Annotated in this window: 52 protein-coding genes (1 of these 52 only partly in view); 39 read left to right on the top strand and 13 right to left on the bottom strand. The window is 72.2% G+C overall.

The annotated features are described in order from the left end of the window. From RZ50_RS07810 to RZ50_RS07795, 4 genes are all read right to left on the bottom strand, one after another. On the bottom strand, positions 1-82 hold the beginning of the coding sequence (locus RZ50_RS07810; RefSeq protein WP_217680302.1) for a S9 family peptidase. The gene continues 1,394 nt to the left of window position 1, outside the view; only the first 82 of its 1,476 coding nucleotides appear in the window; its start codon is at positions 80-82; its stop codon lies beyond the left edge, outside the window. A 146-nt stretch (positions 83-228) separates the two neighbouring features. Then, positions 229-1,095, bottom strand: a complete 867-nt coding sequence (locus RZ50_RS07805) for a hypothetical protein (RefSeq protein WP_196951117.1) — start codon at positions 1,093-1,095, stop codon at positions 229-231. Positions 1,096-1,317: 222 nt separating this feature from the next. After that, positions 1,318-2,658 (bottom strand): metallophosphoesterase, encoded by a 1,341-nt coding sequence (locus RZ50_RS07800; protein ID WP_254802022.1) that lies wholly within the window; start codon positions 2,656-2,658, stop codon positions 1,318-1,320. 317 nt (positions 2,659-2,975) lie between these two features. After that, positions 2,976-4,133 carry a LacI family DNA-binding transcriptional regulator gene (locus RZ50_RS07795; RefSeq protein WP_188296553.1) on the bottom strand — a complete coding sequence of 386 codons (1,158 nt, stop codon included), beginning with the start codon at positions 4,131-4,133 and terminating at the stop codon, positions 2,976-2,978. A 336-nt stretch (positions 4,134-4,469) separates the two neighbouring features. Between RZ50_RS07795 and hisC the strand changes: the two genes are divergently transcribed. From hisC to RZ50_RS07760, 7 genes are all read left to right on the top strand, one after another. Next, a complete protein-coding gene (gene hisC / locus RZ50_RS07790; RefSeq protein WP_196951118.1) occupies positions 4,470-5,549 on the top strand; it encodes a histidinol-phosphate transaminase in 1,080 nt (359 codons plus the stop codon). 266 nt (positions 5,550-5,815) lie between these two features. Further along, entirely contained in the window at positions 5,816-7,198 is a 1,383-nt protein-coding gene (locus RZ50_RS07785) for an efflux RND transporter periplasmic adaptor subunit (protein ID WP_196951119.1), read from the top strand. A 2-nt stretch (positions 7,199-7,200) separates the two neighbouring features. Continuing rightward, the gene (locus RZ50_RS07780; protein ID WP_196951120.1) at positions 7,201-8,004 is read left to right on the top strand and encodes an ABC transporter ATP-binding protein; all 804 of its coding nucleotides are present in this window, start codon (positions 7,201-7,203) and stop codon (positions 8,002-8,004) included. Beyond that, positions 8,001-9,212, top strand: coding sequence for an ABC transporter permease (locus RZ50_RS07775; RefSeq protein ID WP_196951121.1), 1,212 nt, complete (start codon positions 8,001-8,003; stop codon positions 9,210-9,212). Before RZ50_RS07780 ends, RZ50_RS07775 begins: the two co-directional genes overlap by 4 nt. A 9-nt stretch (positions 9,213-9,221) precedes the next feature. Then, entirely contained in the window at positions 9,222-9,854 is a 633-nt protein-coding gene (locus RZ50_RS07770) for a DUF5666 domain-containing protein (protein ID WP_196951122.1), read from the top strand. 105 nt (positions 9,855-9,959) lie between these two features. After that, the gene (locus RZ50_RS28950; protein ID WP_196951123.1) at positions 9,960-10,415 is read left to right on the top strand and encodes a Scr1 family TA system antitoxin-like transcriptional regulator; all 456 of its coding nucleotides are present in this window, start codon (positions 9,960-9,962) and stop codon (positions 10,413-10,415) included. After that, positions 10,408-10,608, top strand: a complete 201-nt coding sequence (locus tag RZ50_RS07760; protein ID WP_196951124.1) for a DUF397 domain-containing protein — start codon at positions 10,408-10,410, stop codon at positions 10,606-10,608. Before RZ50_RS28950 ends, RZ50_RS07760 begins: the two co-directional genes overlap by 8 nt. 49 nt (positions 10,609-10,657) lie before the next feature. Here the strand turns inward: RZ50_RS07760 and lipB are convergent, their stop codons facing one another. Then, positions 10,658-11,299: a lipoyl(octanoyl) transferase LipB gene (lipB, locus tag RZ50_RS07755; RefSeq protein ID WP_308271524.1), complete on the bottom strand. Its 642-nt coding sequence runs from the start codon at positions 11,297-11,299 to the stop codon at positions 10,658-10,660. Positions 11,300-11,771: 472 nt separating this feature from the next. On the opposite strand from lipB, the gene RZ50_RS07750 reads away from it, so the two are divergent. Next, positions 11,772-13,859, top strand: coding sequence for a transglycosylase domain-containing protein (locus RZ50_RS07750; protein ID WP_308271523.1), 2,088 nt, complete (start codon positions 11,772-11,774; stop codon positions 13,857-13,859). 72 nt (positions 13,860-13,931) lie between these two features. Here the strand turns inward: RZ50_RS07750 and RZ50_RS07745 are convergent, their stop codons facing one another. Both RZ50_RS07745 and RZ50_RS07740 read right to left on the bottom strand, forming a co-directional pair. Further along, complete coding sequence (locus RZ50_RS07745; protein WP_196951127.1) at positions 13,932-14,366, bottom strand: VOC family protein; 435 nt, start codon at positions 14,364-14,366, stop codon at positions 13,932-13,934. Positions 14,367-14,452: 86 nt separating this feature from the next. Next, positions 14,453-15,172 (bottom strand): hypothetical protein, encoded by a 720-nt coding sequence (locus tag RZ50_RS07740; protein ID WP_308271522.1) that lies wholly within the window; start codon positions 15,170-15,172, stop codon positions 14,453-14,455. Between the two features lie 233 nt (positions 15,173-15,405). On the opposite strand from RZ50_RS07740, the gene RZ50_RS07735 reads away from it, so the two are divergent. After that, on the top strand, positions 15,406-15,804 hold the full coding sequence (locus RZ50_RS07735; RefSeq protein WP_196951128.1) for a hypothetical protein: 399 nt from the start codon (positions 15,406-15,408) through the stop codon (positions 15,802-15,804). A gap of 90 nt (positions 15,805-15,894) precedes the next feature. Here the strand turns inward: RZ50_RS07735 and RZ50_RS07730 are convergent, their stop codons facing one another. Then, a complete protein-coding gene (locus RZ50_RS07730; protein ID WP_196951129.1) occupies positions 15,895-16,605 on the bottom strand; it encodes a TetR/AcrR family transcriptional regulator in 711 nt (236 codons plus the stop codon). A gap of 134 nt (positions 16,606-16,739) precedes the next feature. Between RZ50_RS07730 and RZ50_RS07725 the strand changes: the two genes are divergently transcribed. From RZ50_RS07725 to RZ50_RS07620, 22 genes are all read left to right on the top strand, one after another. After that, on the top strand, positions 16,740-17,441 hold the full coding sequence (locus RZ50_RS07725; protein WP_196951130.1) for an NAD(P)-dependent oxidoreductase: 702 nt from the start codon (positions 16,740-16,742) through the stop codon (positions 17,439-17,441). Positions 17,442-17,606: 165 nt separating this feature from the next. Then, complete coding sequence (locus tag RZ50_RS07720) at positions 17,607-18,014, top strand: hypothetical protein (protein WP_196951131.1); 408 nt, start codon at positions 17,607-17,609, stop codon at positions 18,012-18,014. Positions 18,015-18,166: 152 nt separating this feature from the next. Continuing rightward, entirely contained in the window at positions 18,167-19,474 is a 1,308-nt protein-coding gene (gene aspS, locus RZ50_RS07715; protein WP_196951132.1) for an aspartate--tRNA(Asn) ligase, read from the top strand. A gap of 223 nt (positions 19,475-19,697) precedes the next feature. Then, on the top strand, positions 19,698-20,486 hold the full coding sequence (locus RZ50_RS07710) for a response regulator transcription factor (RefSeq protein ID WP_308271521.1): 789 nt from the start codon (positions 19,698-19,700) through the stop codon (positions 20,484-20,486). 12 nt (positions 20,487-20,498) lie between these two features. Then, the gene (locus tag RZ50_RS07705; RefSeq protein ID WP_308271520.1) at positions 20,499-22,016 is read left to right on the top strand and encodes a HAMP domain-containing sensor histidine kinase; all 1,518 of its coding nucleotides are present in this window, start codon (positions 20,499-20,501) and stop codon (positions 22,014-22,016) included. Between the two features lie 160 nt (positions 22,017-22,176). Then, complete coding sequence (locus RZ50_RS07700) at positions 22,177-23,115, top strand: LAETG motif-containing sortase-dependent surface protein (protein WP_196951134.1); 939 nt, start codon at positions 22,177-22,179, stop codon at positions 23,113-23,115. 198 nt (positions 23,116-23,313) lie between these two features. Next, positions 23,314-23,943 (top strand): Uma2 family endonuclease, encoded by a 630-nt coding sequence (locus tag RZ50_RS07695; RefSeq protein WP_196951135.1) that lies wholly within the window; start codon positions 23,314-23,316, stop codon positions 23,941-23,943. Beyond that, the gene (locus RZ50_RS07690) at positions 23,936-25,306 is read left to right on the top strand and encodes an EF-hand domain-containing protein (protein WP_308271519.1); all 1,371 of its coding nucleotides are present in this window, start codon (positions 23,936-23,938) and stop codon (positions 25,304-25,306) included. Before RZ50_RS07695 ends, RZ50_RS07690 begins: the two co-directional genes overlap by 8 nt. Before the next feature lie 387 nt (positions 25,307-25,693). Beyond that, a complete protein-coding gene (locus RZ50_RS07685) occupies positions 25,694-27,238 on the top strand; it encodes a cytochrome ubiquinol oxidase subunit I (protein ID WP_196951136.1) in 1,545 nt (514 codons plus the stop codon). A gap of 34 nt (positions 27,239-27,272) precedes the next feature. After that, on the top strand, positions 27,273-28,298 hold the full coding sequence (cydB, locus tag RZ50_RS07680) for a cytochrome d ubiquinol oxidase subunit II (RefSeq protein WP_196951137.1): 1,026 nt from the start codon (positions 27,273-27,275) through the stop codon (positions 28,296-28,298). A gap of 4 nt (positions 28,299-28,302) precedes the next feature. After that, positions 28,303-31,803, top strand: coding sequence for a thiol reductant ABC exporter subunit CydD (gene cydD, locus RZ50_RS07675; RefSeq protein WP_196951138.1), 3,501 nt, complete (start codon positions 28,303-28,305; stop codon positions 31,801-31,803). A gap of 68 nt (positions 31,804-31,871) precedes the next feature. Then, on the top strand, positions 31,872-33,680 hold the full coding sequence (locus tag RZ50_RS07670; protein ID WP_196951139.1) for a GAF domain-containing protein: 1,809 nt from the start codon (positions 31,872-31,874) through the stop codon (positions 33,678-33,680). Between the two features lie 251 nt (positions 33,681-33,931). Continuing rightward, positions 33,932-34,252, top strand: coding sequence for a hypothetical protein (locus RZ50_RS07665; protein WP_196951140.1), 321 nt, complete (start codon positions 33,932-33,934; stop codon positions 34,250-34,252). Next, positions 34,242-34,646, top strand: coding sequence for a hypothetical protein (locus RZ50_RS07660; protein ID WP_196951141.1), 405 nt, complete (start codon positions 34,242-34,244; stop codon positions 34,644-34,646). The genes RZ50_RS07665 and RZ50_RS07660 overlap by 11 nt, the downstream gene beginning before the upstream one ends. A 405-nt stretch (positions 34,647-35,051) precedes the next feature. After that, positions 35,052-36,083 (top strand): PstS family phosphate ABC transporter substrate-binding protein, encoded by a 1,032-nt coding sequence (locus RZ50_RS07655; RefSeq protein ID WP_196951142.1) that lies wholly within the window; start codon positions 35,052-35,054, stop codon positions 36,081-36,083. 94 nt (positions 36,084-36,177) lie between these two features. Then, a complete protein-coding gene (locus RZ50_RS07650) occupies positions 36,178-36,768 on the top strand; it encodes a hypothetical protein (protein WP_196951143.1) in 591 nt (196 codons plus the stop codon). A 346-nt stretch (positions 36,769-37,114) separates the two neighbouring features. Continuing rightward, entirely contained in the window at positions 37,115-39,691 is a 2,577-nt protein-coding gene (locus RZ50_RS29845; protein ID WP_217680300.1) for a hypothetical protein, read from the top strand. A 119-nt stretch (positions 39,692-39,810) separates the two neighbouring features. Further along, positions 39,811-40,842, top strand: coding sequence for a phosphate ABC transporter permease subunit PstC (pstC, locus tag RZ50_RS07640; RefSeq protein ID WP_196951145.1), 1,032 nt, complete (start codon positions 39,811-39,813; stop codon positions 40,840-40,842). A 52-nt stretch (positions 40,843-40,894) separates the two neighbouring features. Continuing rightward, positions 40,895-42,124 (top strand): phosphate ABC transporter permease PstA, encoded by a 1,230-nt coding sequence (gene pstA, locus RZ50_RS07635; RefSeq protein WP_196951146.1) that lies wholly within the window; start codon positions 40,895-40,897, stop codon positions 42,122-42,124. 38 nt (positions 42,125-42,162) lie between these two features. Then, the gene (locus RZ50_RS07630; protein WP_196951147.1) at positions 42,163-43,989 is read left to right on the top strand and encodes a phosphate ABC transporter substrate-binding protein PstS; all 1,827 of its coding nucleotides are present in this window, start codon (positions 42,163-42,165) and stop codon (positions 43,987-43,989) included. Further along, positions 43,986-44,885: a class E sortase gene (locus RZ50_RS07625; RefSeq protein ID WP_196951148.1), complete on the top strand. Its 900-nt coding sequence runs from the start codon at positions 43,986-43,988 to the stop codon at positions 44,883-44,885. Before RZ50_RS07630 ends, RZ50_RS07625 begins: the two co-directional genes overlap by 4 nt. Positions 44,886-44,907: 22 nt before the next feature. After that, positions 44,908-45,783, top strand: a complete 876-nt coding sequence (locus tag RZ50_RS07620) for a phosphate ABC transporter ATP-binding protein (protein ID WP_196951149.1) — start codon at positions 44,908-44,910, stop codon at positions 45,781-45,783. Positions 45,784-45,825: 42 nt separating this feature from the next. Here the strand turns inward: RZ50_RS07620 and RZ50_RS07615 are convergent, their stop codons facing one another. Continuing rightward, the gene (locus tag RZ50_RS07615; protein ID WP_196951150.1) at positions 45,826-46,674 is read right to left on the bottom strand and encodes an HAD family hydrolase; all 849 of its coding nucleotides are present in this window, start codon (positions 46,672-46,674) and stop codon (positions 45,826-45,828) included. A gap of 164 nt (positions 46,675-46,838) precedes the next feature. Between RZ50_RS07615 and RZ50_RS07610 the strand changes: the two genes are divergently transcribed. Continuing rightward, positions 46,839-47,033: a hypothetical protein gene (locus tag RZ50_RS07610; protein ID WP_196951151.1), complete on the top strand. Its 195-nt coding sequence runs from the start codon at positions 46,839-46,841 to the stop codon at positions 47,031-47,033. Positions 47,034-47,111: 78 nt separating this feature from the next. On the opposite strand, the gene RZ50_RS07605 is transcribed toward RZ50_RS07610, so the two are convergent. Both RZ50_RS07605 and RZ50_RS07600 read right to left on the bottom strand, forming a co-directional pair. Further along, positions 47,112-47,999, bottom strand: coding sequence for an LLM class flavin-dependent oxidoreductase (locus tag RZ50_RS07605; RefSeq protein WP_196951152.1), 888 nt, complete (start codon positions 47,997-47,999; stop codon positions 47,112-47,114). 142 nt (positions 48,000-48,141) lie between these two features. After that, complete coding sequence (locus tag RZ50_RS07600) at positions 48,142-49,053, bottom strand: serine/threonine-protein kinase (RefSeq protein ID WP_196951153.1); 912 nt, start codon at positions 49,051-49,053, stop codon at positions 48,142-48,144. A gap of 87 nt (positions 49,054-49,140) precedes the next feature. On the opposite strand from RZ50_RS07600, the gene RZ50_RS07595 reads away from it, so the two are divergent. The 7 genes from RZ50_RS07595 (at position 49,141) to RZ50_RS07565 (ending at position 55,228) form a co-directional block, all read left to right on the top strand. Next, a complete protein-coding gene (locus RZ50_RS07595) occupies positions 49,141-49,686 on the top strand; it encodes an RNA polymerase sigma factor (protein ID WP_196951154.1) in 546 nt (181 codons plus the stop codon). Continuing rightward, on the top strand, positions 49,683-50,531 hold the full coding sequence (locus RZ50_RS07590) for a hypothetical protein (protein ID WP_217680299.1): 849 nt from the start codon (positions 49,683-49,685) through the stop codon (positions 50,529-50,531). Before RZ50_RS07595 ends, RZ50_RS07590 begins: the two co-directional genes overlap by 4 nt. Positions 50,532-50,625: 94 nt before the next feature. Continuing rightward, positions 50,626-51,312, top strand: a complete 687-nt coding sequence (locus tag RZ50_RS07585) for a hypothetical protein (protein WP_196947909.1) — start codon at positions 50,626-50,628, stop codon at positions 51,310-51,312. A gap of 266 nt (positions 51,313-51,578) precedes the next feature. Beyond that, positions 51,579-52,619 (top strand): ABC transporter ATP-binding protein, encoded by a 1,041-nt coding sequence (locus RZ50_RS07580; RefSeq protein WP_196947908.1) that lies wholly within the window; start codon positions 51,579-51,581, stop codon positions 52,617-52,619. After that, on the top strand, positions 52,603-53,502 hold the full coding sequence (locus RZ50_RS07575) for an ABC transporter permease (RefSeq protein WP_196947907.1): 900 nt from the start codon (positions 52,603-52,605) through the stop codon (positions 53,500-53,502). Before RZ50_RS07580 ends, RZ50_RS07575 begins: the two co-directional genes overlap by 17 nt. Positions 53,503-53,511: 9 nt before the next feature. After that, positions 53,512-54,429: an ABC transporter ATP-binding protein gene (locus RZ50_RS07570; protein ID WP_196947906.1), complete on the top strand. Its 918-nt coding sequence runs from the start codon at positions 53,512-53,514 to the stop codon at positions 54,427-54,429. Between the two features lie 82 nt (positions 54,430-54,511). Beyond that, positions 54,512-55,228, top strand: coding sequence for an ABC transporter permease (locus RZ50_RS07565; protein ID WP_196947905.1), 717 nt, complete (start codon positions 54,512-54,514; stop codon positions 55,226-55,228). A 142-nt stretch (positions 55,229-55,370) separates the two neighbouring features. Here the strand turns inward: RZ50_RS07565 and RZ50_RS07560 are convergent, their stop codons facing one another. Together RZ50_RS07560 and RZ50_RS07555 are read right to left on the bottom strand one after the other, a co-directional pair. After that, positions 55,371-56,612, bottom strand: a complete 1,242-nt coding sequence (locus tag RZ50_RS07560; RefSeq protein ID WP_196947904.1) for an MFS transporter — start codon at positions 56,610-56,612, stop codon at positions 55,371-55,373. 64 nt (positions 56,613-56,676) lie between these two features. Continuing rightward, positions 56,677-57,408 carry a FadR/GntR family transcriptional regulator gene (locus RZ50_RS07555; RefSeq protein ID WP_196947903.1) on the bottom strand — a complete coding sequence of 244 codons (732 nt, stop codon included), beginning with the start codon at positions 57,406-57,408 and terminating at the stop codon, positions 56,677-56,679. Positions 57,409-57,530 lie beyond the last annotated feature (122 nt).

Here is a 57,530-nt window from a genome sequence, read left to right as displayed (position 1 = left end):
CCGCCAGCAGGGCCGCCAGCAGGGCGACGGTCGGCAGCGCCACCGCTGTGGTGCGCGGCGGTCTGGTCCGTACGGTGCTCATCGCTGGTCTCCCCCAGGGCCGGGTCCGTTGAGGGCCCCATCCTGGCGGGGCGGCGGCGCCCGGGAGGTGGCGGAGGTGCCCGGATCGGGGGCGGGTGGCTCCCCCGGGGGTGAACTCCCGTGTGGTGAAGACGGGTTGGGCTGGACTCAGCCGACGTCGTCGGGGCTGGTGAAGGCCGGCGGGGTGTAGCCGGGGCCGGTGAAGTCGGGTCGGCCGTCGGAGCCGGTGATGCCCTCCGGTCCGGGGCTGGTGAAGGCGGGCGGGGTGTAGCCGGGGCTGGTGAGGTCGGGCCCCGGGCTGGTGAAGTCCGGGCTGGAGTAGCCGGGGCTGTTGAAGTCCGGGCTGCTGTAGCCCGGTGCCGGGCGGCCGGGGACGGCCGGGAGCCTGCTGTGCAGGTAGGGCAGCAGGCCGCGTTCGCGCAGGGCGGCGCGCCATTCGGTGCGGGCGTCGGCGAGTTCGGCGGCCAGCTCCCGGTCGGTGCCGGGCGGGGCGGGGGCGGCGCCGTCGCGTATGGCGGTGAGCAGCAGCCCGATGACGCCGACGGCCATGGCGGCGACCCCGGCGGCGAGCGCGACCCAGCCGGCGGTGATCAGCGGCCGGGCCAGGGCGATCGTGGGGTCGGCGGCCTGGAGCAGGTAGCCGACGAGCAGCAGGACGAGCGCGGCCGCCCAGGCGAGGATCGGCGTGAGCACCGTGAGGGCGGGGAACAGCCCGGCGCCGCCGTTGGCGGAGCGCAGTTGGCCGAGGAGTCCGGGGGCGGCGGGTGCCGGGCCGTCCGCCGTCGGGGGCGTGGCGCGCAGGCTGTCGCGGAGCGCGGTGTAGTGCGCGTACTCGGTGGCGGCCGCGGCGTTGACGCCGTCGGCGTCGCGCAGGGCGAGGGAGCGCAGTTGCTCGGCCGTGGGCGCGCCGGGCGCGCGGAGGGCGGGGAGGACGGTGCGGTCGCGCAGGGCTTCGCCGAGGAGGCGCTCGTACTCCGGGCGGTCCTCGGCGTGCAGCGGCGGGGGGTTGGACATGGGGACCCCGTTCATGCGGACCCCGACCGGTGGCGAGGGCGCGGGACCCTCAGGGTGTCGGGGTGGGCGCGGAGGCTGGCCGCCGGATGGACGGCCGGGTGTGGTGTGCCTCATGGTAGGGGCGGGTGCGGCCGTGCTGACAGTCGGTTTCCGGAAGTTCGCGCCCCGGACCGCGCGCGTGCGGCGGCCCGAGCGCCGGGAACAACTGTTCCTGCGGTGCGGTCAGTTGATGGGCAGCCGGGCGACCAGCAGCCGTCCTTCCATGGTGACGCCGCCGTCCATGGCCACCGCGAGGTCGTCCGCGTACACGTACGGGCCGGGGATGTGCGGCGGCTGGCCGTCGTCGTTGTGCACCGCGCCGGTGAGGTACGGGATCGGGCTGTGCCCGTGCACGATCCGGACACCGCCGAAGGTGTCGAGCAGCTCGTGGACGGCCATCGGCCCGGCGTCGCCGCGGAAGGCGAAGCGCTTGGTGAAGCGGCGGAAGCAGTCCCACCACTCGTCCACGCTGCCGTCGGAGAGCAGGCTGTGCACGGCGTCGTTGACGTCCGGGATGGAGTCGCCGTACTCCAGGTACGCGGTGGTGTCGGAGTGCAGCAGCAGGTGCCCGTCCTCCAGCGCGATGGCGGGCAGCCGGGAGAGCCAGCTGATGTGGTGCGCCTCCAGCCGGTCCAGGTCGTTCTGCTGGCCGCCGTTGAGCCGCCAGGCGGCGAGGAAGGAGGCGGTGCCGGCGGTGGACTGGACGGGTTCGTCGCCGTACTTGGCGGCGCCGAGGAAGAGCAGTTCGTGATTGCCCATCAGGGCGCGGCAGTAGCCGCCGGCCGCGGCGGCCTCGGCGGCGAGCTGCATGACGAGGTCGATGACGCCGATGCCGTCGGGGCCGCGGTCGGTGAAGTCGCCGAGGAACCAGATCCGGGCGCGCCCGGCGGACCAGTGGCCGTCGGCGTCGATCAGGCCCTGGTGGTGCAGTTCGGCGCGCAGCTCTTCGAGGTAGCCGTGCACGTCGCCGACGACGTACACCGGGCCGGGCGGCTCGCCGGGGCCCGGGGCGGGGTACGGGTAGGTCGGCGCGGAGGGGTCCGCGAACGGCGGGCCGAGCTCGATGGTCGGCGGGTCGTCGCGGTCGGGGATCCCGAGGGCGGGGGAGGGCTGGTCGGGCAGGGTGGGCTCGTAGCCGGTGTGCTCCTGGCCCTCGTAGCCCGGGTGCCCGGTGTGCTCCTGGTTCTCGTAACCGTCGTACCCCGGCTGCTCCTGGCCGTCGTACCCGTTGTCGGCGTAGCCGTTCTGCTCCCCGTGCGAGAACACCGGGGCGTGGTCCGCGCCCTGCGGCCCCTGGGCGTGCACGGTGTGGCCGTGCCCCTGGCCGTCGGTGGGCCAGTGCTGTTCCAGGTAGCGGGCGCCGCCGTACCCGCTGTAGGTCTCCGCGTCGTACGGCGTGCCCTGGTAGCCCGGGGCGGGCTCCGGTTCGTAGTAGGAGCCGTACGGCAGCACGTCGAGGTCCGGCTGGTGGCGGGGGCCTGAGTGGGGGTGCTCGGGCCCGGGGAAGCGGTCCTCGGGTGTCATTCGCCCATCATAGGAAGACCACTCTCCCGCCGTCGTCACCTGGTGGGTATCCAATCCTCCGGAGCGTCAGCCGGGCCGTCCCGCAAGGTCCGTTTTGTCCCGGCTCGTTATGGTCTCGGCACTGCCTGGTCAGGTTATCCGCCCGATTTGAGCGCGGTCTAGACCTCACCTGAGGGGGCTGTGCCTGGCCCGGGCCGGGGCTGTGCCTGGCCCGGGTGAGGGCCGTGTGTGGCCCGGCGGGGCTAGGGCCTGGCCGGCGGATCTTGCCGGGCCCAGGGGAGAACGCCTAGGGGCGCGCATGCCCAGGGGCGCACGCCCTACACCTCGCCCGGGGGCCGGGGCGGGCTGACGGTGGTGCGCGGGCTCCGTCGCTGGGAGGACGCGCGGACGATCAGCTCGGTCGGCATCAGGGTGCCCGGCGGCGGCCCGGTGCCGGCGGTGCGGAAGCGCGGTGGGAAGAGCCGGGCGATGTCCACGCCCGTCCCGGAGTCGACGCCCTCGATGGCGTCGATGAGCAGGTTGACCACGGTGGTGCCGATCTTGCGGGGCTTGAGCGAGAGCGTGGTGATCGGCGGCTCGGTGGTCGCGTAGACGTCGCTCTCGCTGCAGCAGACCAGCAGCAGGTCGTCCGGCACCCGCAGGCCGTAGCGGCGGGCGGCGGCGAGCAGGTCGGTGCCGTTGGGGTCGAACAGTCCGTAGACGGCGTCCGGCCGGTCGGGGCGGGCGAGCAGCCGGTCGGCGGCGACGGCGCCCGCGGCGGGGTCGTGCGCCGGGTAGGTCTCGTACACCGGCTCCTGTCCGACCTTGGCGCACCAGCCGAGGTAGGCCTCGGTGGAGAGCCGGGTGTAGGTGTCGGTGCTGGTGCCGGTGAGCAGGCCGATCCGGCGGGCGCCGGCCTCGGAGAGGTGGTCCAGGATGCCGAGCACGGCGGCCTCGTGGTCGTTGTCGACCCAGGCGGTGACCGGGCAGTTGCCGGGCTTGCCGTCGCTGACCACCGGGACGCCGGACCGGTACAGCTCGCTGACCAGGGGGTCCTGGTCGGGCGGGTCGATCACCACGGTGCCGTCCAGGGCGATGTTGCCCCAGACGTCGTGCCGGGAGGAGGCGGGCAGCACCACCAGCGCGTAGCCGCGGCCCAGGGCGGCGCTGGTGGCGGCCCGGGCCATCTCGGCGAAGTACGCGAACTCGGTGAAGGTGAACGGCTCTTCACCGTAGGTCGTGACGGTCAGCCCGATCAGGCCTGACCGTCCGGTGCGCAGGGTGCGGGCCGCCGCCGAGGGGCGGTAGCCGAGGCGCTCGGCGACTTCGCGCACCCGGCTGCGGGTTTCGTCGGGCAGGCGGCCCTTTCCGTTCAGCGCGTCGGAGACGGTGGTGATCGACACTCCGGCGGCTGCTGCCACATCCCGGATGCCGGCCCGCTCCAGACGCCGTGAGGTGGTGGGACGCCGACCGCTCTGGTTGGCTGCTGCTGTCATGGCGGACCGATCGTATGGCTCCTGACAAGGGTCTGTGACCGGCGCATCGGAAGCCTTTGGAGATACGTTTCTCCATGAGTGAGCCGGGGTGCGCCCCTTCGATCCCCGCCCGAAACCGGCCGTCTTACCTCTGACATGTGCCAAAGGAACCGGGCAGAATGGCTGATCTGTACCTGTAACCCGACCGGGCATCTCACTCCTACGGGTGAGGGCGGGTCGGTATCGTGCAAGGCACCCGACCGGGGTGGTCCGGGCGCGTTCCGAGATCCCGGGCCACGGCGGCGACCCCGACCGTGGCAGGGCGGGCGGACCGGAGAGACACGAAGGAGTACGACCGTGAGCAGTGGTACGTCAGCGCAGGGCCCCCGTCTGCGTACGACCCTGGACGGCATCCCCACCTACAAGCCCGGCAAGCCGGCCGGAGCCGACGCCTACAAGCTGTCCTCGAACGAGAACCCGTACGCCCCGCTGCCGGGCGTGCTGGAGGAGGCCGTCGCCGCGGCCGGCTCGTTCAACCGCTACCCCGACATGGGCATCAGCGAGCTGACCGCCGTGCTGGCCGAGCGCTTCGGCGTCCCCGCCGAGCACATCGCCCTCGGCACCGGCTCGGTCGGCGTCGCCCAGTCTCTGGTCCTCGCCACGGCCGGCCCGGGCGACGAGGTGATCTTCGCCTGGCGCTCCTTCGAGGCCTACCCGATCATCACCCAGGTCGCCGGTGCCACGCCCGTCCCGGTCCCGCTCACCGCCGGCGGTGACCACGACCTGGACGCGATGCTCGCCGCGATCACCCCAAACACCCGGCTGGTCTTCGTCTGCAACCCCAACAACCCCACCGGCAACGTGATCCACCGCGCCGAGCTGGAGCGCTTCCTCGACGCCGTGCCGAGCGACGTCCTGGTGGTCGTGGACGAGGCGTACATCGAGTTCATCCGCGACCCCGAGGTGCCCAACGGCATCGACCTCTACCGCGACCGCCCCAACGTCTGCGTGCTGCGCACCTTCTCCAAGGCGTACGGCCTGGCGGGCCTGCGGGTCGGCTTCGCGATCGGGCACGAGCCGGTGGCCAACGCCCTGCGCAAGACCGCCGTCCCGTTCGGCGTCAGCCAGCTCGCCCAGAACGCCGCCGTCGCCTCGCTGCGGGCGGAGGAGGCGCTGTTGGAGCGGGTCGAGGCGCTGGTCGAGGAGCGCGCCCGGGTGGTCGCCGGGCTGCGCGAGCAGGGCTGGGAGATCCCGGACTCGCAGGCCAACTTCGTCTGGCTCTGGCTCGGCGAGCGCTCGGCGGAGTTCGCCGCCGCGTGCGCCGAGGCCGGGGTGATCGTCCGGCCGTTCCCGGAGGGCGTGCGGGTGTCGATCGGCGAGGTCGAGGGCAACTCGATCTTCCTCTCGGTGGCGGAGGCGTTCCGCAAGACGCTCTGAGGGCCGCCAGGGCGCCGAGGTTCGTTCCTTCCGCAGGGGCGCACTCCCGTACGGGGTGCGCCCCTGCGGCTTTCCCGCCCCGCCGCCTCCCGGATGGCTGTGCATTGCTGGGAGGTGGCTGGGAGTTCCGCCAACGAACGGCCACGCCGCGGCCAAGGCGACCGTACGAACTGACCGTTGTGTCCGCAATGCCCGGATGCGGCCGGTCAGTCTTCTCCCAGCCCGTGCCCAGGGCTCCGCAAGAGCTCCCCGGGAAGCTGTCCGCCATGAAGGTGCTCCCACGGCGGCGAGGCGCCGTCCTCGTCAACTCCGCGCTCGGCGTGGCCCTGCTGGGCGGTGCCGCCCTGGTGTACGCGACGGTCGACGGCAGCGGCGGCTCGGCCGCCGCCAAGCCGGCCGCCCGTACCGCGACGGTGGCCAAGGGCACGGTCCTGGCCACCGTGTCCGGAACCGGCACCCTGGTCTCGCCGACCGACGCGGCCCAGGACTTCGCCACCGGCGGGCGGCTCACCGCGGTCAAGGTCGCGGTGGGGGACGCCGTCAAGAAGGGGCAGGTGCTCGCGACCGTCGACACCACGGCGGCCCAGCAGCAGGTGGACGCGGCCCAGGCGGCCCTCACCACGGCCAACGCCAACCTCACCAAGGCGCAGGCCGGGGTCACCACGACGACCACCGAGCCGCTGCCCGCCACCGACCCGACCGGTGGCAGCGGGGGCAGTGGCACCGGCGGTGGCGGAGGTCGCGGGGCGGGCGGGAGCAGCACGCCCGCTCCGCAGACCACCACCGTCACCACCACCAAGGTCGACGACGCGGCCGTGGCCCAGGCCCAGCAGCAGGTCGCCACCGCGCAGACCAACCTCACCAACGCCCAGCAGGCGCTGGCCGGCACCACCCTGACCGCCTCGGTGGACGGGACGGTCGCCTCGGTCTCCGCGAAGGTCGGCGACACCGTCGGGGCGGGCGGCTCCTCGTCCTCGTCCTCGGCATCGACCAAGTCGACGGGCACGAGCGGGAGTTCCGGTTCGCCGAGCGGCTTCATCGTGCTGACCAACCCGACCGGGATGCAGGTCACCGCGGACTTCTCCGAGCTCGACTCGCTCAAGCTGAAGAAGGGCGAGGCGGCGACGGTCACCCTGAACGCGCAGTCCGACACCAAGCTCAACGCGACCGTCCTGTCGGTCAGTTCGCTGCCGGTCAGCGGTTCCTCCGGCGGCGGCGCAGGCTCCTCCGCCGTCCAGTACGCGGCCACGCTCCAGTTGGGCGGCGACACCAGCACGCTGCGCACCGGCCTCAGCGCGACCGTCCAGGTGATCACCGGTGAGGCCGACAACGCGCTGTCGCTGCCCACCTCGGCCCTGTCGGGCACCGGCAGCAGCCGGACGGCGACGGTGGTGCACGAGGACGGCAGCACCGAGCGGGTCAACGTCACGGTCGGCGTCGAGGGCGACAGCACGGTGCAGGTGACCTCCGGGCTGAAGGAGGGCGACAAGGTCGAACTGCCCAGCACCAGCGGCGGCAACGGCTTCCCGAACGGCTCCTTCCCGGGCCTGGGTGGCGCCGGCGGCCGGGGCACGGGCGGCGGCGGTTCCATGGGCATCCCCGGCGGGGGTGGCGCCGGTGGTGGCGGCGGCCGGGGCGGTAAGGGCTGAGCATGCGTCACGTCATCGACAACCGCGTCCCCGCGCACCCCGTACCGGTGATCCGGATCCGCCGGCTCACCAAGTCGTACGGGCACGGCGACGCCACCGTGCACGCGCTGCGCGGCCCGGACGACCCGGAGACCGGCGGGCCGGCCGGCGTCGGCCTGGACATCGAACAGGGCGACTACGTCGCCGTGATGGGCAGTTCGGGCTCCGGCAAGTCCACCCTGATGAACATCCTCGGCTGCCTGGACGTCCCGACCTCCGGCCGCTACCTGCTGGACGGCATCGACGTCGGGCACCTCGACGAGCAGCAGCTCTCGCTGGTGCGCAACCGCAAGATCGGCTTCGTCTTCCAGTCCTTCAACCTGATCCCGCGCACCACCGCCCTCGCCCAGGTCGAACTGCCGCTGGCCTACGCGGGGGTCCGGACCGCCGAGCGGCGCCGTCGGGCGATGGCCGCGTTGTCGCTGGTCGGCCTCGCCGAGCGGGCCGGCCACAAGCCCAACGAGCTCTCCGGCGGCCAGCAGCAGCGCGTCGCGGTGGCGCGGGCGCTGGTGACGGCGCCGGCGCTGCTGCTCGCGGACGAGCCGACCGGCAACCTGGACAGCCGGTCGACGGAGGAGGTGCTGGCCCTGATCGACGGGCTCAACGCCACCGGCCGCACCGTCGTGCTGATCACCCACGAGGACGAGGTCGCCCGGCATGCCAAGCGGGTGCTGCGGCTGGTCGACGGGCAGATCGTCGACGACGTCCGGCAGGCGCCGGTGGACGGGCCGCCGCCCTTCCTGTACGAGGCGGAGGTGCGGGCGTGATCCTCTGGCAGACGCTCCGTTTCGCGGTGGGCGGGCTCGCGGCCAACAAGGTGCGTTCGGCGCTCACCATGCTGGGGGTGCTGATCGGTGTGGCCTCGGTGATCCTGCTGCTGGCGGTGGGCAACGGCTCCTCGCAGGCGGTGAAGGACTCGATCACCTCGCTGGGCACCAACTCGCTGACGGTGAGCGCCGGTTCGGCGGCCGGTGGCTCGCGGGCCACCTCCTCGGTGAAGAAGCTGACGGTCGCCGACGCCAAGGCGCTGGCGAGCGACGGGGACTCCTCGGCGATCAAGTCGGTGGCGCCCGTCGTCACGACGAGCGGCACGGCGCTGTACGGGAACATCTCGTACAGCCCGGGGTCGATCGTCGGCACGTACCCGGCGTACTTCGAGACCGCCAACCAGAAGGTGGCGCACGGCGAGTACTTCACGGACGACGACGTGCTGGGCTCGCGGAAGGTCGCGGTGCTCGGTGCGACGACGGCCAAGCAGCTGTTCGACACCGAGGATCCGGTCGGCAAGAAGATCGTGCTGGGCGGTACGCCGTTCACGGTGGTCGGCGTGCTCCAGGCCAAGGGCGGCAGCGGATTCACGGATCCCGATGATGTGGTGATCGCACCGCTGCCGACGGTCCAGAACGCGTTCACCGGCTTCGGGCCGGTCAACCAGATCCTGGTGCAGGCCGCCTCCGCGGACACGACCACGGCGGCGCAGGCCGAGATCACCCGGGTGCTGCTCGGCACCCACGCGATCGCCGACCCGAGCAAGGCCGACTTCCGGATCACCAACCAGGCCTCGCTGCTCACGGCGAGGGAGAGCACCACCAAGACCTTCACGGTGCTGCTGGGAGCGGTGGCGGCGATCTCGCTGCTGGTCGGCGGGATCGGGATCACCAACATCATGCTGGTGACGGTCACCGAGCGGACCAGGGAGATCGGCATCCGCAAGGCGCTCGGCGCGCCTCGTGCGGTGATCCTCGGGCAGTTCCTGACCGAGTCCACCCTGCTGTCGGTGATCGGCGCGGGGCTGGGCGTGGCGGCCGGGCTGATCGGCTCGCACTTCAGCATCGTCGGCATCAAGCCGGTGGTGATCCCCGAGTCGGTGCTCGGCGCGTTCGGCATCGCCGTCGCCATCGGGCTGTTCTTCGGCAGCTACCCCGCCAACCGGGCCGCGTCGCTGCGGCCGATCGACGCCCTGCGGCACGAGTAGGAGGACCTCATGAGCCACGAGATCGCCACGGTCGACACCCATGCCGCCCAGGTGGCCCTCCTCTCCACCCCGCCGGACGCGCGGGACGTCAGCGCCGAACTGGCGGCGCCGCCACGGCGGAAGCTGCCCTGGCTGAGCCTGGTGCTCGCGGGCGGGGTGATCGCCACGGGGGCGTTCGCGGGCGGGGTGTGGTTCCAGCAGAACCACGGGAGCAGTGGGGCGACGGGCAAGTCCGCGCGGGCTTCGGCGGCTCCGGCTGCTGGGGGGTACGGGCAGAACGCCGGTCGGCGGGGTGGCCAGGGCCAGGGCCAGGGCCAGGGCGCCGGGCAGGCCGGCTTCGCACGGGGGACGGTCAAGGCGGTGGACGGCAACACGGTGTACCTGACGGACGCCAACGGCAACACCATCAAGGTCACCACGGGTGACTCCACCAAGGTCCAGCTCAACAAGGAAGGCAAGGTCGCCGACCTCCAGCCGGGGCAGAGCGTGACGGTTGTCGGCACACCGGACTCCAGTGGCGGCTACAACGCCACCCAGCTCGTCGAAGGCGCCGCCGCTGGCGGCGGGTTCGGCGGTGGCGGTGGCGGTGGCGGTGGCGGTGGCTTCGGCGGCGGTGCCCCCCGAAACTCGTCCGGCGGCTGACCCCCGGAAGCAGGTCGGACGACCGCGAGGCCCTCGCCCTCCCGAGTGGGCGAGGGCCTTCGCGTGTTCAGTGGCGGTCGTCGATGCCGATCAAGAAGGTCACCGGTGCCACGCCTCGTCCCTCTCCAGGTCGCGGAGCAGGTGGAGGAGGTTGATCAAGGTGCTGACGGGAGCGTTCCCGAAGTCGATCAGGAGCCGCCCGTCGAGCGTGGTCTCGCCGGGGGAGGCGGAGCCCCAGAGGAGTCCGTAGGGAATGCCGCGCTGCTGGGTAGCCTCATCGAGGGCTCCGAGCGGTCGACCATCTCGATCCGAGTCGTGCTGTTCGATGTGGATACGCTTCCGGTCAACCACGAGAACTTCACGTATGTCGAGGGCCCAGTTCCTGAGCTCGACACAGCGCAGATGGATTCAGGCCTGGACAGTGTGCTCTACGACGCACCGGCTCACACTGCCCAGTTTCGCTCCCTGCTCAACCGGATCGATTCAGCGGCTCTCTCGGAGGAGGAGTCCCGGGAGTTCATTCAATCCATCAAGAAGGATATGGAAAGCAAAAATGCCTAACTCCACCTGGCAGAAGTCCAGTTACTCGGCTGCGAACTCCGAATGCGTCGAGGTCCGTGTTGTCGATGGAGCGGTCGAACTCCGTGAGTCCGACGATGGCGACGTGATCGTCCGCACCACGCCCGTCAAGTTCGCGGCGTTTCTCCAGGGCGCCAGGGCCGGCGAGTTCGACCACCTCACCACCAACTCCTAGCGAACTCTCCCGGCGGCCCCTTGCTGCTCGCAAGGGGCCGCCGGTGGCATCAGACCGCCCCGAGCGCGGCGGCCACAGCCTCCCGCACCGCCACCTCGCCAGGGGCGGGTCGGCCCGCAGCGGCAGCCATCTCCGCGAGTGAGGTCATCTCCACCTCGGGCAGCCCGCAGGCCGTGAAGGCCGAGAACTCCGCCAGGTCCGGTGCGACGTTCAGGGCGAACCCGTGGCTCGTCACGCCACCGCGAATCCTCATGCCGATCGAGGCGACCTTCCTGTGCTCCGGCGTCCAGACCCCGACCAGGCTCTGCGCCCTGGGCGGGGTGTCGCGCCGAACGGCCTCCAGGCCCAGCGAGTCCAGGGCATCGATCAACCCCTGCTCCAGCCAGTGCACGACATCCCCCGGGCCGCGCTCACGGAGGTTCATCACCAGGTAGCCGATCAGCTGCCCCGGTCCGTGGTAGGTCGCCTGGCCACCCCTGTCCACCTCAACCAGGGGTATCCCGCCCTGCACGGGCAGCTCATGACGCGGTGTCCGTGCGCTGTAGGTGATCACCGGAGGATGGCTGAGCAGCACCAGTCGATCCGCGATCAACCCCTCCTGGCGCTGTCGGACCCAGGTGCCCATCTCCTCAACCGCTTCGGTGTAGGGGATCTCTCCCAGGTCGACCCGTTCCAGCCCGCGCTCGCTCACACTCGCCCCTCTCGGCGCCAGCCCCGTTCGATGGACAGGTCGAGCGTACGCCGAACGAAGGTACGACCGGGACGAACGGGCTCTGGTGCGGCCCCAGTTGCACGCGCCGGCGGGCCGGATCGTCCGGACGCGAGCAACCTTTCGCCCCGCTCGCGGCATCTAACTGATGTCAGGGCCACGGGGAGGGAGGGGTGCCGCACGCGGGGTGATGCGATTCGAGTGCAAACCGCCGAATTTTGCCACGCCCATGAAGTTCGTATGCAATTTGTCTCTTCGAAGTCAACTCAATCATCTGTTGCACGGCCGTGACAGTCGCGCACGAAAAACCGTTCGACCAGCGGTGGTTGGGAGTTAGCATTCCGGGATGGAATCGAATCTCCCTCCGATACGGAATTCCTCCGATGACGCGGATCCCCGCCCGGCCCGCAGCACGCCGCTTCGGCTGGCCCGCTTCGGTGCGACCTTCCTGGGTGTGAGCGTCGTGTCCGGTGTGCTGCTGGCGGGCGTCGCCCTGCCCGCCGCCGGTGGCATCGGGCTGGCGGCCAAGGGGACGGCGGAGGGCTTCGACGACATCCCCGACGACTTCAAGACCCCGCCGCTCACCCAGGCCACCCAGATCTTCGACGCCAAGGGCGGCCTGATCGCCAAGGTCTACGAGCGCGACCGCACCGTCCTCACCGCCGACCAGATGTCGCCGTTCATGCGGCAGGCCCAGGTGGACATCGAGGACGCCCGGTTCTACGAGCACGGCGCCGTCGACCTCAAGGGCATCCTGCGCGCGGTCGGCAAGAACGCGGAGAGCGGTACCGCCTCGCAGGGTGCCTCCACGCTGACCCAGCAGTACGTGAAGAACGTCAACGTGGAGAACGCCGGGGACGACCACGACGCCGTCCTGGAGGCCCAGCGCAAGACCCTGGGCCGCAAGATCCAGGAGCTCAAGGTCGCGATCAAGCTGGAGGAGGAGCTGCCGAAGGACCAGATCCTCACCAACTACCTCAACATCACCTTCTACGGGAACGGCGCCTACGGCGTGGAGGCCGCGTCCCAGCGCTACTTCGGCAAGAACAACAAGGACCTGACCATCGCCGAGGCCGCCACCCTCGCCGGGCTGGTGCAGAACCCGTCCCAGTACGACCCGAAGCTTCACCCGGTGGCCGCCCAGAAGCGCCGGGACACCGTCATCGACAAGATGCTGGAGAACAAGCACATCACCGCGGACCAGGCCAAGGAGGCCAAGGCCGCGCCGCTCGGCCTCAACTACCGCGATCCGCAGAACGGTTGCATCACCGCCAAGGCCGGCATGGGCTTCTTCTGCGACTACGTCCGCCACGTCGTCAAGCAGGATCCGGCCTTCGGCAAGAGCGCCGAGGAGCGGAAGAAGCTCTGGAACACCGGCGGCCTGAACATCTACACCACGCTGGACCCGGACAAGCAGGCCGCCGCCCAGGACGCGGTGAGCAGCAAGGTGCGGGTCACCGACACCGTCTCCGCCGCCGCCACCATGGTCGAGCCCGGCACCGGCAAGATCCTCGCCATGGCCCAGACCCGCCCCTACGGTCTGGTGAAGGAGAAGAACCAGACCGTCGTCAACCTCAACGTCGACGCGGCGATGGGCGGCGGCAACGGCTTCCAGCCCGGTTCCACGTTCAAGCCGATCGTCGCGGCCGCGGCACTGGAGGCGGGCCTGTCGCCGACCCAGGAGTACTCGTCCCCGAACTCGCTTGAGTACCCGACGATGACGACCTGCGAGGGGACCTGGAAGAACGAGGGCAGGCCCAAGACGGTGGTGCCCAACGAATCCGCGAGAGAAAAGGGCCCCTACCAGCTGAAGGAGGCCATGGCCCTCTCGGTCAACACCTACTTCGTGCAGATGGAGCAGGAGATCGGCCTCTGCGCGGTCAAGCAGATGGCCAACAAGCTCGGCATCACCACCAAGGCCAGCGGCAAGCCCCTGGAAGAGGTCCCCGCGATGGCCCTGGGGGTGGAGGAGATGAGCCCGCTGACCATGGCCAACGTCTACGCGACCTTCGCCGCCGAAGGGACGTACTGCTCCCCGATCGCCATCAACAAGATCACCACGGTGGAGGGCAAGGACGTCCCCGTCCCGGCCGGCCACTGCGAGAAGGCCTTCTCCGAGAAGACGGCACAGGCGCTGAACACCGTCCTGAACGGCGTGACCGAGAACAGCGGCACCGGTGCTGCGCTCAACCTGGAGGACAACCGGCAGATCGCCGGCAAGACCGGCACCTCGGACCGCAAGCGAGCCGCCTGGTTCAACGGCTACACCCCGCAGCTCGCCACCGCCGTCTGGCTCGGCGGCCCGGCCGGCGGGGTCGAGATGCGCGACATCACCATCAACGGGAAGTACCACACCGAGGTGTTCGGCGCCGACGGCCCCGGACCGATCTGGCGGGACGCCATGAACCAGGCCCTGCGGGGCGCGCCCAAGCAGTCCCTGCCGATGGCCGACATCCCGGACCCGGCACCCAGGTCCGACCCGGGCAAGGCCGGGACCGGCACGGGCTCGCCGTCCACCACCCCGTCCGGCTCGCAGCACTGACCACAGCACCGACCACAGCACTTCGCCCCGTCGAGCACCGGCTCGGCGGGGCGAAGTGCTCGGGCCCGATGCTCAGTCGATGCAGAACTCGTTGCCCTCGACGTCCTGCATCGGGATGCACGACTCGTTGACACCATCGGCGTACAGGGTCTGCAGGTGCACCGCACCGAGCGCGACCAGTCGTTCGCACTCGGCCTCAAGGGCGGCGAGGCGCTCCTCACCCACGAGCCCGGTGCCGACCCGAACGTCGAGATGCACCCGGTTCTTGACGACCTTGCCTTCGGGAACGCGCTGGAAGTACAGGCGCGGGCCCACACCCGTGGGGTCTATGCAGGCGAACGCCGAATCCTGGCGCTCAGGCGGCAGCGAGCGATTGAAATCCTCCCAGGAATCGAACCCCTTCGGCGGTGGCGGCACGACATACCCCAACACCTCGCACCAGAAACGGGCGACGCGCTCGGGGTTCGCACAATCGAAGGTGACCTGGAACTGCTTGACCGATGCCATCGGGCCACCCTAGCAACGGCAAGGGGGGGTACGCTTCTCAATTACCGTTGCGCATTTACGTGTTGGCGCGGTGAAAGGCCATTCGGTCAGCCCGGTGCATCCGTCGAATCCCGGCCCGCCAACCACTCCCGCCAGACATGCCGGCTGTTCGGCAGATCGGGGCGGTCGAGGAGCCAGAGCACGTACCCCGCCTGGCACCGGGCCCACGGGCTGTCCGACTCGGCGGCGCGACGGAGCCTGTCGCGCAGGTCGGCGCCGTCGACGGCCCGGGCTATCCGCGCGTACTCGCGGTCCTTGCAGCGGTGCGCCCGGTGGACGACGATCTCGACCAGATCGGTGAGCTTCGCCCTGCTCGCCTCGTCCAGACGGGCGGCGGCCAGGTCCCGGATGAGGCTCTGCTTGGTGCCCCACGCCTTCGCGTGGCACGTCCACGCCTGCGGGTACTTCGCCTCCCACTCCAGGAAGAGCAGCGCATAGGGAAGCCCCGGCCAGGTCGCCAGTTCACCGGGGTCGAGGGCCTCCCACAGCCCATCAGGCAGTGAACGCCTCCGGGCCTGGTAGTACACCTGGAACGCCTGTCGAAGGGCCGAGTCGTGGCGTTGCTCCTCCGTCCCCAGGTGGGACGCCAGCCACAGCGTCTCGTTGTACCGGGCGAGTGCCTCCGAGACCTTCCGCCGGGCCTCGGTCAGTCGGACGAGCGCCGGGCCCCTCTCCTGCGGATCATCCGCTATCAGGCCGAATGCCCAGCCCAGCCGCTCGTCCCACGCGCGAGCGTCGTCCGCGTCTGCCATCACGTTCTCGGCCACACGGCCGATCATCCCCCAGCCCCGCCGTATTCCTCCAGGGTTTATCCGCCCGGAAATCACCACCGGGTGGGGCCGTTCCCGCAGCCCGGTGAGCCGGCCCCACCCCACCCCCTTCCTGCGCCGCCTCCCCGCAAGTTTCGTCCGCCCCGGCCCTTGCTCCTCGCAACCTGGCGACGGTACACAGGAGTTGGCGGTCCCCGGCGCCTCCAACTCCCCGCCGAGAGGTCGTGGTCATGATGGGGCGGATCGAAGACGAGAAGTACGGCAGACCGATAGGGACGGGGGACTGGGTCGTCGGGCCGGACGGCGTCCCCGTGGTGATCCGACTGCGTGAGGACAGCTTTGGATCGTTCCTGGACGGCAGCGACCCGGGGGGCGACATCTTCGGCGTCGTGATCGTTCTCGTGGGCATCACCGTGACCGTCCTGGGGAACCTGGTGTACGCCGTGGTGCGGCGGCGCCGTGGGGGGCACCCCTACAACCTGAGCATCAAGGTCGGCCCACCGGAGCCGCGCACTCTCGTGATCGGTTTCAGCAGGCACAAACGGGCGAAGGAACACGCCCAGCGTCTGATCGCCGACATCCGCGAACACGGCGCGGCCGCAGTGCCCCTCACCCCCGAGGTCCGGTGAGTCCTGGTCGCCCCCGGGCGGCCGTGCCCGCGAGCGCTCCCGGGCGCACCGCCGCCGTTCACCGGGCCGGGCCCCGGGTGGCGCCGTGGCCTACGCTTCGAGGCCCAACGTTTTCACCAGCTGGGTGAGTTCGGAGTGGAAGAGCTTGTCCGGCGAGAGTGTCTGGGTGCGCAGGTGGCCGTAGATCTCCAGGGCGATCAAGCCGTGCAGGTGGCCCCAGATCCGCATGGCCAGGGCGACCCCGGCGGGCGGTAGCGCGGGGAAAGCCGGGCGGACCTTGTCGAGCAGGCCGGGGTCGAAGTCCTCCCAGTCGAACTCGGCGTCCCCGTGGGGCTGTTCGTAGCCGGCCCAGGCCGCTTCCGCCAGTGCGGTGACGCCGACGCAGACTCGCCGGGCGGCGTCCGGAGCGGCGCCACCGTCGGGGGCGCGGTAGCCGGGGACGGGGTCGCCGTAGATCAGCCGGAAGCCCTCGGGGTTGGCCAGGGCCCAGCCGCGGAAGGCGTGCGCCCAGGCCTGGATCCGCTGCGCCGGGGCGTCCTGGGCGGAGGCGGACCAGGCGGCGTCGACGGCGTCGGCGAGCGCCGTGTAGACGTCCGCGATGAGGGCGGTGACCAGGTCGTCGCGGGTGGCGAAGTAGCTGTAGATGGCGTTGGCGGTCATGCCCATCTCGCGGGCGATCGCCCGCAGGGTGATCGCGTCGGGGCCGCCGGTTCCCATCAACTCCAGTGCGGTGCTCTTGATTTCGGCGGTCGTCTCGGCCCGGAGCCGCTCACGCCGTCCAGTGCTTCGGGTGCCTGCCACCGGCTCACTCTACCGCGTCACCACACTGATTGCCGTGTGAAAACTTCACGCCGTATAGTTCCCTCTCGGCGTGAGGACAGCGGTCCTCGCACCGTCCATCCGGCACGACCACGGCATGAATCAAGGGGAGAACCATGCACATCGGCGTCATCGGAGCCAGCGGCGTCATCGGCAGCCGCATCGTCACCGAGGCCCTCCAGCGCGGACACCGCGTCACGGCGTTCAGCCGGGACGCCTCCGCGATCACCGACCCGCGCGAGAACCTCAGTTGGGCCAGCGTCGACGTCCTCGACGCCGCGAGCATCGCCGCCGTCCTGCCCGGCCTGGACGTCCTGATCAGCGGCTACCAGCCCGGGAACGCGGCCAAGGACTTCGACGACGCCGTCCGGCGCGCGATCGCCGACCCGACCGTCTACGCGACGGCTGCCAGGGCCCTGCTCAAGGCCCTGGACAGCCACCCCCGCACCCGGCTGATCGTCATCGGCGGCGCCGGCAGCCTGGAGATCGCGCCGGGCGTCGTCCGCACCGACCACGAGGAGCTCGTCCACGAGGCGCTCGACGCACTCGGCCTGCCCCGCGAGTACACCGCAGCCGTACTCGGCCACCGCGACGCGCTGAACGTCCTGCGCCTCTCCAACCGCCTCTGGACCTACTTCAGCCCGGCCGAACTGATCGCCCCGGGCGAGCGCACCGGCCGCTTCCGCATCGGTGGCGACCAGCCCGTCCTCGACGCCGACGGCCGGAGCCGCATCTCCGCCGAGGACGCCGCCGTCGCCCTGATCGACGAGGCCGAACTCCCCCGCTTCGTCCAGCGCCGCTTCACCATCGGCTACTGAACCGACACTTGGGGGAGCCCCCAGGGGCCCCTTGCTCCGCGCAGGGGCCCCCGGGGGCGGGTCGGTGGTGGGGCTGGCCCCACCCCTTCGTGCGTCCAGCCCCGTACCCGGGCGTCCGGCCGCTCCGTAGCGTCGTCACCACCACGACCCGGAGGGACCGAACCCATGGCCGCGACCGTCGACAACTCCCGTACCCAGGACGCCTTCTCCACCGTGAGGAAGTGCGTCGCGCTCTTCGGCGCCGTCAGCGCGATCGTCCTCGCGGTCACCGCCGTCATGGCGCTCACCGGCCACCGCACGACCGCCTTCCTGTGGATCCGGGGGGTGATCCTGCTGGCCGCCGCCCCGGTCGTCCACCGGATGGCCGTCCGTGCCGCCGAGGGCTCCCGCCGGGCCTTCGACCGCCTCCGCACCGTCACCGCCGTCATGCCGGTCGCCATCATCGGCGTCGATCTCGTCCCGGGCCTCTGCCCGCCCTGGTACGCCGTCCTCCAGGGCCTCTCCGCCCTCGCGCTGATCGCCGTCGCCGTCCTCACCCGCACCGCCCGCCTCGCCGGGCACGGCGAGGCCTGACCGGGCTTGACCAGGCTCGGTCGGGCTTGATCGGCTTAATTCGGAGGACCCCGGTGATCCGGATCCCCTAGGGTGAACGCGCCCAGGGCGGCCGTCTACCGCCCGTCGTCGTGGCGCGAGCAACGCGTCCGCAAACCCGGGGAGTTCCCGTCATGGCCCGTACCCTCGTCGCAGACCTCCGTTCCCACCTCGACGAGACGGTCACCGTCTACGGCTGGGTGAACACGCTCCGGCTGCAGAGGCGCATCCAGTTCGTCCTCGTCCGGGACCACACCGGCCTCGTGCAGGTCACCCACCCGCGGGGTGGGGAGCACGACGTGATCGAGTCCGCCTTCGAGCGCGTGACGGTCGAGTCCGCCGTGAAGATCACCGGCAAGGTGGTCGAGAACCCGCAGGTCAAGCTGGGTGGACTGGAGATCGTCCCGGAGCACGTCGAGCTCGTCTCGCTCGCCGAGCCCAAGCTGCCGATCGACGAGAGGACCGGCATCGACCAGCGCCTGGACTGGCGCTTCCTCGACCTCCGGCGGCCCTCCCAGCACCTCGTCTTCGACGTCCAGACCACCGTCGAGCAGGCGATGCGCGAGGTCGCCGCCGAGGAGGGCTTCACCGAGCTGCACACGCCCAAGCTCATGGGCACGGCCTCCGAGTCCGGCGCCGAGGTCTTCGAGGTCGGCTACTTCGACCGCACCGCGTACCTCGCGCAGTCCCCGCAGTTCTACAAGCAGATGGCCATCGCGGGCGGCATCGACCGGGTCTTCGAGATCGGGCCGGTGTTCCGCGCCGAGCCGTCCTTCACCTCGCGCCACGCCACCGAGTTCACCGGTGTCGACGTCGAGATCGCCTGGGTCGACGGGGTCGAGGACGTGATGGCCTTCGAGGAGCGGATGCTGCACCGCGTCCTGGCCGCGGTGGCCGAGCGCCACGGCGAGGCGATCGCCGAGCACTTCGGCACCGAGGTGGTCGTCCCCGCACTGCCGTTCCCACGGATCACGATGGCCGACGCCCTCGCCCGGCTGCGGGCCACCGGCTGGGACCGGGAGGGCGTCAAGGACGACCTCGACCCCGAGGGCGAGCGCACCCTGCACCGGCTGATCGCGGAGGAGAGCGGGCACGAGTTCGTCTTCGTGACCAGGTTCCCGGCCTCCGTCCGGCCCTTCTACCACCTGCGGCCGGAGGAGGACCCGAGCGTCACCGAGTCCTTCGACCTGCTGTGGAAGGGCCTGGAGATCACCACCGGCGCCCAGCGCGAGCACCGCCACGACCGCCTGGTCGCCCAGGCGCGGGAGAAGGGCATGGACACCGGTCCGCTCTCCGGGTACCTCGACTGCTTCCGCTACGGCACCCCGCCGCACGGCGGCTTCGGCCTCGGGCTCGGCCGGCTGCTCATGCTCGCCCTCGGCCTGTCCTCGCTCCGCGAGGCGACCTTCCTCTTCCGGGGGCCGCACCGCCTCGAACCGTAGGACCTGGTCGGTCCGGCGCCCCGCTCCCGGGAGTCCTTCCCGGGGGCGGGGCGTTCACTGTGCGCGGTCGAATCCGTACGCACACCAAGCGAGCCCGCACCGAGGGGCTTGTCGTGCTGAAACCGCCGGATAAGGTGTTAATCCAACATTCATCGATGTCGCATAGCCTCCGGAAGCTAGCCTCATGCTGAACGCCATCGTCCGATCGGGAGGCGAAACCCCCGTGCAAGGCACTGTCACCACACCGGGCGGCTCCAACGTGGCCGGGGGCCAGGGCGAGGCGTTCCTCCTCGTCGTGGACGACGAGCCGAACATCCGCGAACTGCTCGCCGCCTCGCTGCGGTTCTCCGGGTTCCGGGTGGCCTCCGCCGCGACCGGGACGGAGGCGCTGGAGCTGATCGCCGCCGAGCGGCCGGACCTCGTGGTGCTCGACGTGATGCTGCCCGACCTCGACGGGTTCACCGTGGTCGAGAAGCTGCGGGAGCGCGCCAGCCGGGGCCAGATCGCCGCACCGGCGCACGGCCACCCCGGCGACCCCCTGCCCGTGCTGTTCCTCACCGCCAAGGACGGCGTCGGCGACAAGGTGCAGGGCCTGGCCGCGGGCGCCGACGACTACGTCACCAAGCCCTTCAGCCTCGAAGAGCTGATAGCCCGGATCCGCGCGATCCTGCGCAGGGCCGGCGGGCCGGCCGAGGACGGGCGGCTGATGGTCGCCGACCTCACCCTCGACCCGATCGCCCACGAGGTCACCCGGGCCGGCGCCACCGTCTCGCTCTCCCCGACCGAGTTCAAGCTGCTGCACTACCTGATGGCCAACGTCGGCCGGGTGGTGTCCAAGGCGCAGATCCTCGACCACGTCTGGGCCTACGACTTCGGCGGCGACCTCTCCATCGTCGAGTCCTACATCTCCTACCTGCGCCGCAAGCTCGACTCCGGCCCGGCGCACGGCCCCAAGCTGATCCACACCGTGCGCGGCATCGGCTACGCGCTGCGCCGCCCCCCGCAGGGCTGACCGGTCCGTCCCGTGTTCGCCCGGTTCTCCTCCCGGCTGTCGCTGCGCGCCCGGCTGCTGGTGCTCGCGCTCGCGCTGGTCACCACCGGGCTCGCCGTGAGCGACGCCTTCGTGCTCGGCACCGTACGGGCGCAGCTGGTCGAGCAACTGGACGAGCAGCTCCAGCGGTACGGGCTGCCGCTGTCGCGCAAGCCCCCGGCCCAGGTGACCGCGCCGACCGTCGGCAAGCCCGCCGTCGCCGGACGGCGGATCAGCCTGCCCAGCCAGTACCTGGTGCAGTACCTGTCCTCGGACGGCAAGGTCCAGGCGGTCATGCGCCAGCCCGTCTCGGACAGCGACCCGGCGCCGCAACTGGCCGGGCTGGACCCGACCCGGACCGCCCCGGACATCCCCTTCGACCTGCCCGACCAGCGCGGCCACCACAGCTGGCGGGTCCTGGTGCTGCCGCTCCAGCCGCCCCGGCCCGCCGCCGGGGCGGGCGGGTCCGCCCCCGGGTCCAGCGCCTACGCCTCGCCGACCACCAACCCGACCTACGTCATGGTGGCCGTCTCCCGCGAGGACGTCGACGCCACCACCGACAAGCTGCACACCTCCTTCCTGGCGATCGGCGGGGCCGTCCTGGTGCTGATCGCCGCACTCGGCTTCTTCGCCGTACGGGCCGGGCTGCGGCCGCTGCGGCGGATCGAGGAGGGCGCCGCGCGGATCGCCGCCGGCGAACTGTCGCACCGGATGCCGGAGCTCTCCCCGGGCACCGAGGTCGGCCGGCTGTCGATCGCGCTCAACGGCATGCTCACCCAGATCGAGGCGGCCTTCGCCGCCCGCGCCGAGTCCGAGGCCCGGATGCGGCGCTTCGTCGCCGACGCCTCGCACGAGCTGCGCACCCCGCTGGCCGGCATCCGCGGCTTCGCCGAGCTGTACCGGATGGGCGCGCTGCCCACCGAGGCGGACGTCACGCGGACCATGACCAGGATCGAGAGCGAGGCCGACCGGATGGGCGCGCTGGTCGAGGACCTGCTGGTGCTCGCCCGGCTCGACGAGGAGCGCCCGCTCGACCTCGCCCCGATGGACCTGCGCACCCTCGCCGCCGACGCCCTGCACGACGTCACCGCCCTGGACCCGAGCCGGCCGGTCGCGCTCACCGGCCCCTCGGGTACGGGCGCGCCCGGCGCGGCGCCCGTCCTCGGCGACGAGGCGCGGCTGCGGCAGGTGGTCACCAACCTGGTCGGCAACGCGGTCAAGCACACCCCGCCCGGCACCCCGGTCCGGATCGGCGTCGGCGGCGGGGCGGACGGCGTCTGCCTGCTGGAGGTCGCCGACTCCGGGCCGGGCCTCACCGAGGAACAGGCCCAGCGGGTCTTCGACCGCTTCTTCCGGGTCGACGCCTCCCGCAGCCGGGACAACGGCGGCGGCGCCGGACTCGGCCTCGCCATCGCCACCGCCCTCACCCGCGCGCACGGCGGCACCCTCACCCTGGACACCGCCCCCGGCGAGGGCGCCACCTTCCGGGTCGAACTACCGGCGAACGGCTGACGGGTTTTCCGGCGGATTTTGTCGACTCGTCAATTTCCCCACCCGCCCCGGAAAACCGAATGGAACGAGAGAATCCGCATGCCTATGATCATCCTCCGCCGGATGGTCAAGAACCGTCCGACGAAACGGACTCTGCTTTTCGTTCGCCCTGAAAGAGGTCATGTTGAACCTCCGCCGTACGGTGGTCTCGGCCGCCCTCGTCGCCGCCGTGATATCGCCCGCAGCCGTCTTCTCCGCGGCGCCCGCCTTCGCGGATTCGGCTCCGGCGGCGCCGACGCACATCGACAGCGCCGCGCTCGCCGCGCTGGAGAAGGCCCAGAAGGACGCGTTCGCGGCCCTTGACGCGGCCCACGTCCGGCAGGCCTCCGCGCAGCAGAACTTCGAGGTCTTCAAGGCCGACCCGCAGCCCTACCTCATGTGGGTGGTGCGGGCCAAGGCCGAGGTCGAGAAGACCGCCGCGGCGTCGGCCGCCGCCGAGAAGGAGATCGAGGCGGCCTCGCTGGCGTTCGGGTCCGCCAAGCCGGAGGAGCTGGACAAGGCCCGCGAGCGGTTGCAGGCGGCAGCCAAGGCCGCCAACGAGGCGCACGACGCCGACACCAAGGCCAAGGCCGCCGTGACGGCCGCCGAGAAGAAGCTGAACGACGCCCTGGCCGCCGAGAGCGCCAAGGTCGCCGAGGCGGAGAAGGCCGTGGCGGCCGCGAAGAAGGCCTACGAGACGGCCAACAAGGCGTACGCCGACGCGCAGGCGGCCGCCTACGCCGAGCAGGAGGCGGCCGAGCGGCAGAAGAACCAGACGCCCGCCGAGCAGCCCGCGGAGCAGCCGGCCGAGCAGCCGGGCACCGTCACCCAGGCCGCGGACACCACCGCGTCGCCCGCCTCGACCAAGTCGACCAAGTCGACCGTCGCCGCGAAGACTTCGACCTCGTCGACCTCGTCGACCACTCCGGCCAAGGCGGTCACCGGCTCGCCCACCGAGCTCGCCGAGACCGGCTCCAACCCGGCCACCCCGTACCTCGCCCTGGGCTCCGGCCTCGCCATCAGCCTCGGCGCCGCCGCCCTCCACGTCTCGCGCCGCAAGCCGGCACGCTCCACCTCCTGACCCCGCACCCCCGAACCGCAGGACAGGCCGCCTCCCGGCCCGCCCTGCGGTTCCGCGCTCTCCGGGCTCGAAACTCCTCGATCGAGTGAACCCGCCGCCGTTCGCCCGAACAGCCCCATGGTCGTGTGCGACCGTGCTGCCGTTGCTTGTGCGGACTCGCACGGGCTGATCACACTGGACGGGAAATGGGGTGTTCCCATGAGCGCGCTCGTTGCCGAGAGGGCCGTCGCCGAGAGGACCGTCGCCGTGAACCTGGACCAGGTGCTGTGGCAAGTGTGGAAGTCCCTGGACGTGCCCGAGGGCTTCCGAGCGGAGATCATCGAGGGGACGATCACATTGTCACCCACCGGCAGCAGTCGCCATTTCGATGTCAACAACCGGGTTCTTGAGGATCTGTTCGTGCATTTGCGCGGCAGTGACTGGAGGCCGGGGAACGACTGCAACGTCATCGACGGGTTCAAGGTGCTCATCCCCGACGTGTTCGTGGCCCAGAGGGAGATCGAGGAGATCGACCACCCGGAAGGCAAGGGCCTGCTCGCTTCCGGTGTTCTCCTCGTTGTCGAGACCGTCTCTCCAGGCGCCGAGAACCGCCGCCGTGATCACGTCGTCAAGCGTCGTGCCTACGCCGCCGCCGGCATCCCGGTGTACGTGATCATCGATGACCACGACGACGGTGGCGCCGTGACCGTCCTCACCACTCCCGACCCCAAGCGCCGTGACTACAACTCCTCGACCCGGGTCCCGTACGGCAAGGAGGCCGTGATCCCGGAGGGTCCCGCCAAGGGCTTCGTGATCGGCCCCGAGATCACTGGAGGGCCCCGTGCCTGACCCGGGTGTTTCGTTCAAGCGGGACCTGTCCGAGTGGCGGATCGCCCTGGTGGCCTGGCGGCTGCTGGTGCTGCAGGCGGCGGATCCGGTGGTGGGGGCCGGGATGGCGGAGCACTCGACGTACCGGGCACATCCGTGGCGGCGGGTCGAGCACACGCTGGGGAGCGGGCGGCGGCTGTTCTACCAGGACGCGGAGACGCTGCGGCGGGAGGTCGCGCGGCTGAACCGGTCGCACAAGCGGATCCGCGGGACGATGGCGGACGGGCAGCCGTACGACGCGCGGGACGCGGCGACCAGGGTGTGGGTGCTGCTGACGCTGTTCGAGTGCGTGGTCACCATGCGGCGTCTCGGCGGGGACCGCTACGACGCCGGGCAACTGGAGCTGGCGTACGCGGAGTTCAAGGAGGCGATCGCCGCCTTCGACCTGCCCGAGCAGGAACTCCCCGCCACGGCGGCCGAGTTGCCCGCCTACTTCGCCCGGTACGCCCGCGAGAGGCTGGAGTTCACCGAGGCGGCGCGCTACCTGCTGGGCGACATGCTGCGCGAGGCGCCCCGGCCGCGCCGGCTGTGGTTCCTCGGGGACACCGGGTGGCGGATCACCCGGGTGCTGGTCGCCCGGGTGATCACCGACCTGACGGTGGCGGACCTGCCGCCCGCCGTGCGGGAGCGGTTCGGGCTGGTCCGCACCCGTCGGGCCGCGCTGCTGTCCGTCCTGCTGCACCGGGGTGCCGGCGCCGTCGTCCCCCGGCTCCCGGACCGGCTGCGCTACCGCTCCCCGGAGGAGCACCGCCCGCCCCGCCTCCCCCGCCAGCCCCGGTCGGGCGGGGACGCGCGCGGGCCCCGGGTGGACCGGTTCTTCCGCGAGGTGCTGGACCAGACCGGCGACGGCTTCATCACCGTGCACGACCTGCGGGCGATGGCGCACAACGTGTGCTGGCAGCTGGAGCTGGACGAGGCGGGCGAGGCCCGGGTGTACGAGGCCTTCGAGGGCTGGTGGGAGCAACTGCGCGCGGCGATGGACGCGAACGGGGACGGGAAGGTCAGCCGGGAGGAGTTCGTGGCGGCCACCCTGGCGGGCTGCGACCGGGACGAGGCCTACCTGGAGCGGGGGCTGCTGCCCGCGCTGCGGGCGGTGTTCACGGCGGCCGACACCGACGGCAGCGGCTTCCTGGAGTTCGACGAGTACCGGGTGGTGTTCGGCGGGCCGCGCGTCCACCCGGCCGAGCTGTCGCACGGTTTCCGCCAGTTGGACGTGGACGGGGACGGGCGGATCACGGTGGAGGAGTTCCTGCACGGCTTCACCGAGTTCTTCACGGCCCGCGCCGACTCCACCTCGGGCGCCCAACTGCTCGGCCGCCCGTAACGAACCGCCCGTCACGAGGCCACCCGTCACGAACCACCCCTGACGACCCTGCTCACCCGTAACCCGGCGCGCTCCTGTCAAGCGGCGTCGAGCCCTGTCAAGCGCCGGTTCGGCCAAGACGTGGCCGGGTTCCGCCCCGGCGTTCGTTGCCCCGACCAGGGCCGGCTCCGCAGACTGGGCGTGCCGCGGAGCGCAGCGTGACGCACCGCACACGGCTGAAAACCCCACCCCACCTGCATTTCCCTCGTAAGGATGATGGATACTGGCCCTTGTGAACGTGTTCACGTTCACAAGCGGACAAGCTTGTGTGGTTGAGCAGCGGTCTACGGCTATAGATGAAGTTTGTCCTGAACTGCTCCATGTGGAGCTGCCTGGAGAGAGGGCGACGTGGAACTGGCAATCGCTCACGAGACCATCGCGCGATGGCAATTCGGCATCACGACCGTCTACCACTTCCTCTTCGTCCCGCTCACGATCAGCCTGGCCGCCATCGTGGCCGGGCTGGAGACCGCCTGGGTGCGGACGAACAAGGAGAAGTACTTCCACGCGACGAAGTTCTGGGGAAAGCTCTTCCTCATCAACATCGCGATGGGCGTCGTCACCGGCATCGTCCAGGAGTTCCAGTTCGGCATGAACTGGTCCGACTACTCCCGCTTCGTCGGTGACGTCTTCGGCGCCCCGCTCGCGATGGAGGCGCTGATCGCCTTCTTCTTCGAGTCCACCTTCATAGGCCTGTGGATCTTCGGCTGGGACAAGCTGCCGAAGAAGATCCACGCCGCCTGCATGTGGATGGTCGCACTCGGCACCGTGCTCTCCGCCTACTTCATCCTGGCCGCCAACAGCTGGATGCAGCACCCGGTCGGCTACACGATCGACCCGGCCACCGGGAAGGCGCAGCTCACCGACATCGCCAAGGTGCTGTTCCAGAACACCACCCTCACCGTCGTCTTCCACACCCTGACCGCCGCCTTCCTCACCGGCGCCGCGTTCATGGTCGGCATCGCCTCCTTCCACCTCTGGAAGGCCAAGCGCAGGCCCGAGACCGCCGACCCCAAGAAGACCGCCGTGATGCGCACCTCGCTGCGGCTCGGCCTGGTGCTCGCGGTCGTCTTCGGCGCCGGCACCGCGCTCAGCGGCGACACCCTCGGCAAGGTCATGTTCGAGCAGCAGCCGATGAAGATGGCCGCCGCCGAGGCGCTCTGGGACACCCAGTCGCCGGCGCCGTTCTCGATCTTCGCGGTCGGCGACGTCAGCAAGGGCCACAACTCGGTCGCCCTGGAGGTCCCCGGGGTGCTGTCCTTCCTCGCCCACAACGACTTCAGCTCCACCGTCCCCGGCATCAACGACACCGCCGCCGCCGAGGCCGCCCAGCACGGCGGCGACCCCAAGGACTACATCCCGAGCGTCTTCGTCACCTACTGGGGCTTCCGCTTCATGATCGGCTTCGGGATGACCTCCTTCGTGGCCGGCCTGATCGGCCTGTGGACCACCCGCAGGAAGCTCTTCCTGCACCCCGAGTTCCGCACCGGCGACACCGAGGTGCCCCGGCTGATGCTCACCCCGAAGCGCGAGATGGGCCCGCTGCTCACCAAGTGGAGCTGGCGGATCGGCATCCTGACCATGGGCTTCCCGCTGATCGCCAACAGCTTCGGCTGGATCTTCACCGAGATGGGCCGCCAGCCCTGGGCCGTCTTCGGCCTGATGACCACGGCCAGCGCCGTCTCCCCCAACGTCAGCGTCGGCACCCAGATCGGCGCCCTGGTCACCTTCACCCTGCTCTACGCCGTCCTCGCCGTCGTCGAGGTCCGGCTGCTGGTCAAGTACGCCAAGGCCGGCCCGGTCGTGACCGAGCAGCCCCCGGCCAAGGACCCGTCGCTGCGCGGACCGTCCTCGGACGAGGACGCCGACAAGCCGCTCGCCTTCGCGTACTGAGCCACCAGGACCACTGGGGAACTGAGGATCTGACATGCAACTCCACGACGTCTGGTTCGTGCTGATCGCGGTCCTGTGGATCGGCTACTTCTTCCTGGAGGGCTTCGACTTCGGGATCGGCATCCTCTCCAAGCCGCTCGCCCGCAACACCGCCGAGCGCCGGGTGCTGATCAACACCATCGGCCCGGTCTGGGACGGCAACGAGGTCTGGCTGCTGACCGCCGGCGGCGCCACCTTCGCCGCCTTCCCGGACTGGTACGCGACGCTCTTCAGCGGCTTCTACATCCCGCTGCTGATCATCCTGGTCTGCCTGATCATCCGCGGCGTGGCCTTCGAGTACCGGGCCAAGCGCGACGGCGCCCGCTGGCAGCGCAACTGGGAGGAGGCCATCTTCTGGACCTCGCTGCTCCCGGCCTTCCTGTGGGGCGTGGCCTTCGCCAACATCGTGCGCGGCGTCGACATCGACGCGCAGAAGAACTACGTCGGCACCTTCTGGGACCTGCTCAACCCGTACGCGCTGCTCGGCGGCCTGGTGACGCTCACCCTGTTCACCTTCCACGGCGCGGTGTTCGCGGCCCTCAAGACCGTCGGGGAGATCCGCGAGCGCGCTCGCCAGGCCGCCCTGAAGGCCGGGCTGGCGACCGCCGTGGTGGCGCTGGCCTTCTTGGTCTGGACCCAGGCCGACAGCGGCAACGGCCGCAGCCTGGTCGCGCTGGTCATCGCCGTGCTGGCCCTGCTCGGCGCCATCGCGGCCAACCAGATCGGCCGCGAGGGCTGGGCGTTCATCCTCTCCGGGGCGACCATCGTGGCCGCGGTCGCGATGCTCTTCCTGGCGCTCTTCCCGAACGTCATGCCGTCCACCCTGAACGACGCCTGGAGCCTGACCGTCAGCAACGCCTCCTCCGCGTCGTACACGCTCCGGCTGATGACCATCGTGGCGGCCGTGTTCACCCCGCTGGTGCTGCTCTACCAGGGCTGGACCTACTGGGTGTTCCGCAAGCGGATCGGGGTCCAGCACATCCCCGGCCACGCCCCGGCCGCCGAGCTCGAACAGGTCTGACGCCGTGAAGCCCGTCGACCCCCGACTCCTCGGGTACGCCCGCACCACCAGGGCCTTCCTCGCCGGATCCGTGCTCCTCGGCGCGGCGGGCGCGGCCCTGGTGGTCGCCCAGGCGAGCCTGATCGCCGAGATCGTGGTCCGCGCCTTCCAGCGCGGGGCCGGCCTCGGCGAGCTCACCACCCCGCTGGTGCTGCTCGCCCTCACCGCCGTCGGGCGGGGGCTGGTCGGCTGGCTCACCGAACTCACCGCGCACCGGTCCGTCGCCCGGGTGAAGTCCACCCTGCGGCGCCGGCTGCTCGACCACGCCACCGCGCTCGGCCCGTCCTACCTGGCGGGCCGGCGCACCGGCGAGCTCACCACCCTCGCCACCCGCGGCATCGACGCGCTGGACGACTACTTCGCCCGCTACCTGCCGCAGCTGGCGCTGGCCGTGGTCGTCCCGGTCGTCGTGCTGCTGCGGATCGTCGGCGCCGACTTCACCTCGGCCGCCGTCATCGCCGGGACGCTGCCGCTGATCCCGCTGTTCATGGTGCTCATCGGGATGGCCACCCAGTCCCGGATGGACCGGCAGTGGAACACCCTCTCCCGGCTCTCGCACCACTTCCTCGACGTCGTCGCCGGGCTCCCCACCCTCAAGGTGTTCAACCGGGCCCGCGCCCAGGCCGCCACCATCGCCCGGATCACCGCCGACTACCGCCGCGCCACCCTGCGCACCCTGCGGATCGCCTTCATCTCCTCCTTCGCGCTGGAGCTGCTCTCCACCCTGTCCGTCGCGCTGGTCGCGGTCACCATCGGCTTCCGGCTGGTGGACGGCACGCTCGACCTGGAGACCGGACTGCTGGTCCTGGTCCTCGCCCCCGAGGTGTACTTCCCGATCCGCCAGGTCGGCGCGCTCTACCACTCCAGCGTCGAGGGCCTGACCGCCGCAGACGAGATCTTCCGGGTGCTGGAGACCCCGCTGCCCGCCGCCGGTACCACCCCCGCCCCCGCCCTCACCGGGGCCGTGATCGCCGCCGAGGGCCTGACCGTACGGCACCCGGGGCGCGCCGTGCCCGCGCTGGACGGCGCCGGGCTGACCCTGCGGCCCGGGTCCACCACCGCCCTCACCGGCCCGAGCGGGGCCGGCAAGTCCACCCTGGTCTCCGTCCTGCTCGGCCTCACCGCCCCCGAGGCCGGCACCGTCCGCATCACCGCCGCCGACGGCCGGACGTACGACCTCGCCGAGCTGGAGCCGGCGAGCTGGCGGCGGCAGATCGCCTGGGTGCCGCAGCACCCGCACCTGTTCGCCGGAACGGTCGCCGACAACCTGCGGCTGCACCGGCCGGACGCCTCCGACGAACAGCTGTGGACGGCGCTGCGGGCCGCGCACGCGCTCGACTTCGTCACCGACCTGGCCACCGAACTGGGGGAGGACGGCGCCGGGCTCTCCGCCGGGCAGCGCCAGCGCCTCGCCCTCGCCCGGGTGCTGCTCGCCGACGACCGGCCGCTGGTGCTGCTGGACGAGCCCACCGCCAACCTCGACGGCGCCTCCGAGGCGGCCGTCGTCGACGCCGTCCGGGCGCTCGCCGAGGACCCGGCGCGCACCGTCCTGGTCGTCGCCCACCGGCCCGCGCTGCTGGCCGTCGCGGACGAACGGGTCCGGCTGGCGGGGCCCGCCGCCACCGTGGTGTCCGAGCCCGTCACCCCGCTCGCCCACAGCGGGCGGCCGACGCCCGCCCCGGCACAGTCCGAGGAGCCCGAGGCCGAGGCCGGCACCACCCCCCGGCTGGCGCTGTCCGTCCTGCTCGGCGCGCTCGCCCTCGGCTGCGCCGTCGCCCTGATGGCCACCTCCGGCTACCTCATCTCCCGGGCCTCGCAGATGCCCCCGGTGCTCTACCTGATGATGGCCGTCACCTCGGTGCGGGCCTTCGGCATCGGCCGCAGCGTCTTCCGCTACGCCGAGCGGCTGGTCTCCCACGACGCCGTGCTGCGCACCCTCGGCACCCTGCGGGCCGCCGTCTACCGGCGGCTGGCCGCGCTCGCCCCGGCCGGACTGCCCGCCTTCCGGCGCGGCGACCTGCTCTCCCGGCTGGTCGCCGACGTGGACGCGATCCAGGACCACTACCTGCGCTGGCGGCTGCCCGCCGCCGTCGCGGGCGTGGTCGCGCTGGCCTCGGCGGTGGCGATGGGCCTCTTCCTGCCCGCCGCCGGGGTGGTGCTCGGCCTCGGGCTGCTGCTCGCCGGGGTGCTGGTGCCCGCGCTGGCCGCCCGCTGGTCGGCCGGAGCCGAGCGGCGGCAGGCCCCGGCCCGCGGCCGGCTGGCCACCACCGTCGTGGACGCCTTCACCGGCACCGCCGAACTCACCGTGGCCGGCGCGCTGCCCAGCCGGCTGGCCGCCGTCCGCACCGCCGACGCCGCACTGACCGGGCTGGCCGCCCGCTCGGCCGCCACCACCGCGCTCGGCACCGGGCTGATCGCGCTGCTCACCGGGCTGACGGTGGTGGCGTCGGCGGTCGTCGGCATCCAGGGGGTGCGCGACGGCGTGCTCGCGCCGGTCTGCCTGGCCGTGGTGGTGCTGACCCCGCTGGCCGCCTTCGAGGCCGTCACGGGCATGCCGCTCGCCGTCCAGGCCCGCCAGCGCAGCCGCGCCGCGCAGGCCCGGCTGGACGAGGTCCTGAACGCCGAGGCGCCGGTCGCGGAGCCTCAGGGCCCGTCGGCCCTGCCCGAGCACCCGCTGCCGGTCGCGGTGCGCGGGCTGACCGTACGGCACCCCGGGCAGACCGCGGACGCGCTCACCGGGGTCGACCTCGACCTCGCCCCCGGCCGCCGGATCGCCGTGGTCGGCCCGTCCGGCTCCGGCAAGACCACCCTCGCCCAGGCGCTGCTGCGCTTCCTGGAGCCGGGCGCCGGCGCGGTGACCTTCGCCGCCGGCCGTCCACAGGCTGTGGACAGCCGGGAGCTCGCGGGCGAGGACGTCCGCCGGGTCATCGGCCTCTGCGCCCAGGACGCCCACGTCTTCGACAGCTCGCTGCGGGAGAACCTGCGGCTGGCCCGCCCGGACGCGGACGAGGACGCGCTGCGCGCCGCCCTCGCCGCCGCCCGGCTGCTGGACTGGACGGACGGCCTGCCGGAGGGCCTGGACACCATGGTCGGCGAGCACGGCGCCCGCCTCTCCGGCGGCCAGCGCCAGCGCCTCGCGCTCGCCCGGGCACTGCTCGCCGACTTCCCCGTCCTGGTCCTGGACGAGCCCGCCGAGCACCTCGACCTGCCCACCGCCGACGCGCTCACCGCCGACCTGCTGGCCGCCACCGAGGGCCGCACCACCGTGCTGATCACCCACCGGCTGGCCGGGCTGGACGACACCACGGTGGACGAGGTGCTGGTGCTGGACGGCGGCCGGGTGGCCGAGCGCGGCCGCTGGTCGGAGCTGGTCGCCGACCCGGACGGGCGGCTGCACGCGATGTGGCGGCGGGAGCGCGAGGCGGACGGGCTGCCGGAGCCGGTCGGCGCCGTCCTCGAATCGTGATCACCGGGGGCGGTGTCCGGCCGTGGCGCCGTCCTTCGGATGAAAACCGTACAAACTAGGCTTTCTGCATGGACCCCACGCCGGACCTCCCCGAGGCCACCCCCGACCCGACACCTCATCGGGTGCCCGAGATCGCCTCGCTCGGCCTGGACACCCTGGTCACCGAGGTCTCGGAGCGTCTCCAGTCGGCCGCCGCCGTCACCGACCGGATGCAGCGGCTGCTGGAGGCGGTGGTCTCCATCGGTGCCGGGCTCGACCTGCACGCCACCCTGCACCGGATCGCCACCGGCGCCGCCGAGCTCGTCGACGCCCGGTACGCGGCCCTCGGCGTGATCGCCCCCGGCGGCACCGGGCTGGCCGACTTCATCCACGTCGGCATCGACGACGACACCGCCACCGAGATCGGCGAACTGCCCGCCGGCCGCGGCGTCCTCGGCGCGCTCATCGACCGCCCCGAACCGCTGCGGCTGGCCGACCTCGGCACCGACCCCCGCTCCTCCGGATTCCCGGCGCACCACCCCCAGATGCGGACCTTCCTGGGCGTGCCGATCCGGGTCCGCGCGGAGGTCTTCGGCAACCTCTACCTCACCGAGAAGAAGGGCGGCGGCGCCTTCACCCCCGAGGACGAGCAGGTGGTCCACGCGCTCGCCGCCGCCGCCGGGGTCGCCATCGAGAACTCCCGGCTGTACGAGGAGGGCCGCCGCCGCGAACGCTGGATCGCCGGCGCCGCCGCCGTCACCACCGCGCTGCTCTCCGCCGAGCAGGCCGAGGGCGCGCTGACCGTCGCCGCCGAGCAGGTGCGGGAGCTGGCGGACGCCGCGCTCGGCATGATCCTGCTGCCCACCGGCCCGGTCGGCGAGGAGGACGGGCAGATGAGGGTCGCCCACGCCTCCGGCGAGGCCGCCGAGTTCGTCCGCGGCGAGCTGCTGCCCAAGAACAGCTTCGCCGCCCGGCTGCTCGCGGGGGAGAGCGTCCACCTGGACGACATGTCCAGCGACCCGACCGTGGTGATCCGGCTCGCCCGCAGCTTCGGCCCGTCCATGGCCGTCCCGATGGTCGCCCGAGGGCGGGTGCTCGGCGGGCTCTGCGTCTGGCGCCCGCGCGGCGCGCTGCCGTTCACCGACTCCGAGAAGCAGCTCGCCGAGACCTTCGCCTCGCAGGCCGCGCTCGCCCTGCGGCTCGCCGAGGGCCAGCGCGACCAGCAGCGGCTGGCCGTCTTCCAGGACCGCGACCGGATCGCCCGCGACCTCCACGACCTGGTGATCCAACGGCTGTTCGCCACCGGGATGATGCTGGAGAGCGCGGCCCGGCGGGCGGTCGTCCCCGAGGTGCGGACCGGCATCGGCAAGGCCGTGGACGAGCTGGACGCCACCATCCAGGAGGTCCGCACCACCATCTACGCGCTCCAGCACGACAACCACGGCGACGCCCCCGACACCCTGCGCACCCGGGTGCTGCGCGAGGCCAGCCAGGCCGCCGCGGCGCTCGGCTTCAAGCCCTCGGTGAGCTTCGTCGGGCCCGTGGAGAGCCTCGTCGGCGAGAAGACCGGCCGTCAACTGCTCGCGGCCCTGCGCGAGATGCTGTCCAACACCGCCCGGCACGCGCGGGCCTCCCGGGTCGGCGTGGAGATCGACGCGACCGTCCACCTGGACGACGCGGGCCGGCCGGTCGGTGGCGACCCGGAGTCGCTGGACAGCGGCGGGCGCCCCGGCGTGCTGCTCACCGTGACCGACGACGGCATCGGCATCCCGGAGGGCGGCCGGCGCAGCGGACTGCGCAACCTGACCCGGCGGGCCGAGGCGTTCGGCGGGGACGCCTGGCACGAGCCGGGCCCGCGCCGCAAGGGCACCCGGGTGCGCTGGACGGCCCGGCTCTGAGCCCTGGCCGGAACCCCGTCCGTTCGATCGGTGAAAGCTGAACGAGAGAGAACTTCCCGACCAACAGCGCAAGTTGTGAACGTTCTGGGCTTTCGGGGGTTCCGTGTGCACACATAGCTTGTCATCCGTCTCGGAGGGGAACACCGGACGGAGGGGCAGTGGACGCTTCCGGCCGCGGTCACACCGCAGCAGGGGCAAGTCGAGGGGGATTCCGGACCGAACGTGCTCCGGACGGGCGTTACCGCTGGCAGTTGAAGGCGCCCAACGGCCGGGTGGTGGCCATCACCGCCGCGCTGTTCGAAACACCCGGCGAGGCCGAGCGGGGTTTCGACGACCTGCGCACCGCGGCCGCCGAACTCACCGCGCGGATCACCCACGTCCGCGAGGGCATCGGCTGGATCTGGGTCGTCCCGGGCTCCCGCAACCTCCCCGAAGTGCGCTCCAGCCGCGCGTACGAGCGGTACGCGACCTGCCAGAACGCCTTCCGGCGCTTCGTCGTGCTGCTCGCCAAACAGCAACCGCGCGAACTGACCGAGCGGGCCGGGACGTTGAGACGCTCCGATGGCCGCTGAGCGGCGCGGTCCGCGGCTGCTGATCGTGCCCGCGGCCGACCGCTGCCTCGGCTGGGCGCTGCGCGCCGCCAACGGGCGGCCGCTCGGCGTCGGCGTGCGGACGTACCGCAGCGAGGAGGAACTCGCGGAGGCGGTGCGTGAACTGATCATCGAACGGACCGCCCTGCGGTGCTCGATGGGGCAGTCCGAGGGGCGGCAGTGGGTGTGGTCCGCCTACCTGCCGGTCCTCAGCACCCGGCCCGGTGCGGCCGGCGCCGTGCCGGTCGCGCGCAGCGCGCGCGGGTACCTGCGGCGGGACCAGTGCCAGGCCGGTGTCGAGGGTTTCCTGACCGGACTGCAGTGGGTGGGGCAGGAGTTGCGCCGGGGTGGACGGGACGGCCGCTGGCCGCTGTGACCCGTCGGTCGCGCGTGCCCCGATGGTCGCCTGTGCCCCGATCACCGCTTGTGCCCCGATCGTCATCGTGTGACCCGTTGGCCGCCCCGGCGGCGTCCGTCCGTGCTGTTCCGGTGAAGCGCAGGTTTCCGGCAACACCCCGAGCAGCCTCCTGGAGAAGAACGTCGACCGGGTTCGGAGCCCTGGGTATGCCCCTGTCACGTCCACGCTGACCAGTGCCTAAACCTCGTCGAACCGATGAGTCGACATTCCCCACCCGGGCTCGACCACCCTTTCGGCGGAACCTCCCTGGCCGACAGGATCAGCACTGCCGGAAGGGCCGCAGCGGACGCGGCCGCCGGCCCCGGACTCCCAACCAGGGCCCGGGTAACGCGATGTACGTCTCTCCCTCGGAGGAAGAGGAACATGCGTAAGACCGCTGCCAAGCTGCTCGCCGTCGCCGCCCTGGCGACCTCCCTCGCCACCGTCGCCGCCGGCACCTCGGTCGCCGACCCGGCGAGCCTGCCCAACTCCCAGGACATCGTGGGCGTCGGCTCGGACACCACCCAGGCCGTGCTGAACCAGCTCTCCACGGACTACAACGCGACGCTGACCGACCCGAACGCGCCGCACCTGTACAGCTGGGACGCGATCCCCACCGGCACCATCACCACCAAGTCCGGTGCCACCCCGATCACCCGCCCGAACGGCTCCGGCGCCGGCATCACCGCGCTGAACGGCAACACCAGCGCCACCGTCGACTTCGCCCGTTCCTCGCGCGCCCGTCAGGCGACCGACCCGGCCACCGACGACTTCATCGCCCTGGCCAAGGACGCCGTGACCTGGTCCGCGGTCAACGGTGGCCACGCCCCGGCCAAGCTGAGCGCCGCCCAGCTGAACGCGATCTACGCGTGCACCACCACCAACTGGACCCAGATCGACCCGACGCTGCCCAGCGCGACGATCCACCCGATCCTGCCGCAGGCTGCCTCCGGCACGCGTTCCTTCTTCCTGGGCGCCATCGGCAACCCGACCCTGGGCTCCTGCGTCGTCACCGGCCCGCAGGAGAACGAGGGCGTCGACCCGCTGCTGCTCAACGACGTCGACGCCGTGTTCCCGTACTCGGTGGCCCACTACCTCGGCCAGACCGTGGGCGGCCACAGCACCCCGGCCGACTCCGTCGGCAACCTGACCCTGCGCAACATCTACGTCAGCCCGACCCTGACCCTGGTGCCGGTGACCAACAACGTCATCACCACCAACTTCGCCAACTCCTCCTTCGGCCGCGTGGTCTACAACGTGGTCCGTGACGCCGAGTGGACCGCCACCGACGCCCACGGCACCGCCCTGCGCGCGATCTTCGGCCCCGACGGCTGGATCTGCAACGACGCCGTCGCCAACGCCGACCTCAAGAGCTACGGCTTCCTGCCGACCCCGGCCTGCGGCACCGCCTACTGATCCACCCCGCTCCTCCCGGCGGCCGCGGGTCCTCGACCCGCGGCCGCCGGCCCGGTCCCCGCACCGAATCCCTCCCTCTCCCAAGGAGTTCAGCATGTCCCGCATCTCCGCCCGGCTCGTCGCCGCCGGTGCCGCCGCCGTCCTCTCGCTGACCGCCCTGAGCGGCGCCGCCGCCGCCGACACCGCCCCGGTCACCGCGACCGGCAACGCCGTGATCAACGAGAGCAACACGTTCCTCCAGTCGGCGGCCGGCAACGGCGTCGTGATCATCCCGCTGCCGCAGGCCACGCCCTCCTACGACAGCACCACCGGCTTCTCGGCCTCCTTCCCGGTCGCCGGCGCCAGCGTCAACCTGGCCGGCTACTACGGGAACGTGCAGCTGGGCGGCAGCCTGCTGTTCATCGACTTCGCCACCGGCAAGAGCGTGACCTTCAAGCAGATCGCCTTCAGTGCCGACGACTGGCGCGTCACCGGCGTTCCGGCCGGCGGCACCACCCCGGTCCCGCTGCTGAAGCCCGCCGGCGTCGTGCGCACCACCAAGTCGGGCACCACCCAGACGCTCAGCGCGTCGGACCTCAAGGTCGACGCGAACGGCGCGCAGTTCCTGGACACCCAGCTGAACACCACCTTCTTCACGTCCGGCCAGTCGGTGGGCTCCCTCTCGCTCACCGTCGTCAACGGCTGACCCTGCTCGACGGCGTACACGGGCCCGTACCGGCAGGTACGGGCCTCTTCTCGTCGGATGCCGTAACCGTTATCAGACCGTGCTCATGAGGAAGGGTCAACTCCGCTACGGAGTCGCCACGTTGGGGTCTCGTACACGCTGGCGACCGGATCCGGCCACTTCTGGCTGGCCGAATGGATGTGTACCGGAATCGCTTGCCGGCCGCAGCCCGACCCGCCCTCCCGCGCCGCGTCCCCAGCGGTGCGGACTTCGCACGGAGGTGCCCGCCATGAGAGTCCGACTGCCCGACCGGACACATCCGAGACGGTGGCGTCGCCGACTACCGGCGATCACGTTGGTCTGGTCGGTGGTGGTCGCCCTCGGGGTGGTGCCGATCGGCCTCGGGACGGCCCCCGAGGCCGTTGCGGCGTCCTCCGGTTCGGCCGTGACCGTGCCAGGGCCCGAGGTGTGGATTCCGGACGCCCAGTCCTACGGTCCCAAGGGGAGCGTCACCGTCTCCCAGACCAAGGACCTCTCCAACCAGGTCATCCAGGTCTCCTGGAGCGGCTTCACCCCGACCGTGGACTCCAACGCGATGCCGGTCGTGCTCACGCCGCCCAACGGCAACGCGGCGTACTACCCCGTCCGGGTGTACCAGTGCCGCGGCACCGACCCCAAGATCACCGACTGTTACGGCAGCACCCTCTTCAACGCCGACGCGGCCGCAGGGTTCAACCAGAAGACCCCGGCCCCCGGCACCACCACGCCCGACTTCCCGAGCAACATGGTGCTCGCCCCGACCGGTCCGGACGGCTCGGGCGCGGTCAACATCGAGGTGTGGACGGCCAACGAGAGCAAGAACCTCGGCTGCGACCCCACCCACCCCTGCTCGATCGTGGTGGAGCCCAACTACGGCGGCGACAGCCGTGCGATCTGGAACCGCAAGGGCCTGTTGGACTGCAACAACCACGACGCCGACAACATGATCGAGTACGGCACGGCCTCCGACTTCGTGATGCAGGGCGCGAACCTGCGCAACAGCAACAAGACCAACGAGCAGTGCGCCTGGAACAAGCACGTCACCATCCCGCTGCAGTTCGCGCCGACCCCGGCCGCCTGCCAGGCCGGCCACGCGGACTTCGAGGCCGCGGGCCTGGAGATGGCGAACCGCGCGATGATGCAGTGGCTGGCCGGTCTGTGCCAGGGTGACAACCCGCTCAACGTGCGCTACAGCCCGGCCGGCGGCGAGCCCCAGGCCCGCGCGGGCTTCCTCGGCGGCGGCAACGGCATCGCCCTGACGGCCCGCCCCGACACCCAGTCACCACCCGCCAGGCCGTACGTGTACGCGCCCCTGGCGACGAGCGGCATCTCGGTGGCGTTCCTGGTGGACGACCCCGTCTCGGGGCGCCAGATCAGGGACATGAAGCTCAACGCCCGCCTGCTGGCCAAACTGCTCACCCAGTCCTACGCACCCGTGGGCAACGACGTCATCGCCTCGGTGAAGGGCAACCCGACCTGCATCTTCAAGGATCCGGAGTTCCAGAAGCTCAACCCGCTGCCCCCGAGCAGCGGCCTGGCCTGGCCGGCCAACTGCGATGCGGGCTTCACCAGCCCCACCGTCATCGGCGGCACCTCGGACTTCACGTACCAGCTGACCTCGTGGATCGCCTCCGACCCGGACGCCGTGCGCTTCCTCGACGGTGAGCCCGACCCGTGGGGCATGCACGTCGACACCTTCTACACGCGCCCGGCGTTCTCGGGCTACCCGGTCGACGCCTTCGTCCGCCAGGACTCCAGCGGCTTCGTCGGCGCCACCAAGGACCCGCTCAACGTCTGGAAGCAGTACGAGTGGAACCCGCTGATCCTGGGCCTGTCCAGGGTGGCGCGCACCATGCTCTCGGGCACCTCCACCTGCTCCAACACGGACCCGAAGGCCGACGGCACGCACGCCGCGTGCCGCTCCCAGCTCGCGGGCGAGCGCACCCTGTTCGCCATCATGGACTCCGGGCAGGCGAAGGCCTACTCGCTGCCCGAGGCCCAACTGCTCAACCCGGCCGGCGACTTCGTCTCGCCCGGCACCTCCACCTTCCAGGCCGCCGTCGCCGACATGCCGACCGACCCGGCCACCGGCGTGCAGCAACTGCCCTACGGCACCCCGGACACGGCGTTCTCCCGGGACCAGCACGCCTACCCGCTGACCACCGTGCAGTACGCGATGGTGCCCACCCAGGGCGTCGACACCGGCAAGGCGGCGAGCATCGCCAAGTTCCTGCGCACCGTGACCACCAGCGGCCAGGTGTACGGCATCCAGCCCGGCCAGCTCGCCAACGGCTTCCTCGCCCTGACCAGCGCCCAGCGCCAGCAGGCCCAGGACGCCGCCGGACACGTCGAGGCCCAGGACGGCAAGCTGCCCGGCAACCAGGTCGCCCAGCCCACTCCGCCGTCCGGCGGTGACAACGGCACCACCGGCGGCTCGGGGAACACCGGCACGGAGACCTCGGGCACCGGCGGTACGGCCGGCGGCACCAGCCCGGTGAGCAACGAGGGCGGCGGTTCCGCCGCGGGCGGCACCGGCACCGGTTCCTCCGACGGCCTGTCGTCCTCCGGCACTTCCGGCGCTTCCGGCACCTCCGGCACCGTCGGCGGCACGGGCGAGACCGCGGGCGGCGCCCCGGCCGCGCCGGGCGCCCCCGCGGCGGGCGCCAAGCCCAGCGCGAGCGCCACGCCGACCAGCGGACCGCTGGCCGCCGCCCCGGTCGCGGCCGGCACCCCGGCCCCGGACCGGCCCGGCGCCGCCCGGCTGCTGCTGCCGATCGCGCTGATCGGCGGCCTGGTGCTGCTGGTCGGCGGACCGGCCGCGCTGTTCCTCGGCGGCACCCCGGCCGGGGCGAGGGCGCTGGCCGGAGCCCGGACCCAGTGGTCGCGGCTGCGCCGCAGGCCCTGACCCGGTACGCCCACCGCTCGGCGGGGCCGCCGTCCCGGCCCCGCCGAGCACTTCCCTCCCCCGAGGTAGCGCCCCGGACCCTCATCGAGCACGCCCGTTCCCGAGTACGGAGAGCACACATGACATCCGCCGCTGAGCCCGCGGCACCGTACGCCGGGTCGCCAGGCCGACCCGACCACGGGCCCGACCAGGACGTCCCCCGCGTCATCACCGCTCCCGCGACCCCCGGAGACCGGGTGTTCCGCGGCGTGCTGCGGATGGCCGGCCTGTCGGTGTTCGCGATCATGGGGCTGATCGCCTTCTTCCTGATCCTGCGCGGCTCCGACGCGCTGCGCGCCGTCGGCCTGTCCTTCCTGACCGAGCAGAAGTGGCAGACCGCCGCGCACAACTTCGGCATCGCCGCCGTCCTGCCCAACGGCCTGCTGATCGCCGTGATCGCGCTGGTGATCGCCGTTCCGGTGGCCCTCGGCACGGCGATCTTCATCTCCGAGTACGCCCCGGTGCGGCTGCGGGCCGCGCTGATCTCGCTGATCGACCTGATGGCGGCGATCCCCAGCATCGTCTACGGCCTGTGGGGCCTGTTCTTCCTCCAGCCGCGGATCATCGGCTTCGTCCGCTGGATGGCCAACCACCTGGGCGACACGATCCCCTTCCTCAAGGTGCGCACCGGCGACATCGGCACCTCCTACACCTCCTCCACCTTCATCGCGGGTGTGGTGGTCGCCCTGATGATCATTCCGATCATCACCTCGCTCAGCCGGGAGGTGTTCTCCCAGGCCCCGCAGGGCGAGCGGGAGGGCGCGTACGCGCTGGGCTCGACCCGCTGGGGGATGGTCCGCACGGTCGTGCTGCCCTTCGGCAAGGGCGGCGTGATCGGCGCGGTGATGCTGGGATTCGGCCGGGCGATGGGCGAGACGATCGCCGTCGCGCTGATCATCTCGCCGAACTTCAAGGCCATCACCCACATCCTGGAGAACGGCGCCAACTCGATCTCCGCACTGATCGCGCTGCGCTTCGGCGAGTCGGACACCCTGTCGCTGTCCGCGCTGATGGCCGCCGGTCTGGTGCTGTTCGCGCTCACCCTGCTGGTCAACGTGGCGGCCGGCTTCGTGATCAACCGGTCCCGCTCCGGCTCCGCGACGGCGGACTGACCATGACGGACCGTCAGACCGCCCGCCACCCGAACCGAGAGGGGACGACCCGATGACGACGCTCGACCTGCCGCCGGTCGCGGCCCCGGGGCCGGCCGCCGACCCCGCGCCCACCCAGGCCGCAGCCCCCCGCCCCGAACGGAAGGTCCGGCTCGGCGGCATCACCCGCGAGGACGTGTTCACCGTCGCCGGCGCGGCGATCGGCTCGCTCGCGCTGAACTGGATGCTCTACGAGCGGGTCCTGCCGTTCAGCGGCGCCTTCGGGTTCCTGATCTGCTGGTACCTGCTGTTTCTGGCGGGCTACTTCGCCCTCGGCCGGCTCCAGTGGCACCGGCTGATGGTGCGCGACCGGCTGGTCGGCGTGGTCGCCTGGAGCTCCGGGCTGCTGGTCGTCGCACTGATCGTCGACCAGATCGGCTACGTCCTCAGCCGCGGCTCCGAAGCCGCCCAGCACCTCAACTTCTTCACCCAGTCGATGGACCACACCGGCCCGCTGAACCCGATCACCGACGGCGGCGCGCTCAACGCCGTCGTCGGCTCGCTCGAACAGCTGGGCCTGGCCACGCTGTTCGCGGTGCCGCTGGGCATCGCGGCGGCGGTGTTCATGTCCGAGGTCGGCGGCCGCATGGCCCGCCCGGTGCGCACCCTGGTCGAGGCGATGACGGCGCTGCCGTCCATCGTGGCCGGCCTGTTCGTCCTCGGCGTCGTGATCATCACCTTCGGCTTCGAGAAGAGCGGCTTCGCCGCCTCGCTCGCCCTGACCGTGATGATGATGCCGATCGTCACCCGGGCCGCCGAGGTGGTCATCCGCCTGGTGCCCGGCACCCTGCGCGAGGCCTCGTACGCGCTCGGCGGCAGCCAGTGGCGCACCGTGTGGAACGTGGTGCTGCCCACCGCCCGGCCGGGCCTGGTGACGGCGGTCGTCCTCGGCATGGCGCGCGGCGTCGGCGAGACCTCGCCGGTGCTGCTCACCTCCGGGTTCACCTCGCAGTTCAACGGCAACCCGTTCTCGGACCACCAGGTGTCGCTGCCGCTGTACATCTGGAACTACGTCAAGCAGCCGTACGACGGCATGATCGCGCGCGGATTCGCCGCCGCCCTGACCCTCATGATCGTGGTGCTGATCCTCTTCGTCACCGCGCGCGTGCTCGGCGGCCGCCGCCCCGGGCAGCTGACCCGCGCCCAGAAGCGCCGGATCGACCGCGACGCCCGGCGACTGGAGAAGGCCGCCGCCGGCGCCGTCGCCCGCCCGTACGCCCTCCGGCCGCAGGAGCAGCAGTGATGTACCGCCCAACCGCTTTCCGTACCAGAGGAGTTCACATGTCGAGGGGCCTCAGGCGCTCCATCGCCCGGCTGCTGGCGGGGGTGCTGTCCCTGCTGCTCGCCGGAGCCTCCGTGCTGCTGGGACAGACCCCGGCGTACGCGGCCACTTCGCTGAGCGCCGACGGCTCCAGCTGGGCCGGCCCGGCGATCGACCAGTGGCGGCAGGACGTCTCCCCGCAGGGCATCCAGATCAACTTCAACCCGATCGGCTCGGCGGCCGGCCGCAACCAGTGGGCGATCGGCCAGGACGACTTCACCGCCTCCGACGTGCCGTTCCGCTCCGCGCCGGACACCGGCCTCGGCCAGGCCGGCCACGGCGCCGGCTCGGGCGAGCGGGAGAACCCCGTCTACGGCTACTCCTACGTGCCGATCACCGCGGGCGGCACCACCTTCATGTACAACCTGGTGGTCGCCGGCAAGCAGGTCCGCGACCTGCGGCTGTCCCCCCAGACCATCGTGGACATCTTCACCGGCAAGATCACCAACTGGAACGACCCCAAGATCACCAGCGACTACGGCAAGGCGCTGCCCAGCCTCCAGATCACCCCGGTGATCCGCTCCGACGGCTCCGGCGCCACCGCGCAGTTCACCCGCTGGATGGAGCACACCCACAAGGACCAGTGGGACGCCTACTGCCAGTCCGTCAACGGCGTCTCCTGCGGTGACTACACCGAGTTCTTCCCGCCCTCCGGCCGCATGGTCGCGCAGAACGGCTCCGACGTCGTGGCCGGCTACATCAAGGCCCCGTCCAACGTCGGCACCATCGGCTACGACGAGTACGCCTTCGCCAAGCGCAGCAACTGGCCGGTCGTGAAGGTGCTCAACCAGGCCGGCTACTACTCGCTGCCGACCGCCTCCAACGTCGCCGTCGCGCTCACCGCCGCCAAGATCCGCGGCGTGGACGACGGCACCCCGGCGACCGACCCGAACTACCTCCAGCAGAACCTCGACGGCGTCTACACGATGAACGACCCCCGCGCCTACCCGATCTCCAGCTACAGCTACCTGATCGTGCCGCGCGCCGGGACGCCGGCCCCGCCGCCGCGCTTCACCAACGACAAGGGCGCCGCGCTCAGCCGCTTCCTCGCCTACGTGCTCTGCGAGGGCCAGGGCGAGGCGGACGGCCTCGGCTACTCGCCGATCCCGCGCGGCCTGGTCCGCGGCGGGCTGTTGCAGACCAAGAGCATCCCGGGCAACGCCAGCCCGGTCGACCCGGACACCCTCTCCAACTGCGCCAACCCGACCTTCAACTCGGCCGGTGAGCTGACCGTCCTGAAGAACGCGCCGATGCCGAGCCCCTGCGACAAGCAGGGCAGCCCGCTGGACTGCACCGTGCAGAACGGCCAGCCGGTCAAGACCGGTGCGGGCTCCGGCGGTTCGAGCGGCGGCTCCGGCGGCGCGGCCGGCGGCTCCGGCGGCACTGGTGGCACCGGCGGTTCCGGTGGCACCAGCGGTTCCGGTGGATCCGGTGGTTCCGGCGGAAGCGGGGGCGGCGGCAACGGCACGGCCGGCGGCACCGGTGCGGGCGGCTCCGGTGGTACGGGCGGTACGGGCGGCGCGGCCGCCGGTGACCCGAACGCGGCCGGCGGCGCCGGCGACGGCTCCGGCGGGGACCAGATCGACCCGCAGACCGGCCAGGTGGTCGCCCGCGGCCGCGGCGGCTCCACCGAGGTCGCGGCCAACGTGGTCGAGGTCGGCGGCAAGCCGGAGGACTGGACGCTGTCCACCCTCACCGCGGTCGAACTGCTCGCCGTGGTGCTGGTGCCGCCGCTGCTCGGCCGCCGTCTGCTGCGCCGGCGCAAGAGCTCGGACGGCGCCTCGTGACCGCCCCGGTGCTGGAGAAGCCGGTCGTCGCACCGGCGCCCGTGACCCCGGCCCCCCGGGCCGCCGCGCCCGCCGCCGTCACGCCCGGGCGGCGGCGCTTCCTCCAGGGTGCCTGGGCGGTCAGCCTGCTGGCCGCGCTGGTGCTGGGCTTCGTCGGCTACCTGTTCACGGTCTCGCACGTCCAGGAGCGGCACTACCAGTCGACCGCGTACAAGACCTTCAAGGACCAGCTCGCCCGGGCCGTCGCCCCGACCGGCCCGGCCGCCGACGGCGAGCCGGTGGCGCTGCTGGACATCCCGGCCATCGGCCTGCACCAGGCCGTGGTGGTCGAGGGCACCGCCGGCCGGGACCTCATGCGCGGCCCCGGCCACCGCCGGGACACCGCGCTGCCCGGTCAGGGCGGGGTCGCGGTGGTCTTCGGCCGCGGCGCCACCTTCGGGGCGCCGTTCGCCGAGCTGTCCAAGCTCCGGGTCGGCGACAAGATCGAAGCCACCACCGGGCAGGGCAAGTTCACCTACACCGTCAACGTGTACGGCGACGGCGACCACCCGATCAGCGACCCGGTCCGCAACCGGCTGGTCATGGTCACCGGCGACTCCGACTGGATCCCCGGCTCCACCGTGATGATCGGTGCCCGGCTCGACGGCGACCCCGAGCAGAACCCCGGCGGCCGCCCCTCGACCGTCCCGTACGACAAGGCGCTGGCCGCCGACAAGGGCGCGCTGGCCGCGCTGCAGCTGTGGTCGCTCGCCCTGCTGGGCGCGGTGGTCGGCGCCCTGCTGCTGGCCCGGTACTGGCGCCGCTCGGCCGCCTACCTGAGCTTCGTGCCGGTCGTCGGCGCGGTGCTCTGGGCGGTCTACGAGAACGCCGCCGCCCTGCTGCCCAACCTCTACTGACGCGCGCCCGGAGGCCGTACCGATGACCGACACCACGCACCAGCCGTACGACGCGGCGGCCGACCCGGCCGCCGACACCCTCACCCTCCCCCCGGTCGTGGACGCCCGCTCCGGCGACGAGCCGCTGGCCGGGCTGGAGACCCGGGACGTCTCCGCCTGGTTCGGCAGCCACAAGGTGCTGGAGCGGGTCTCGCTGGGCATGCCGGCCGGCGAGGTCACCGCGCTGATCGGCCCGTCCGGCTGCGGCAAGTCCACCTACCTGCGGATCCTCAACCGGATGCACGAGATGATCCGCGGCGCCGCGCTCGCCGGCGAGGTGCTGCTGGACGGCGACGACGTCTACCGCCCCGGCCGCCGCCCCGCCGAGGTGCGGCGCCGGATCGGCATGGTGTTCCAGCGTCCCAACCCGTTCCCGGCGATGTCCATCCAGGACAACGTCTCCAGCGGGCTCAAGCTGGCCGGGATCAAGGTGTCCAAGGAGGAGCGCCAGCACCTGGTGGAGACCAGCCTGCGTCGCGCCGGCCTCTGGGACGAGGTGTCCACCCGGCTGCACACCCCGGGCGGTGCGCTCTCCGGTGGCCAGCAGCAACGCCTGTGCATCGCACGGTCGTTGGCCGTCTCGCCGGACATCCTGCTGATGGACGAGCCGTGCTCCGCGCTCGACCCGACCTCCACCCGGAGGGTCGAGGAGACCATCGCCGAACTGCGCGGGCGGCTCACCATCGTGATCGTCACCCACAACATGCAGCAGGCCCAGCGGGTTTCGCAGAGCTGCGCGTTCTTCCTGGCCACCCACGACACCCCGGGCCGGATCGTCGAGGCCGGGCCGACCGAGCAGATCTTCGAGAACCCGCGCGACCAGCGGACCTCGGACTACGTCAACGGCCGCTTCGGCTGAGCCCGTTGAGGTTCCCTGGAGCGGCTGCCGTCCGACCGCCGGTTACCGGCTACCGGCCAGCAGCCGCTCCAGCACCGCGGCGACGCCGTCCTGCTCGTTGCTCACGGTGTGCAGCGGCACCGCCGCCAGCACCTGCGGGTGCGCGTTGGCGACGGCGTACGCGGTGCCGGCCCAGGCCAGCATCTCCAGGTCGTTCGGCATGTCGCCGAAGGCCACCACCTCGCCGCGGTCGATCCCGTGCTCGGCGCACCAACGGGCCAGCGTGCTGGCCTTGGTGACACCCGGCGCGCTGATCTCCAGCAGGGGGATCGGCGCGGAGCGGGTGATCTCGGCCAGGTGCCCGGCCGCCGCCCGGGCCTCGGCGAGGAAGACGTCCGGGTCGAGGTCCGGGTGCTTCGCCAGCAGCTTGAACAGGCCCCGCACCGGGCCGCCGTCCGCCAGCAGCTCCTCGGCCGGGCCGATCGCGCGGACCTCGGTGTCGCCCCACATCAGCACCTCGTACCCGGGCTCGCGGGCCCACCCGTCCGGGTACTCGAAGGCGAAGGCGGTGCCGGGCAGCTTGGCCCGCAGCGCCTCGACCACCGCCAGCGTGGTGCCCTCCGCCAGCGGGAAGTACTCGACCAGCTCGCCGCGCCGCACGTCCACCACGGCGCCGCCGTTCGAGCAGATCGCCACCCCGTGACCGCCGATGTGCGGGCTCACCTGCTGCATCCAGCGCGGCGGCCGCCCGGTCACGAACACCACCTGCACCCCGGCCGCCTCGGCCGCCGCCAGGGCCGCGGCGGTGCGGTCGCTGACGGTGCCGCCGGAGCAGAGCAGGGTGCCGTCCAGGTCGGTGGCGATGAGGCGGGGGGCGGTGCGGGGTTCGGTCACCGGTCCATCTTCGCCCATCGGCGGTGCCCGGTCACCGTCGAGGCCCCCGGTCCACGGGCGGCCGACCCGGGGCGGGTTCCGGCCCTCCAGGCGCCGTTTCCGGCCGATTCGCCCCCGTCCGGGGTGTCGCTCCGGGCCGAACGGGCAGGACTTTCCCGGTCACCCCGTCGGCAGGAAGAGCCATGCCCACTCGCCAGCTCCGCGACGCTCCGCCCCCGACCCACCGTCCCGTCGCCCCTGCTCTGGACGCCCCCGAGGCCTCCCGCGAGCCGGTCCTGCTCGGCGACGTCCTCTTCCACACCCTCGCCGAACTCGCCCGCCGCACCCCGGACCCGGCCCCCGCCCTCCCCACCCAGCGCACCCGCCCGCACCCCTAGGGCGGCCCTGGCGTTCGGGTTCCGTGGCGGAGACGACGGAAACGGCCCGCAGCGCGTGCACGCTGCGGGCCATCCGGGTCAGTCCAGTTGGGCGAGGCCCTCGGTCGCGATCCGCTCGAAGACGGCGAGGTCGTTCTCGAAGATCGAGTCCGGGACGGGCCAGTGGATCACCAGCTCGGTGATGCCCAGCTCCCGGTAGGTGCCGGCGAAGTCCACGAAGGCGTCCAGCGACTGGAGCGGCTTCTCCGCGGTCGAGCCCTGGAGCAGCATCTTCTCCAGTGTCGCCACGTCCCGGCCCTTCGCCTCGCAGGCCGCCGCCAGCTTGCCGATCTGCTGGGCGATCACGGCGGGAGCCTGCTCCACCGGCACGTCCGCGGGCCCCTTCGGGTCCCCGTACGTCACCCAGCCCTGCCCGTACTCCGCGGCCAGCCGCATCCCGCGCGGCCCGGCGGCCGCGACGTAGAACGGCACCCGCGGCGTCTGCACGCACCCGGGGATGTTCCGTGCCTCGACGGCCGAGTAGTACGTGCCCTCCCGCGTCGTGGCGTCGTTCCTCAGCAGCTCGTCCAGCAGCGGCAGGAACTCCCCGAACCGGTCCGCCCGCTCCTTCGGCGACCACGCCTCCTGCCCCAGCGCCGTCGCGTCGAAGCCCGTCCCGCCGGCCCCGATCCCCAGCGTGACCCGCCCGCCGGACACGTCGTCCAGCGTGATCAGGTCCTTCGCCAGCGTCACCGGGTGCCGGAAGTTCGGCGAGGTCACCAGCGTGCCGATCCTGAGCCGCTCGGTGGCCGTGGCCGCCGCCGTCAGCGTGGGGACGGCCCCGAACCACGGCTCGTTCTGGAACGACCGCCAGGACAGGTGGTCATAGGTGTACGCGGCGTGGAACCCGAGTTCCTCGGCCCGTCGCCAGACCTTCTGCCCCTCGGCCCATCGGTGGATGGGGAGAATCACCGTACTCAGTCGCATGCCCCCGACCCTACGGGAGTCGTCAGCGGCAGCGCCCTCGGACTTGAGGACCTCTCTTGTCCCGAATGAAGCCGGTGCCGCGCCCCGGCCCGGATTCCCCTCCAGGACACGACCTCCGGTGCGGACCGGCCTCCTGTCGGATTCAACGCCGCAGCCAGCTCAGCAGGGTCGTCGCCGTGAACACCGTGCCCGACGCCAGCCAGACCGCGCGCGGGGTCAGCCACCCCGGGCCTTCCAGGGGCCGGGACTGCGGGACCGGAGCCAGCAGCGCGTCCGCGAAGGCCTGGGCGGTCGGCGGTCGGTCCGCCGGCTCGACGGACATCGCGGCCCGTAGCAGCAGGGCGACGTTCGGTGGGAGCTCCGTTCCGGCCGGGAGCGCCGGCAGCGTCGAGGCGGTCGGCCGGTCGGTCATCAGGGCCGCGGCGCGTCCGCCCGGGCCGAACGGCTTCTGCCCGGTCAGCAGCTCGTAGGCCACGACGGCCAGCGCGTACACGTCGGCCCTCCCGTCGAACCCGCCGGTCTGGAAGGCCTGTTCCGGTGCCATGTACGCGGGCGTGCCCGTGGTCACCGTCAGCCCGGACGCGTCGGCCAGTTGCTTCGCGCTGCCCAGATCCGCCACCAGCACCGCGGCGGGCGCAGGGCCGGTGGCGAGCAGCAGGTTGGACGGCTTGACGTCACGGTGCACCACGCCCGCCTCGTGCAGGACCTGGACCGCGTAGCCCGCCTCCGCGGCCAGCCGCAGCGCCTCCTGCGGGTCGCACTGCCCGACCCGGTCCGCCAGGGTGCCGCCGCGTACGTAGTCCATGACGAAGTAGGGCCGGTCCTCCTGCACCCCGACGTCGTGCACCCGGACCACCCGCGGGCTGGCGATCCGGCGCAGCAGCCTCGCCTCCGCCAGGAACCGCTCGCGCACATCGGCGTTGGCGGCCCAGTTCTCGGCCAGCACCTTCACCGCGACCTCGGTGTCGAGCTCCGGATCGTAGGCCTTCCAGACCGTGGCGAAGGAGCCGGCTCCGAGCCGCTCCAGGAGGAGGTAACGGCCGAGCTTGCGCATGTGGCAGCATTTTGCCGGAGTCGGGGGGAGCGCGGAACTCCCGTACGACGGGCGGGATGCCAGGCGGGACGGAACGGGGGGATCCGGGTGTTCGAGGAAGGCGAGCTGGAACGGCTCGTGGCGGCTGCTCAGGCGGGGGACCCCGGGTCGACGGAGTACCTGCTGGCCAAGCTGCGGCCGGTGGTGCTGCGCCGCTGCTCGCGCTTCCTGCCCCACCACGCCGACGCGGAGGAGGCGGCGCAGGACGCGCTGCTGTCCATCAGCACGCACCTGGGCGAGTACGGCGGCCGCGGGTCCTTCCTGGGCTGGGTGACGGTGATCGCCTCGAACGCCGCCCGGTCCACCTACCGCTCGATGCGCCGGCGCGCCGAGGACAGCCACGCCGACCTCCCCGAGCCCGTCGACCCGCGCACCACCAGCGTCATCGCCGGGACCCGGCTCGACCTGATGGAGGCGCTGACCGCGCTGGAGCAGCGGCACCCCACCCTGGTGGAGTCCTTCGTGCTGCGCGACCTGTGCGACCTGACCTACGCCCAGGTGGCCGAGGAGCTGGACACCCCGTTGGGCACGGTCAAGGACCGTATCCACCAGGCTCGCCGCTTCATGCGCGAGCGCCTGGCCACCGGTCTGTGAACGGCGGTCCCGCGGCGGGCGGCGGCCGCGCCGCCGTCCGGCCCCGGTCCGCCGTCGCCGCCCTGGTGGCGGCCGCCGCGCTCGGGCTGGCGACCGGCCGATTCCTCCTGCCACCGCCCCCCGGCACCACCACGCACCCGGCAGCGCGGTCGGGTGCCGCGGTCGGCGGGGCATCCCAGGGCGCGTCCGCTCCCGCGACGCCCGGCGTGTCCGGCCCGACGCCCGCGCCCTCGGCCTCCGGCTCCGCCTCGCCGACCGGTGCGACCGGGCCGGTGACGACCGCGAACCTTCTGGAACCCGCGGCGTTCAGCCCGGACGTCGGCATCGGGCAGATCCACGTCACCGACCGGTACGGCGACGGGGCTTACGCCAACGTGGCCTGCTCCGGCGAGAAGACCCTCAAACAGACCCTGGGCGGTCCCGGTGCCCACTTCCGCGGACTGATGACCAGCACCCGCACCGACCCGGGCGACCTCACGCGGGCCGCCGACCACGCCGACCAGGTCGCCCGCGAGGTCGCCGCCGCGGCCCAGAGCCCTTCCCTGGCACAGAACTTCGCCGAGCGTCTGCTGCTGGAGGAGGTGCCCTGTCAGGAGGAACCGCCAGGGCACTGGGTCTACGGAAGGACCACGACGCTGCAGCTCGCCCCGGACGTCACCGCGAGCTGGATGGGCGCCTACCAGGGATCCCTCAACACCAACGGCACGGCGCCCGAGGGCAAGGAGCCCTGCGGCGGCATCGCCGTGCTGCGCAGCGGCAGCCACTACGGGGTGCTGGAGGTCGACGCCTGCCTGGGGACGGCCGCGATGGACCGCGTCGTCAGGACCGCTCTGTCACAGCTGTGAAACAGCCGGTCCGGGCTCCAACTTTCCCTCCTCCGGCGGCATCTCCCCGGTTGTACGAGGACGCAGCAGGCGTCCCGACCAGCAGGGGGACCAGATGACCGAGAACCAGGCCGTCCAGCAGAAGTCCGTTCGCCGCAACCGGGTCGCCGCCGCGGCCTGCTTCGCCGCCGCACTGATCACGGCCGGCGTCGTCGGCACCCAGTCGGCCACCGCCGACGGGGCCGCGCAGCGCACCGCGGTCGCCGCCCACCCGGCTGCGGTTGTCGCGCCCGGACTCGGCTCCGCCGCCCTCGTCCAGAGCGAGGACTTCCAGCAGGGCCTGAACCCGGTCGGCGCGACCATCGCGCTGACCGGACGTCAGGGGCTGTCCGCGTGCTCCGGCGAGGAGACGATGCGTGACCTGACCAAGGGCAAGGCCACCGCGTACGCGTCCGTGACCTGGACCTTCGACACCAACGGCCGACTGACCGAGTCGGCCGCGAGCGCCCCCACCGGGACCGAGGCCGCCACCTGGGAGCAGCAGCTCGTCGCGCTCGTCCAGGACTGCCAGGACGAGCCCGCCGGCCACTGGTACTACGGTGCGGCCCACACCCTGACCGTCACCGGCGGCACCGCCCACTGGTACCCGGCCTACAACGGCGACGGCACCGTCAGCGGCGGGGTCGCGGTCCTGCGCAGCGGCACCAGGGTCGCCGTCGTCGAGCTCACCAGCCAGCCCACCGGCGCCCCGGCGTACGTCGAAGGCATCGCCACCGCAGCACTGAACCGCCTCTCCTCCTGACCGGCAGCCCGGCTCCGCCCGCGCCGCCGGGCGGAGCCGGCCCCGAACCACTCGGCACGGCACGGGTTGTACGCGGCGTGGAACCCGAGTTCCTCGGCCCGCCGCCAGACCTCCTGCCCCTCGGCGACCTCGGCGACCTCGGCGTGCCGGTCGTGCCGGTTGTGCACGTCGTCGGCCCGGGTCTCGCGGCCGTGGCCGCCCGACCCCTAAGGGAGGCCGCTCCCGGCGTCATACCAGAGCAGCATGCGGCCTCGTCATTCCAGCCCATGGTCCTTGCGGCGGGGGCCCGTTACGTTGAGGGCGTGTCCACTGCTGTCATCAAGACCGAGGGCCTCACCAAGAGGTTCCCCCGGGTCACCGCGCTCGACCAGCTCACCGTCGAGGTGCGGCCCGGGGTCGTCGGGCTGGTCGGGGCCAACGGGGCGGGCAAGTCGACCCTGATCAAGATCCTGCTCGGGCTCGCCCCGGCGACCTCCGGCCGCGGCGAGGTGCTCGGGCTGGACATCGCCACCCAGGGCTCCGAGATCCGCGAGCGGGTCGGCTACATGCCCGAGCACGACTGCCTGCCGCCGGACGTCTCCGCGACCGAGTTCGTGGTGCACATGGCCCGGATGGCGGGGCTGCCCGCCACCGCCGCCCGCGAGCGCACCGCGGACACCCTGCGGCACGTCGGCCTGTACGAGGAGCGCTACCGCCCGATGGGCGGCTACTCGACCGGCATGAAGCAGCGGGTCAAGCTCGCCCAGGCGCTGGTGCACGACCCGAAGCTGGTGCTGCTGGACGAGCCGACCAACGGCCTCGACCCGGCCGGCCGGGACGAGATGCTGGGTCTGATCCGCCGGGTGCACACCGACTTCGGGATCTCGGTGCTGGTCACCACCCACCTGCTGGGCGAGCTGGAGCGCACCTGCGACCACCTGGTCGTCATCGACGGCGGCAAGCTGCTGCGCTCCTCCTCCACCGCCTCCTTCACCGAGGCGACGGCCGTCCTCGCGGTCGAGGTCACCGACCTCCCGGGGGACACCGTCGCCGATCCCGGCGCCGCCGTCCGCGAACGGCTGGCCGCGGCCGGCCTGGGCGTCCAGTCCGAGGGCCCGCACCTGCTGCTGGTCCGGCTGGCCGGCGAGGACACCTACGACACCATCCGCGACACCGTCGCCGAACTCGGCCTCGGCCTGGTCCGGTTGGAGCAGCGCCGGCACCGGGTCGCCGAACTCTTCACCGACGCGCAGGACGCGCAGGACGCGCAGGACGCGCAGAACACCCAGGACGACGAAGGAGGTACGGACGATGCCGCAGCCTCCTGACGCCAGGCCCGCCGACACCGGCGTCATCCACGACATCGGTTACCGCGGCTACACCGGCCCCCGCCTCGGCCGCGCCTACGCCGCCCGCTCGCTCTTCACCCAGAGCCTGCGCGCCGCCTACGGCCTGGGCCGCTCCGGCAAGTCCAAGGTGCTGCCGATGCTGGTCCTGGGCGCGGTCACGGTCCCCGCGGTGATCTTCGTCGCGATCGCGGTCGCCCTGCACCGCGACGAACTCCCGGTCGAGTACGCCGGATACCTGTCCAACCTCGGCCTGGTGATCTCGATCTTCCTCGCCTCCCAGGCGCCGGTGCTGCTCTCCCGGGATCTGCGATACCACACCGTCCCGCTCTACTTCTCCCGCCCGATCACCCGCACCGACTACGTCCGGGCCAAGTTCGCCGCCATGGCCTGCGCCCAACTCCTGCTGATGGTCGCCCCGTTGCTGGTGCTGTACGCCGGCGCGCTGCTCGGCGGGATGGACTTCGCGCACAACACCGGGCAGTTCCTGTACGGCCTGGCGGCGGCGGTGCTCTACGCCCTGGTGCCGACCTCGGTCGCGCTGGTGATCGCCGCGAGCACCCCGCGCCGGGGCTTCGGGGTGGCCGCCATCATGGGCTACCTGGCGGTCAGTTCGACGGTGGCCGCCATCGCGGTCGGTCTCAGCAGCCCCGGTACCGGCGGCTCCGACGCCACCCAGTGGACCGCGCTGATCTCGCCGAACGGCCTGGTGGAGGCCCTGGTCAACGAGGCGTTCGACCTCGGCGCCGGCTTCGACCGCCGGCACGCCCCGGGCGGGCTCGGCCTGGTGGTGTTCGCACTCGTCGCCGCGCTCATGGTGGCCGGTTCGTACCGGCTGCTGCTGCGCCGCTATCGGAACGTATAGGGGGGCGGCATGGCCACCATCACCATCGACAAGGTCTCCCGCTGGTTCGGGAACGTGGTCGCGGTCAACGACATCACCATGTCGATCGGCCCCGGCATCACCGGCCTGCTCGGGCCCAACGGCGCGGGCAAGTCCACCCTCATCCACATGATGAGCGGCTTCCTCGCCCCGTCCAGCGGCGCGGTCACCCTGGACGGCGCGCAGATCTGGCGCAACCAGCAGGTGTACCGGCAGATCGGCCTGGTCCCGGAGCGGGAGTCGATGTACGACTACCTGACCGGCTGGGAGTTCGTCCTCGCCAACGCCGAACTGCACGGCCTGCCCCAGCCCGGTGCCGCCGCCCGGCGGGCCCTGGACCTGGTCGAGATGGCGTACGCCAAGGACCGCCGCACCGGCACGTACTCCAAGGGCATGAAGCAGCGGGTCAAGATGGCCTCCGCGCTGGTCCACGACCCGTCCGTGCTGCTGCTGGACGAGCCCTTCAACGGCATGGACCCGCGCCAGCGGCTCCAGCTGATGGAGCTGCTGCGCCGCTTCGGCGCGGACGGCCGGACGGTGCTGTTCTCCTCCCACATCCTGGAGGAGGTCGAGCAACTCGCCCGGCACATCGAGGTGGTGGTGGCCGGACGGCACGCCGCCTCGGGCGACTTCCGCCGGATCCGGCGGCTGATGACCGACCGCCCGCACCGCTACCTGGTCCGCTCCAGCGACGACCGCCGGCTCGCCGCCGCGCTGATCGCCGACGGCTCGACCACCGGCATCGAGGTGGACGAGCGGGAGCGGGCGCTGCGGATCGAGGCGGTGAACTTCCAGGGCTTCACCACCCTGCTGCCCAGGGTCGCCCGGGAGGCCGGCATCCGGCTGTACACCGTCTCCCCGGCGGACGAGTCGCTGGAGAGCGTCTTCTCGTACCTGGTCTCCGCGTGACCGCCGCACCGACTGCCGCGCCGACTGCCGTGACCCGGCGCCAGGACTTCACGACCCGGACCCAGGAAGGGGCCGACCGACCATGAACCCCACCGTCGCCAGGCTGACCCTGCGTGGCCTGCTCGGCCGTCGCCGCGGCGCCCTGCTGCTGGTGGCCCCCGCCCTGCTGCTGATCATCTCGGCGATCGCGAGCCGGTCGAGCGGCGACGCGCACGACCTGACCGTCAAGATCCTCGGGCAGCTGGACCTCGGCACCCTCGTCCCGATCCTCGGCCTGGTGATCGGCACCGGGGTGATCGCCACCGAGATCGACGACGGCTCGATCGTCTACCTGCTCGCCAAGCCGCTGCCGCGCCACCGGATCATCACCACCAAGCTGGCGGTCGCGATCGGCGTCACCTGGCTGGTCGCCGCCGTGCCGACCCTGCTGGCCGGGCTGCTGCTGTACGGGACGAAGGACGGCGTGGCGCTCGGCTACACCGTGGCGGTGCTGGTCGCCGGGGCGGCGTACAGCGCGCTGTTCCTGCTGCTCGGCGTGGTCACCCGGCACGCGGTGGTGGCCGGGCTGGCGTACGCGCTGGTCTGGGAGTCGCTGTTCGGCAACTTCGTCCAGGGCGCCCGGACGCTCAGCATCCAGCAGTGGGGCCGGGCGGTCGCCGAGGCGGTGGCGGGGGACACCGCGATCGGCGCCGACGTCTCGCTCGGGGCGGCCGTCCCGCTGCTGCTGGTGGTCACCGTCGCGGCGACGGTGCTGGCCTCGGTGAAGCTCGCCGGGCTGACCCTGGCCTCGGAGGAGTAGCCCGCACCGGGCCCGGCCTCGGAGGAGTAGCCCGCACCGGGCCCGGCCTCGGAGGAGTAGCCCGCACCGGGCCCGGCCCCGGGGGAGCAGCCGCCACCGGGCCCGGCCTCCAAGGAGTGACCGGGCCCCGGGCGGGCGGCCGCTACAGCGTCCGGTTGCGCCCGGCGCCCCAGCCGGCCGCGCCGACCACGACGGCCAGCACCAGCATCAGCACCAGGGTGGTCTCCCAGCCGCCGGTGAGCTGGTGCAGCGCGCCGGCGCCGACCGGGCCGGCCGCCGCGACCAGGTAGCCGATCGCCTGCGACATGCCGCCCAGCTGGGCGGCACCGGCCGCGGTGCCGGTGCGCAGCACGATGAACGCCAGACCCAGACCCAGCGAACCGCCCTGGGCGACGCCGAGGATGGTCGCCGACACCCAGGCGGCGGAGACCGGGGCGACCAGCAGCATCGCGATGCCGAGCCCGTTCAGGGCGGCCATGGTCACCGCCAGCGTGCGCTGGCTGGTCATCCGGCCGGCCATCAGCGGCACCAGGAAGGCGCCGGCCACCTGCACCAGGTTGGAGAAGGCGAAGACCAGGCCGGCCTGGCCGCGGTCCATGCCGTGGTCGGCCAGGATGGTCGGCATCCAGGCGACGAGGGTGTAGACCAGCAGCGACGAGATGCCCATGAACAGGCTGATCTGCCAGGCCAGCGGGGACTTCCAGATCCCCTCGATCGGCGTGGCCGACTGCTGCACGGCCGCGGCCACCGCCGTCTTCTCCTGCCGGGAGCGCAGCACCTGCGGCAGCCAGGCCACCGCCGCGATCAGCGCGAGCAGCGACCAGGCGCCGAGCGAGGCCCGCCAGCCGCCGCCGAGCGCGTGCTCCAGGGGGACGGAGGTGCCGGCGGCGAGGGTCGCGCCGATCAGCATGGTGGTCGAGTAGACGCCGGTCATGGTGGCCGCGCGGTCCGGGAACTCCCGCTTGACCAGGCCGGGCATCGACACGTTCAGCACCGCGATGGCCACGCCGATCACCACGCAGCCGAAGTACAGCGCCGCCACCGAGGGCAGCACCCGCAGCAGCACGCCCGTGCCCAGCAGCAGCACCGCGCCCAGCACCACCCGCTCGACGCCGAACCGGCGGGTCAGCCGGGGGGTGAGCGGGGCGCCGACGCCCTGGAACAGCACCGGGACGGTGGTGATCAGCCCGCCGGCGGTGGCGGACAGGCCGAAGGTCCGCTGGATCTCGTTGACCATCGGGGAGACGGCGGCCAGGCAGGCGCGCATGTTCAGCGCGACCAGCACGATGCCGGTCAGCAGCAGGACGGGGTGCGCCAGCCGGGAGCGGACGGGGAGCGGGGCAGGGGTGGTGACAACCGGCTGCTGGGCACGGGTGACGGCCATGGGTGTGCTGTTCTTTCGTGAATGTGCGTGGATGCGGACGGCGGAAGGGGAGGCTCGCGCCGTCCTACTTCCGGGCCGCGATGGTCGCGAGCAGCTGCTCGACGGCCGCGGTCGGGCCGGCGAGCAGCGCACGACACGCAGCCTCGGCCCGGTCCGGGTCACCGCTCTCGATCGCGTCGACCAGGGCCTCGTGGGTGGCCACGACCGCCTCGGGCATGTCGTGGTCGCCGAAGGCGGAGGTCATCGCCTCGCGCACGGAGGCGCCGAAGTAGCGGTACACCTCGGTCAGCGCGGGGTTGTGCGCGGCCTCGACGACGGCGGTGTGGAACTCCAGGTCGTGTTCCACGGTGGCCTCGCGGCTGGCCCGCTCGGGGTGCGTCGCGAAGATCTCGGCCTCGCGGGCCAGCGCGGCCCGCATCCGCCGGACGTCCTCGGGGGTGTGCCGCAGCGCGGCCAGTCGGGCGCCCTCGGTCTCCAGCGCGGCGCGGACCTCCAGGACGTCCCGGATGCCGGAGCGCTGGACACCGCGCAGCACCGCCGCGGGGTCGCTGGTGGACCGTACGAAGGTGCCCTCGCCCTGCCGGGAGACCAGCATTCCGGCGTGCACCAGCACCCGGATCGCCTCCCGCACGGTGTTCCGCCCGACCTGCATCTGCTCGGCGAGCTCGTGCTCGGTGGGGATCTGGGAGCCCACCGGCCAGGTGCCGTCGGCCAGCCGGTCCCGCAGCTGGTCGATCGCGGTGTCCACCAGGGAACGCCGTCCGGCCGCCTGCAGGCCGTTGCCGTCGCCGCTCATGCCGGACCTCCCTCCGCGAACACCACTCATCGGTCGTCGGTCATCCTACAACCGCTTGCCCGGTCATCCTACAACTGGGGAGGAACGGCACATGAACGTCCGCCACCCGCCGGATCGGCGGG

The sequence above is a fragment of the Kitasatospora sp. SUK 42 genome, assembly GCF_015776785.2.
Lineage (GTDB): Bacteria > Actinomycetota > Actinomycetes > Streptomycetales > Streptomycetaceae > Kitasatospora.
The sequence above is the reverse complement of the archived record's forward strand: the minus strand, read 5'-3'. Positions and strand labels throughout refer to the sequence as shown.

Excerpts from the sequence above, each read along its gene's own strand:
- RZ50_RS07720 (WP_196951131.1), top strand. The coding sequence starts at position 17,607 with ATGGCCGCGACCGTCGACAACTCCCGTACCCAGGACGCCTTCTCCACC.
- RZ50_RS07735 (WP_196951128.1), top strand. The coding sequence starts at position 15,406 with ATGATGGGGCGGATCGAAGACGAGAAGTACGGCAGACCGATAGGGACG.
- RZ50_RS07760 (WP_196951124.1), top strand. The coding sequence starts at position 10,408 with ATGCCTAACTCCACCTGGCAGAAGTCCAGTTACTCGGCTGCGAACTCC.
- pstC (WP_196951145.1), top strand. The coding sequence starts at position 39,811 with ATGACATCCGCCGCTGAGCCCGCGGCACCGTACGCCGGGTCGCCAGGC.
- RZ50_RS07620 (WP_196951149.1), top strand. The coding sequence starts at position 44,908 with ATGACCGACACCACGCACCAGCCGTACGACGCGGCGGCCGACCCGGCC.
- RZ50_RS07670 (WP_196951139.1), top strand. The coding sequence starts at position 31,872 with ATGGACCCCACGCCGGACCTCCCCGAGGCCACCCCCGACCCGACACCT.
- RZ50_RS07725 (WP_196951130.1), top strand. The coding sequence starts at position 16,740 with ATGCACATCGGCGTCATCGGAGCCAGCGGCGTCATCGGCAGCCGCATC.
- RZ50_RS07630 (WP_196951147.1), top strand. The coding sequence starts at position 42,163 with ATGTCGAGGGGCCTCAGGCGCTCCATCGCCCGGCTGCTGGCGGGGGTG.
- RZ50_RS07800 (WP_254802022.1), bottom strand. The coding sequence starts at position 2,658 with ATGACACCCGAGGACCGCTTCCCCGGGCCCGAGCACCCCCACTCAGGC.
- RZ50_RS07555 (WP_196947903.1), bottom strand. The coding sequence starts at position 57,408 with ATGAGCGGCGACGGCAACGGCCTGCAGGCGGCCGGACGGCGTTCCCTG.
- RZ50_RS07780 (WP_196951120.1), top strand. The coding sequence starts at position 7,201 with ATGCGTCACGTCATCGACAACCGCGTCCCCGCGCACCCCGTACCGGTG.
- RZ50_RS07795 (WP_188296553.1), bottom strand. The coding sequence starts at position 4,133 with ATGACAGCAGCAGCCAACCAGAGCGGTCGGCGTCCCACCACCTCACGG.
- aspS (WP_196951132.1), top strand. The coding sequence starts at position 18,167 with ATGGCCCGTACCCTCGTCGCAGACCTCCGTTCCCACCTCGACGAGACG.
- RZ50_RS07605 (WP_196951152.1), bottom strand. The coding sequence starts at position 47,999 with ATGCGACTGAGTACGGTGATTCTCCCCATCCACCGATGGGCCGAGGGG.
- RZ50_RS07700 (WP_196951134.1), top strand. The coding sequence starts at position 22,177 with ATGTTGAACCTCCGCCGTACGGTGGTCTCGGCCGCCCTCGTCGCCGCC.
- RZ50_RS07585 (WP_196947909.1), top strand. The coding sequence starts at position 50,626 with ATGACCGAGAACCAGGCCGTCCAGCAGAAGTCCGTTCGCCGCAACCGG.
- RZ50_RS07650 (WP_196951143.1), top strand. The coding sequence starts at position 36,178 with ATGTCCCGCATCTCCGCCCGGCTCGTCGCCGCCGGTGCCGCCGCCGTC.
- RZ50_RS07785 (WP_196951119.1), top strand. The coding sequence starts at position 5,816 with ATGAAGGTGCTCCCACGGCGGCGAGGCGCCGTCCTCGTCAACTCCGCG.
- RZ50_RS07770 (WP_196951122.1), top strand. The coding sequence starts at position 9,222 with ATGAGCCACGAGATCGCCACGGTCGACACCCATGCCGCCCAGGTGGCC.
- RZ50_RS07615 (WP_196951150.1), bottom strand. The coding sequence starts at position 46,674 with ATGGGCGAAGATGGACCGGTGACCGAACCCCGCACCGCCCCCCGCCTC.
- RZ50_RS07655 (WP_196951142.1), top strand. The coding sequence starts at position 35,052 with ATGCGTAAGACCGCTGCCAAGCTGCTCGCCGTCGCCGCCCTGGCGACC.
- RZ50_RS07570 (WP_196947906.1), top strand. The coding sequence starts at position 53,512 with ATGGCCACCATCACCATCGACAAGGTCTCCCGCTGGTTCGGGAACGTG.
- RZ50_RS07565 (WP_196947905.1), top strand. The coding sequence starts at position 54,512 with ATGAACCCCACCGTCGCCAGGCTGACCCTGCGTGGCCTGCTCGGCCGT.
- RZ50_RS07745 (WP_196951127.1), bottom strand. The coding sequence starts at position 14,366 with ATGGCATCGGTCAAGCAGTTCCAGGTCACCTTCGATTGTGCGAACCCC.
- RZ50_RS07660 (WP_196951141.1), top strand. The coding sequence starts at position 34,242 with ATGGCCGCTGAGCGGCGCGGTCCGCGGCTGCTGATCGTGCCCGCGGCC.
- RZ50_RS07580 (WP_196947908.1), top strand. The coding sequence starts at position 51,579 with ATGGTCCTTGCGGCGGGGGCCCGTTACGTTGAGGGCGTGTCCACTGCT.
- cydB (WP_196951137.1), top strand. The coding sequence starts at position 27,273 with ATGCAACTCCACGACGTCTGGTTCGTGCTGATCGCGGTCCTGTGGATC.
- RZ50_RS07695 (WP_196951135.1), top strand. The coding sequence starts at position 23,314 with ATGAGCGCGCTCGTTGCCGAGAGGGCCGTCGCCGAGAGGACCGTCGCC.
- RZ50_RS07560 (WP_196947904.1), bottom strand. The coding sequence starts at position 56,612 with ATGGCCGTCACCCGTGCCCAGCAGCCGGTTGTCACCACCCCTGCCCCG.
- pstA (WP_196951146.1), top strand. The coding sequence starts at position 40,895 with ATGACGACGCTCGACCTGCCGCCGGTCGCGGCCCCGGGGCCGGCCGCC.
- RZ50_RS07600 (WP_196951153.1), bottom strand. The coding sequence starts at position 49,053 with ATGCGCAAGCTCGGCCGTTACCTCCTCCTGGAGCGGCTCGGAGCCGGC.
- RZ50_RS07610 (WP_196951151.1), top strand. The coding sequence starts at position 46,839 with ATGCCCACTCGCCAGCTCCGCGACGCTCCGCCCCCGACCCACCGTCCC.
- RZ50_RS07805 (WP_196951117.1), bottom strand. The coding sequence starts at position 1,095 with ATGTCCAACCCCCCGCCGCTGCACGCCGAGGACCGCCCGGAGTACGAG.
- RZ50_RS07575 (WP_196947907.1), top strand. The coding sequence starts at position 52,603 with ATGCCGCAGCCTCCTGACGCCAGGCCCGCCGACACCGGCGTCATCCAC.